Source organism: Tenacibaculum sp. Mcav3-52, from assembly GCF_022347665.1.
Classification (GTDB): Bacteria; Bacteroidota; Bacteroidia; order Flavobacteriales; family Flavobacteriaceae; genus Polaribacter; species Polaribacter mesophilus.
In genome coordinates this window covers 57,672-108,462 of sequence record NZ_JAKRGE010000008.1, presented here as the reverse complement: position 1 = coordinate 108,462, position 50,791 = coordinate 57,672, and the positions used below count along the sequence as shown (strand labels likewise).

54 protein-coding genes (1 of these 54 running past the window's edge) are annotated in these 50,791 nt (G+C 31.8%); 17 read left to right on the top strand and 37 right to left on the bottom strand.

Annotated elements, in window-relative coordinates:
• Positions 1-309: 309 nt before the first annotated feature.
• The 7 genes from MHM83_RS16080 to MHM83_RS16050 all read right to left on the bottom strand — a co-directional run bounded on the left by MHM83_RS16080 (position 310) and on the right by MHM83_RS16050 (position 7,877).
• Positions 310-1,035: a DUF4294 domain-containing protein gene (locus tag MHM83_RS16080; RefSeq protein ID WP_239180880.1), complete on the bottom strand. Its 726-nt coding sequence runs from the start codon at positions 1,033-1,035 to the stop codon at positions 310-312.
• 106 nt (positions 1,036-1,141) lie between these two features.
• Positions 1,142-2,395 (bottom strand): aminotransferase class I/II-fold pyridoxal phosphate-dependent enzyme, encoded by a 1,254-nt coding sequence (locus tag MHM83_RS16075; protein WP_159614866.1) that lies wholly within the window; start codon positions 2,393-2,395, stop codon positions 1,142-1,144.
• 128 nt (positions 2,396-2,523) lie between these two features.
• Positions 2,524-4,740, bottom strand: coding sequence for a xanthine dehydrogenase family protein molybdopterin-binding subunit (locus MHM83_RS16070; protein ID WP_239180878.1), 2,217 nt, complete (start codon positions 4,738-4,740; stop codon positions 2,524-2,526).
• Between the two features lie 12 nt (positions 4,741-4,752).
• Positions 4,753-5,214: a (2Fe-2S)-binding protein gene (locus tag MHM83_RS16065; protein ID WP_047790608.1), complete on the bottom strand. Its 462-nt coding sequence runs from the start codon at positions 5,212-5,214 to the stop codon at positions 4,753-4,755.
• 116 nt (positions 5,215-5,330) lie between these two features.
• Positions 5,331-6,281, bottom strand: coding sequence for a phosphoribosylaminoimidazolesuccinocarboxamide synthase (locus MHM83_RS16060; RefSeq protein ID WP_239180876.1), 951 nt, complete (start codon positions 6,279-6,281; stop codon positions 5,331-5,333).
• A 39-nt stretch (positions 6,282-6,320) separates the two neighbouring features.
• Positions 6,321-6,920 carry a hypothetical protein gene (locus tag MHM83_RS16055; protein ID WP_239180875.1) on the bottom strand — a complete coding sequence of 200 codons (600 nt, stop codon included), beginning with the start codon at positions 6,918-6,920 and terminating at the stop codon, positions 6,321-6,323.
• Positions 6,921-6,923: 3 nt separating this feature from the next.
• On the bottom strand, positions 6,924-7,877 hold the full coding sequence (locus tag MHM83_RS16050) for a PhoH family protein (RefSeq protein WP_159494859.1): 954 nt from the start codon (positions 7,875-7,877) through the stop codon (positions 6,924-6,926).
• Positions 7,878-7,996: 119 nt separating this feature from the next.
• Between MHM83_RS16050 and MHM83_RS16045 the strand changes: the two genes are divergently transcribed.
• Genes MHM83_RS16045 through gldG form a run of 4 tightly spaced genes read left to right on the top strand, consistent with a single transcriptional unit; the run spans position 7,997 to position 11,565 of the window.
• Positions 7,997-8,857 (top strand): SAM hydrolase/SAM-dependent halogenase family protein, encoded by an 861-nt coding sequence (locus MHM83_RS16045; RefSeq protein ID WP_125345545.1) that lies wholly within the window; start codon positions 7,997-7,999, stop codon positions 8,855-8,857.
• A gap of 4 nt (positions 8,858-8,861) precedes the next feature.
• A complete protein-coding gene (locus MHM83_RS16040) occupies positions 8,862-9,158 on the top strand; it encodes a putative quinol monooxygenase (protein ID WP_159494860.1) in 297 nt (98 codons plus the stop codon).
• Positions 9,159-9,212: 54 nt separating this feature from the next.
• Positions 9,213-9,932: a gliding motility-associated ABC transporter permease subunit GldF gene (gldF, locus tag MHM83_RS16035; RefSeq protein ID WP_073183487.1), complete on the top strand. Its 720-nt coding sequence runs from the start codon at positions 9,213-9,215 to the stop codon at positions 9,930-9,932.
• The gene (gldG, locus tag MHM83_RS16030) at positions 9,925-11,565 is read left to right on the top strand and encodes a gliding motility-associated ABC transporter substrate-binding protein GldG (protein ID WP_239180873.1); all 1,641 of its coding nucleotides are present in this window, start codon (positions 9,925-9,927) and stop codon (positions 11,563-11,565) included. The genes gldF and gldG overlap by 8 nt, the downstream gene beginning before the upstream one ends.
• A gap of 85 nt (positions 11,566-11,650) precedes the next feature.
• Here the strand turns inward: gldG and arsB are convergent, their stop codons facing one another.
• Complete coding sequence (gene arsB, locus MHM83_RS16025) at positions 11,651-12,691, bottom strand: ACR3 family arsenite efflux transporter (RefSeq protein WP_239180871.1); 1,041 nt, start codon at positions 12,689-12,691, stop codon at positions 11,651-11,653.
• 127 nt (positions 12,692-12,818) lie between these two features.
• Between arsB and MHM83_RS16020 the strand changes: the two genes are divergently transcribed.
• The 3 genes from MHM83_RS16020 to MHM83_RS16010 all read left to right on the top strand — a co-directional run bounded on the left by MHM83_RS16020 (position 12,819) and on the right by MHM83_RS16010 (position 15,225).
• Complete coding sequence (locus MHM83_RS16020) at positions 12,819-13,661, top strand: DUF2911 domain-containing protein (RefSeq protein WP_047790599.1); 843 nt, start codon at positions 12,819-12,821, stop codon at positions 13,659-13,661.
• 216 nt (positions 13,662-13,877) lie between these two features.
• On the top strand, positions 13,878-14,585 hold the full coding sequence (locus tag MHM83_RS16015; protein WP_239180869.1) for a M949_RS01915 family surface polysaccharide biosynthesis protein: 708 nt from the start codon (positions 13,878-13,880) through the stop codon (positions 14,583-14,585).
• Between the two features lie 34 nt (positions 14,586-14,619).
• The gene (locus tag MHM83_RS16010; RefSeq protein WP_239180867.1) at positions 14,620-15,225 is read left to right on the top strand and encodes an SMI1/KNR4 family protein; all 606 of its coding nucleotides are present in this window, start codon (positions 14,620-14,622) and stop codon (positions 15,223-15,225) included.
• 350 nt (positions 15,226-15,575) lie between these two features.
• Here the strand turns inward: MHM83_RS16010 and MHM83_RS16005 are convergent, their stop codons facing one another.
• The 8 genes from MHM83_RS16005 to MHM83_RS15970 all read right to left on the bottom strand — a co-directional run bounded on the left by MHM83_RS16005 (position 15,576) and on the right by MHM83_RS15970 (position 23,772).
• On the bottom strand, positions 15,576-16,358 hold the full coding sequence (locus MHM83_RS16005) for a LytR/AlgR family response regulator transcription factor (RefSeq protein ID WP_239180865.1): 783 nt from the start codon (positions 16,356-16,358) through the stop codon (positions 15,576-15,578).
• 2 nt (positions 16,359-16,360) lie between these two features.
• Positions 16,361-17,413, bottom strand: coding sequence for a sensor histidine kinase (locus tag MHM83_RS16000; RefSeq protein ID WP_239180863.1), 1,053 nt, complete (start codon positions 17,411-17,413; stop codon positions 16,361-16,363).
• A gap of 71 nt (positions 17,414-17,484) precedes the next feature.
• Positions 17,485-18,228, bottom strand: a complete 744-nt coding sequence (locus MHM83_RS15995; protein ID WP_239180861.1) for a hypothetical protein — start codon at positions 18,226-18,228, stop codon at positions 17,485-17,487.
• Positions 18,229-18,395: 167 nt separating this feature from the next.
• On the bottom strand, positions 18,396-19,268 hold the full coding sequence (locus MHM83_RS15990; RefSeq protein ID WP_239180859.1) for a M57 family metalloprotease: 873 nt from the start codon (positions 19,266-19,268) through the stop codon (positions 18,396-18,398).
• A gap of 238 nt (positions 19,269-19,506) precedes the next feature.
• Positions 19,507-20,622: a 3-isopropylmalate dehydrogenase gene (gene leuB / locus MHM83_RS15985; RefSeq protein ID WP_239180857.1), complete on the bottom strand. Its 1,116-nt coding sequence runs from the start codon at positions 20,620-20,622 to the stop codon at positions 19,507-19,509.
• An 11-nt stretch (positions 20,623-20,633) separates the two neighbouring features.
• The gene (gene leuD, locus MHM83_RS15980; RefSeq protein WP_239180855.1) at positions 20,634-21,215 is read right to left on the bottom strand and encodes a 3-isopropylmalate dehydratase small subunit; all 582 of its coding nucleotides are present in this window, start codon (positions 21,213-21,215) and stop codon (positions 20,634-20,636) included.
• Positions 21,215-22,597: a 3-isopropylmalate dehydratase large subunit gene (gene leuC, locus MHM83_RS15975; protein WP_239180853.1), complete on the bottom strand. Its 1,383-nt coding sequence runs from the start codon at positions 22,595-22,597 to the stop codon at positions 21,215-21,217. Before leuC ends, leuD begins: the two co-directional genes overlap by 1 nt.
• Positions 22,597-23,772: a 2-isopropylmalate synthase gene (locus tag MHM83_RS15970; RefSeq protein WP_239180851.1), complete on the bottom strand. Its 1,176-nt coding sequence runs from the start codon at positions 23,770-23,772 to the stop codon at positions 22,597-22,599. Before MHM83_RS15970 ends, leuC begins: the two co-directional genes overlap by 1 nt.
• Positions 23,773-23,904: 132 nt before the next feature.
• Between MHM83_RS15970 and MHM83_RS15965 the strand changes: the two genes are divergently transcribed.
• Complete coding sequence (locus tag MHM83_RS15965; protein ID WP_239180849.1) at positions 23,905-25,470, top strand: hypothetical protein; 1,566 nt, start codon at positions 23,905-23,907, stop codon at positions 25,468-25,470.
• A gap of 433 nt (positions 25,471-25,903) precedes the next feature.
• Here the strand turns inward: MHM83_RS15965 and MHM83_RS15960 are convergent, their stop codons facing one another.
• From MHM83_RS15960 to MHM83_RS15945, 4 genes are all read right to left on the bottom strand, one after another.
• A complete protein-coding gene (locus MHM83_RS15960; protein WP_239180847.1) occupies positions 25,904-26,842 on the bottom strand; it encodes an NAD(P)H-dependent flavin oxidoreductase in 939 nt (312 codons plus the stop codon).
• Between the two features lie 2 nt (positions 26,843-26,844).
• The gene (locus tag MHM83_RS15955) at positions 26,845-27,645 is read right to left on the bottom strand and encodes a toxin-antitoxin system YwqK family antitoxin (protein WP_047789080.1); all 801 of its coding nucleotides are present in this window, start codon (positions 27,643-27,645) and stop codon (positions 26,845-26,847) included.
• Between the two features lie 19 nt (positions 27,646-27,664).
• On the bottom strand, positions 27,665-28,852 hold the full coding sequence (mnmA, locus tag MHM83_RS15950; protein WP_159491452.1) for a tRNA 2-thiouridine(34) synthase MnmA: 1,188 nt from the start codon (positions 28,850-28,852) through the stop codon (positions 27,665-27,667).
• A 155-nt stretch (positions 28,853-29,007) separates the two neighbouring features.
• Entirely contained in the window at positions 29,008-29,715 is a 708-nt protein-coding gene (locus MHM83_RS15945) for a toxin-antitoxin system YwqK family antitoxin (protein WP_239180845.1), read from the bottom strand.
• Between the two features lie 45 nt (positions 29,716-29,760).
• On the opposite strand from MHM83_RS15945, the gene MHM83_RS15940 reads away from it, so the two are divergent.
• The gene (locus MHM83_RS15940) at positions 29,761-30,351 is read left to right on the top strand and encodes an adenylosuccinate lyase (RefSeq protein WP_239180843.1); all 591 of its coding nucleotides are present in this window, start codon (positions 29,761-29,763) and stop codon (positions 30,349-30,351) included.
• A 73-nt stretch (positions 30,352-30,424) separates the two neighbouring features.
• On the opposite strand, the gene MHM83_RS15935 is transcribed toward MHM83_RS15940, so the two are convergent.
• Both MHM83_RS15935 and MHM83_RS15930 read right to left on the bottom strand, forming a co-directional pair.
• Complete coding sequence (locus tag MHM83_RS15935; RefSeq protein WP_073183735.1) at positions 30,425-31,204, bottom strand: hypothetical protein; 780 nt, start codon at positions 31,202-31,204, stop codon at positions 30,425-30,427.
• Positions 31,205-31,260: 56 nt separating this feature from the next.
• The gene (locus tag MHM83_RS15930) at positions 31,261-31,596 is read right to left on the bottom strand and encodes a hypothetical protein (RefSeq protein WP_239180841.1); all 336 of its coding nucleotides are present in this window, start codon (positions 31,594-31,596) and stop codon (positions 31,261-31,263) included.
• Positions 31,597-31,858: 262 nt separating this feature from the next.
• On the opposite strand from MHM83_RS15930, the gene MHM83_RS15925 reads away from it, so the two are divergent.
• The 3 genes from MHM83_RS15925 to MHM83_RS15915 all read left to right on the top strand — a co-directional run bounded on the left by MHM83_RS15925 (position 31,859) and on the right by MHM83_RS15915 (position 32,769).
• Positions 31,859-32,113 (top strand): hypothetical protein, encoded by a 255-nt coding sequence (locus MHM83_RS15925; protein ID WP_239180839.1) that lies wholly within the window; start codon positions 31,859-31,861, stop codon positions 32,111-32,113.
• Between the two features lie 136 nt (positions 32,114-32,249).
• Positions 32,250-32,510 (top strand): hypothetical protein, encoded by a 261-nt coding sequence (locus tag MHM83_RS15920; protein ID WP_073183742.1) that lies wholly within the window; start codon positions 32,250-32,252, stop codon positions 32,508-32,510.
• Between the two features lie 34 nt (positions 32,511-32,544).
• A complete protein-coding gene (locus MHM83_RS15915; protein WP_073183744.1) occupies positions 32,545-32,769 on the top strand; it encodes a hypothetical protein in 225 nt (74 codons plus the stop codon).
• Positions 32,770-32,820: 51 nt separating this feature from the next.
• Here MHM83_RS15915 and MHM83_RS15910 read toward each other — a convergent pair whose 3' ends face one another.
• Together MHM83_RS15910 and MHM83_RS15905 are read right to left on the bottom strand one after the other, a co-directional pair.
• A complete protein-coding gene (locus MHM83_RS15910; protein WP_239180837.1) occupies positions 32,821-33,657 on the bottom strand; it encodes a sterol desaturase family protein in 837 nt (278 codons plus the stop codon).
• A 44-nt stretch (positions 33,658-33,701) separates the two neighbouring features.
• Positions 33,702-34,217: a YkgJ family cysteine cluster protein gene (locus tag MHM83_RS15905; protein WP_073183749.1), complete on the bottom strand. Its 516-nt coding sequence runs from the start codon at positions 34,215-34,217 to the stop codon at positions 33,702-33,704.
• Between the two features lie 121 nt (positions 34,218-34,338).
• Between MHM83_RS15905 and argS the strand changes: the two genes are divergently transcribed.
• The 3 genes from argS (at position 34,339) to MHM83_RS15890 (ending at position 38,050) form a co-directional block, all read left to right on the top strand.
• Positions 34,339-36,111 carry an arginine--tRNA ligase gene (gene argS, locus MHM83_RS15900; RefSeq protein WP_239180835.1) on the top strand — a complete coding sequence of 591 codons (1,773 nt, stop codon included), beginning with the start codon at positions 34,339-34,341 and terminating at the stop codon, positions 36,109-36,111.
• A gap of 34 nt (positions 36,112-36,145) precedes the next feature.
• Positions 36,146-37,534 carry a dihydrolipoyl dehydrogenase gene (gene lpdA, locus MHM83_RS15895; protein WP_239180833.1) on the top strand — a complete coding sequence of 463 codons (1,389 nt, stop codon included), beginning with the start codon at positions 36,146-36,148 and terminating at the stop codon, positions 37,532-37,534.
• A 63-nt stretch (positions 37,535-37,597) separates the two neighbouring features.
• Complete coding sequence (locus tag MHM83_RS15890) at positions 37,598-38,050, top strand: hypothetical protein (RefSeq protein WP_239180831.1); 453 nt, start codon at positions 37,598-37,600, stop codon at positions 38,048-38,050.
• A 244-nt stretch (positions 38,051-38,294) separates the two neighbouring features.
• Here MHM83_RS15890 and MHM83_RS15885 read toward each other — a convergent pair whose 3' ends face one another.
• The 12 genes from MHM83_RS15885 to MHM83_RS15830 form a co-directional block, all read right to left on the bottom strand.
• Positions 38,295-39,740 carry a hypothetical protein gene (locus MHM83_RS15885; protein ID WP_167713596.1) on the bottom strand — a complete coding sequence of 482 codons (1,446 nt, stop codon included), beginning with the start codon at positions 39,738-39,740 and terminating at the stop codon, positions 38,295-38,297.
• Between the two features lie 331 nt (positions 39,741-40,071).
• Positions 40,072-41,763, bottom strand: coding sequence for an energy-dependent translational throttle protein EttA (gene ettA, locus MHM83_RS15880; RefSeq protein WP_047789093.1), 1,692 nt, complete (start codon positions 41,761-41,763; stop codon positions 40,072-40,074).
• Between the two features lie 19 nt (positions 41,764-41,782).
• Positions 41,783-41,959, bottom strand: coding sequence for a CAL67264 family membrane protein (locus MHM83_RS15875; protein WP_239180883.1), 177 nt, complete (start codon positions 41,957-41,959; stop codon positions 41,783-41,785).
• Positions 41,960-42,095: 136 nt separating this feature from the next.
• Positions 42,096-44,120, bottom strand: coding sequence for an NADPH-dependent 2,4-dienoyl-CoA reductase (locus MHM83_RS15870; RefSeq protein WP_047789095.1), 2,025 nt, complete (start codon positions 44,118-44,120; stop codon positions 42,096-42,098).
• A gap of 126 nt (positions 44,121-44,246) precedes the next feature.
• Complete coding sequence (locus MHM83_RS15865) at positions 44,247-44,720, bottom strand: hypothetical protein (RefSeq protein WP_239180829.1); 474 nt, start codon at positions 44,718-44,720, stop codon at positions 44,247-44,249.
• A gap of 204 nt (positions 44,721-44,924) precedes the next feature.
• A complete protein-coding gene (locus tag MHM83_RS15860) occupies positions 44,925-45,365 on the bottom strand; it encodes a MarR family winged helix-turn-helix transcriptional regulator (protein ID WP_082118638.1) in 441 nt (146 codons plus the stop codon).
• A 49-nt stretch (positions 45,366-45,414) separates the two neighbouring features.
• Complete coding sequence (locus MHM83_RS15855; protein ID WP_047789098.1) at positions 45,415-45,663, bottom strand: glutaredoxin family protein; 249 nt, start codon at positions 45,661-45,663, stop codon at positions 45,415-45,417.
• A gap of 94 nt (positions 45,664-45,757) precedes the next feature.
• A complete protein-coding gene (locus tag MHM83_RS15850) occupies positions 45,758-46,039 on the bottom strand; it encodes a GNAT family N-acetyltransferase (RefSeq protein ID WP_159491473.1) in 282 nt (93 codons plus the stop codon).
• 2 nt (positions 46,040-46,041) lie between these two features.
• The gene (locus MHM83_RS15845) at positions 46,042-46,473 is read right to left on the bottom strand and encodes a (4Fe-4S)-binding protein (RefSeq protein ID WP_047789100.1); all 432 of its coding nucleotides are present in this window, start codon (positions 46,471-46,473) and stop codon (positions 46,042-46,044) included.
• A 17-nt stretch (positions 46,474-46,490) separates the two neighbouring features.
• Complete coding sequence (locus tag MHM83_RS15840) at positions 46,491-47,021, bottom strand: NADPH-dependent FMN reductase (RefSeq protein ID WP_239180827.1); 531 nt, start codon at positions 47,019-47,021, stop codon at positions 46,491-46,493.
• Complete coding sequence (locus MHM83_RS15835; protein WP_239180825.1) at positions 47,022-47,432, bottom strand: OsmC family protein; 411 nt, start codon at positions 47,430-47,432, stop codon at positions 47,022-47,024.
• On the bottom strand, positions 47,432-47,782 hold the full coding sequence (locus tag MHM83_RS15830) for a DoxX family protein (RefSeq protein WP_239180822.1): 351 nt from the start codon (positions 47,780-47,782) through the stop codon (positions 47,432-47,434). The genes MHM83_RS15835 and MHM83_RS15830 overlap by 1 nt, the downstream gene beginning before the upstream one ends.
• A 156-nt stretch (positions 47,783-47,938) precedes the next feature.
• Between MHM83_RS15830 and MHM83_RS16275 the strand changes: the two genes are divergently transcribed.
• Together MHM83_RS16275 and MHM83_RS15815 are read left to right on the top strand one after the other, a co-directional pair.
• Complete coding sequence (locus MHM83_RS16275; RefSeq protein WP_370642023.1) at positions 47,939-48,898, top strand: bifunctional helix-turn-helix transcriptional regulator/GNAT family N-acetyltransferase; 960 nt, start codon at positions 47,939-47,941, stop codon at positions 48,896-48,898.
• The gene (locus MHM83_RS15815; protein WP_239180821.1) at positions 48,895-49,287 is read left to right on the top strand and encodes a cupin domain-containing protein; all 393 of its coding nucleotides are present in this window, start codon (positions 48,895-48,897) and stop codon (positions 49,285-49,287) included. The genes MHM83_RS16275 and MHM83_RS15815 overlap by 4 nt, the downstream gene beginning before the upstream one ends.
• 192 nt (positions 49,288-49,479) lie before the next feature.
• Here the strand turns inward: MHM83_RS15815 and MHM83_RS15810 are convergent, their stop codons facing one another.
• Positions 49,480-50,791: the 3' portion of an isocitrate lyase gene (locus MHM83_RS15810; protein WP_239180819.1), read on the bottom strand. 320 nt of this gene lie beyond the right edge of the window; 1,312 of the gene's 1,632 nt are visible here — the last part of the coding sequence; its start codon lies off the right edge, out of view; it ends in the stop codon at positions 49,480-49,482.

Here is a 50,791-nt window from a genome sequence, read left to right as displayed (position 1 = left end):
TCTTTAAATATCTTACACCCCTATTTTAATGAACTTTTGCTAACTTTAAAACTTAGCGCTTCTCCGTTGGCGGGTGCAAATATAGATACCTTTTCCCACTTAACAAGCAATTTTTAAACCTTTTTTTTAAAATATTTTTTAATACGTTATTATATAATTAGTTACACCCGAAAGTTTTTTATCCTATACTTCTCTCCTACCTTTGTTTACTATATTTATTACTATCTTAATGCTTCTAACATGGAAGTACATATAACTATTACAGTACTTAATTATCAACTTTAGTAAGAATTTGAATTCTTTATTTTTTTACTTTTTCTTTCGTTTTCGCTTCTTTCGCATCTTCGAAAACATCTCTTTATACTCGGATACATCAATATATCCTCTACTTTTGGATACAATTACTAAATAATTCTTTCGTAATTTAGGCTCTTGATACTCCAACTTTTCTTCTATATATGCTCGCTGTATAATGTCCTCTACTAAATAATCTTCGTTTTCCGCTTCAGGTTTATACTCTGACTTTAATGATAGTTTAAATAAATTTGCTGTAGTATTGTACCAAAAGGCTTTCCAACCACTTCTTAACTCTTTTACATTAGCAAAGGCTGTTTTTCCCGTTTGACGATGAATTAGCTTTAACAAAATTCTTCCTTCTGTTCTTGTTAACTTTTTTAAGGGAGCTGTTAACTCTTCTTCTAAATACTTTTGAATTCTTTTTATATACTTTCTTTTTTTACTTTTTGATTTAATTCTAGCTAAACGTGAGTTTACACTATCTACTCTTTTTGCTGCTAAAATTGCATAAGGATATGCTTTGAATACTTTTTTTCGAAGCCAATAATAATAAAGAATATCTTTTTTTTCTTTAAACTTATGCTTTGGAAGTACCGTTACCTCGTTTAACTTTATCATTAAACTATCCCCTTCTCTTATCAATATATATTCATCATTAAAGTTTGGTAATGTATCCTTAATTTGCGCACTTAATGCTGCTGCGAATAATAGTAGGTATATGTATAGTAGTTTTTTCATTTGATTTTTAATAAGTAAAGGTACTTCAAATGTATCATTTCTCTTTTAAAACAAAAAAACTCATGAAGTATTTCATGAGCTTTTATTATTTTTTTTCAGTTTCTTATTATTCTGCCATAATTGTAGCTGCTACTTGTTTATAGGTTCCGTTTTCTAGTTTTTCACGGATTGCAGAAAAAGCTTCTATTGTTTCATTTACGTCTTCAATTGTATGACGTGCTGTTGGAATTAATCTTAATATTATTAATCCTTTCGGTATTACTGGATATACTACAATTGAACAGAATACTCCATGGTTTTCTCTTAAATCGTTCACCATTGCCATAGCTTCTGGAATTTCTCCTTTTAAGTATACTGGTGTAATACATGTTTGCGTTGTTCCTAAATCAAAACCTGCTTCACGTAAACCTGATTGTAACGCATTGGTTATTTTCCAAAGGTTTTCTTTTAGTTCAGGCATGGTACGAATCATATCTAAACGTTTTAATGCTCCTTTTACCATTGGCATTGGTAATGATTTAGCAAACATTTGTGATCTCATATTGTATTGTAGATATTGAACAACATCTTTGTCTCCTGCAAAGAATGCACCTATTCCTGCCATAGATTTTGCAAATGTTGCAAAATACACATCTATTCCGTCTTGTACTCCTTGTTCAAATCCTGTTCCTCTTCCTCCTTCTCCTAATGTTCCAAACCCGTGAGCATCATCAACCAATAAGCGGAAGTTGTATTTTTCTTTTAAGGCTACAATTTCTGCTAAACGCCCTTGTTCTCCTCGCATACCGAAAACACCTTCAGAAACTAACAAAATTCCACCTCCTGTTTTTTCTGCCATTTTGGTGGCACGCTTCAAATTTTTCTCACAGCTCTCTATATCGTTATGGCGATATACAAAACGTTTTCCTGCGTGTAAACGAACTCCATCAATAATACATGCATGTGTATCCATGTCATATACTATGATATCGTCTTTTCCTACTAAGGCATCAATTGCTGATACCATTCCTTGGTATCCGAAATTTACTAAATAAGCTGCTTCTTTACCAACAAATTCAGCACATTCTTGCTCTAATTGTTCATGGTATTTAGTGTGACCTGACATCATACGAGCTCCCATAGGGTAAGCCATACCATCTGTAGCAGCAGATTCTCCATCTACTTTTAACACTTCTGGATGATTTGCTAATCCTAAGTAGTCGTTAATACTCCAAGTTATTACTTTTTTTCCATTGAAAGACATGCGGTTAGAGATTGGTCCTTCTAATTTAGGAAACACATAATATCCTTCTGCTTTATCCGCCCATTTTCCTAAAGGTCCTTTATCTCCTTTAATTCTTTCAAATAAATCTTTAACCATTGTTATTTTTGATTTTTATAGGTTGCGAAAGTAGTGCTTTTTAACAGATTTTCAAAAATTACCGAGTGTTTCATTTTCAATAAATAACAAACATACTACTTTGGCATACCTATAAAGCTCTTTGATTTTTAAGATAAAATGTTCGATTTTAATTCCTCTACAAAAGGTTGTTTATATAGCCTTTTTCCTAAAGCTTTATGTATTGCATTCGCAACTGCTCCTCCTGCTGGTGGTAAGCCTGGTTCTCCTAAACCTGTAGGTGATAATTCATTTTGCACAAAATGAACTTCTACTTTAGGTGTTTCATTCATTCTTATAAGCTTATAGTTGTCAAAATTTCTACTTGAAGGTACTCCTTCTTTAAAAGTTAAGTTTCCATACATTGCGTGTCCAATACCATCAATAACTCCTCCTACTACTTGGTTTATAGCTCCTGTTGGATTAACAACTATACCACAATCAACCGCTGTAACTACTTTTGTTATAACTGGCACTCCATCTTTTAGCTCTACCTCTGCAACTTCAGCTACGTGGGTATTATGACTGTAATAAGCTGAAAAACCTTGATAAACTCCTTTTTTAGCTTTTCCCCAGCTCCCTTTTTCTGCTGCTAACTTTATAGTGTCTTGCATTCGTTTACCTGAGTACTCTATTCTTTTATCTTCTGTGGCTTTTACATTTTCTAACAATTCTAAACGTAACTGCACCGCATCTATCTCTAATTCTTCCGCTAATTCATCGAAAAAACTTTGTTCTGCATAGCCTAAAAAGTTAGTATATGGTGCTCTCCAAGCTCCTGTACTAATATTACTCTTGTAATTTCCAGTTGATACTTTATAGTTTGGAATACATCCTGCAGGAAAGAAATGTGGTATTAATCCGTACATATTATCATTTACGGCTGCTTCTTTCAAATGGTATCCTGTTATTTTTCTGTCTTTTATTGATGCTGCGATTCTATATTTAATTGCTGGCCTATATGTTCCACTAGTTACATCGTCTTCTCTCGTTGAAACCATTTTTACTGGTTTTTGTATTTTATCAGATATTTCCAACGCTTCATAAACAAAATCTCCATATAATCTTCTTCCGAAACCTCCTCCCATTCGGGTCATTTCTACATGAACTTCTTCCAAATTACGCCCTAACATTTCTGCTGCAACCATTGCTGCATATTCTGGTGTTTGTACAGAACCAACTAGGTGTACTTTTTCTGGTGTTACACTTGCGAAAAAGTTCATTGGTTCCATACAGTTATGTGGTAAGAAAGGTGAATGATAGGTACGTTCGATAACTTTATCTGCTTCTGCAAAAGCTTTTCTTACATTTCCGTCTTCTCTTCTTACATCTAAGTCACTCGCTTCTAATAATTTTGTTAGCTTTTCATTATGAAGTTTTGTATCTTCTAACTCAGAATTATCTTTCCATACAGTTTTAATTGCTTTTGCTCCTTTAATTGCCGCCCATGTATTTTCTGCTAGTACAACTACTTTATCCGTTTTCGTTAACTTAAACGTCCAATTAGCTTTTCCTGACTCAATAAAGTTTCTTGCTTTCTCTCCTATTGTTATAACATCTATTACTCCTGACACTTTCTTTGCTTCTGCTACATCGTAAGACTCTAACTCTTGTCCAAAAGAAGGAGGTCTTACTACAGATGCGAACAACATACCTTCTTCTTTATAGTCTAAACCGAATAAAGGTTTTCCTGTTACTATTTTTTCTATATCAACATTTATAGCATTTTTACCAATAATGGAGAACTCAGATGGCTTTTTTAAAGCGACGTTTTCTGGCACCTCTAAAGTAGCAGCTTCTTTTACTACTTCACCATATCCTAACGTTTCACCTTTTGCATTTGTAATAATTCCTTTTGAAGCTGAACAAGTAGTTGCATCTACTCCCCATTTTACTGCTGCCGCATTAATTAACATTTGTTTTGTAGTTGCTCCTGTTTCTCTAAGCGCTGTCCAGCCATGACGAATTGATTGACTACCTCCTGCTAACTGTCGTGTATAGTTTTTGGTATCTAAAGGAGCTTGTGCAACATGTACTTTATCCCATTCTACATCTAACTCTTCTGCAATAATCATAGGCATTGAAGTTTTTACCCCTTGACCTATCTCTGGATTTGGAGAGTAAATAGTTACATAGCCTTCATCAGATATTTTTATAAATGCGTTAAAATCGTTGAAATTTAAGTTTTCTACATCTACAGATGGTTTTACATTAGGTTTACAGGCAGTAAATAGATTAAATCCAATCATAATACCACCACTAGCTAATGCAGAAGTTCTTAAAAAATTTCTTCTGCTAAACGTAAAGTTTTTTTCTTGTGTACTCATGATTGAAAGTTTTTAAGACATTTTATCTGCAGCCAATGCAACTGCCTTTTCTATTCTATTGTATGCAGCGCAACGACAAATATTACCTTGCATTGCTTCTCTTATCTCTTCTTTAGAAGGTTTTGGATTTTCTTTTAAAAAGGAAGCTGCTGTCATAATTTGACCTGCTTGACAGTAACCACATTGTGGAACATCTACTTCTTTCCAAGCTTCTTGTAACGGATGATCTCCTTCAGTTGATAGCCCTTCAATGGTTGTTATTTCTTCACCGTCTAACATAGAAATTTGTAATTGACAACTTCTCATTGCTGTTCCGTCTACATGAACAGTACAGGCTCCGCATTGTGCTATTCCACAACCGAATTTAGTTCCAACCATATTGAGTTCATCTCGTAAAACCCACAACAATGGTGTATCAGCATCTGCCTCAAAGGATACCGACTTTCCGTTAATTTTTAATGTATAATTTGGCATTTTTGCTAATTTTTGTTTTTATCGTGTAAGTTACAAAAAATATAAATGCTTGTTTGTTAATGGGATTCTTTTAAGATAATTTTAAATAAAAAGAGAGGCAAAAGCCTCTCTTTTTATTATTTATTTTTTAAAAACGTAGTTACGTTTTTCTCTATTCTTTCGAGTACGCTTTCGGTGTTTGCTTTTACAAAGGTTTCTCCTGTGATTTGTTCGTATAACTCAATGTACCTATTTGAAATCTCTATAACTTTTTCATCAGACATTTCAGGAATTCCTTGTCCTTCTTTTCCTTGAAAACCGTTCTCAATTAACCACTGACGTACAAACTCTTTTGACAATTGTTTTTGCTTCTCTCCTTTTTCTTGACGCTCAGCATACCCATCAGCATAAAAATAACGAGAAGAATCTGGTGTATGGATTTCATCTATCAATACAATTTTACCATCTTTAGTTTTTCCAAACTCATATTTGGTATCTACTAAAATCAATCCTCTTTTAGCAGCTAATTCAGTCCCTCTTTGAAATAACTTTCTTGTGTAATCTTCTAATACTAAATAGTCTTCTTCTGAAACAATTCCTTTTGCTAAAATATCTTCACGAGAAATATCTTCATCGTGTTCTCCATTATCTGCCTTTGTTGATGGTGTAATAATTGGCTCTGGGAATTTATCATTTTCTTTCATTCCTTCAGGCATTGCTACTCCACAAAGCATTCTTTTTCCTACTGCATATTCACGAGCTGCATGACCAGATAAATATCCGCGGATTACCATTTCTACTTTAAAAGGTTCACATAAATGACCTACTGCTACATTTTCATCTGGATTCGCTAATAACCAATTTGGAACAATATCCGCAGTATCGTTCATCATTTTTGTAGCAATTTGATTTAGAATTTGTCCTTTAAAAGGAATTTGGCGTGGTAAGATTACATCGAAAGCGGAAAGACGATCAGAAGCTATCATTACCAATAAATCATCATTGATATTATATACTTCTCTTACTTTTCCTTTATAAACTTCTTTTTGCCCTTGAAACTGGAAATTTGTTTCGTTAATTGTATTCATTAGTATATTGTTGTGTTGTTGCCCGCAAATGTAAGTATTCTACTCTTCTTTTTGAATAGTTTTTATTTGTTTTATATTTTCTAAAATAGGTGTTACAGTTACGAATGTATTCCCTTCTTCTACATAAAAAATATAAGCACTATTTTGACCTATTTTTTTAGCTTTTAGTTGAGAATCATCTTTAAAAACTAATGTCATATTATTCTTAAGCCTACCTTCTGCTAAACGTTTTTTATAATTTATCCCCATTCCTAGCCTAAACCCTAACAATAAAGAAAACACCATAATAAAAACAGAAACTATAAAAGCTGACTTGTTGTCGTACTCTTTTCTTTTTGCTTTTTTATTTGCTTCAATTCTCTTTTTCAACCATTTTACTCTCTTTAGTATTTTTTCTATTTTAACTGAGTTTTTAATAAGGAAATACAAAGACATGGAAAATACTATAAGAATTACTGACAACGCCCAATTGTTAGCTAATAATGAAATAGGAGACAAAAGTGTATCTGTGATAGTTATGTATTGTAAATAATCTATATCTAGATAACGATAAAAAATGGTATCACTAACTAAGCCTAAAGCAATCAAAAATATATACCCTACCGATAAATATTCTTGAAATCCCAAGTTTTTTAACATACTCTATTCCGTTTCTATGCTTTTGTAAGCTGTAATAATCTTTTTAACTAATCGATGGCGGATTACATCTTTGTCATCTAAATACACCTGCGCAATTCCTTCAATATCTTTTAACGCTAATAACGATTCTTTCAATCCAGAAACTTGTCTTCTTGGTAAATCTATCTGACCTGGATCTCCGGTTATAATAAACTTTGCGTGCATTCCCATACGTGTTAAAAACATCTTCATCTGTGAATGCGTTGTGTTTTGTGCTTCATCTAAAATTACAAAAGCATTGTCAAGAGTTCTACCACGCATAAAAGCCAGAGGTGCTATTTGTATGACTCCTTTTTCTAGATGTGATTCAAGTTTTTCATGCGGAATCATGTCGCGTAAGGCATCATATAAAGGTTGCATGTATGGATCTAACTTCTCTTTTAAATCTCCAGGAAGAAATCCTAAGTTTTCACCTGACTCCACCGCAGGTCTTGTTAATATAATTCGTCTTACTTCTTTTTCTTTTAATGCTTTTACAGCCAAAGCAACTGCTGTGTATGTTTTACCAGTACCCGCAGGTCCTACAGCAAATAACATATCATTTTTTTGCATTAACTCAACCATTTTACGCTGATTAGCTGTTTGAGCTTTTATTAACTTTCCACTAACACCGTGTACTAGAACGTCTTTTGCATTTCCAGATTTTCGTATTTCTTCTTCCTTTCCTGTTGACGTTAAAATTCGCTCAATACTATTTTCATCTAGCTTGTTGTATCTATTAAAGTATTTGATAAGCATTTCTAATCGCTTTTCAAATTCATTTAATAATTCAGGTTCACCAAAAATTTTAAGTTTATTTCCTCTAGCAACTATTTTTATTTTAGGAAAGAAGCTTTTTAACTGAGTAATAGTGCTGTTTTGAGCTCCAAAAAAATCGTTTGGGTTGATTTCTGTTAATTCAATTACGCGTTCGTTCAAATGATAAAAGTTTTAATATTATTCACACTAAAAATAATGATTATTTTTCTTGAATTACGTAGTTTTGTTTAAAATTTCAGCATAATTTTTCACAAATTAATTAACAAACACCTAAATTAATGTCTCTTATTACATTAACTACTGATTTTGGAACGAAAGACCACTTTGTAGGGGCTGTAAAAGGAGCTATTTATTCTGAGTTACCTGATGCTAAGATTGTTGATATTACGCATGAAATCTCTCCTTTCAACATTACTGAAACTGCTTATATTTTAAAGAATGCTTATAAAAGCTTTCCTGATAAAACAATTCATGTTATTGGGGTAGATTCAGAATTAAGTGTGGACAATAAGCATATTGCCTTAGAATTGGATAATCATTATTTTATTTGTCCTGATAACGGACTAATTTCAATGATTGCTTCTGAAATTAAACCTACTAAAATTTTTGAAATTAATATTCACGATCGTATTGAGAGTAGTTTTCCTGTGCTAGACGTTTTTGTGCAAGTAGCTTCTCATATTGCTCGTGGTGGTAGTTTAAGCGTTATTGGTAGAGAGGTTGACACGTATAAAAAGATTGTTGAAATTAAGCCTAAAGTAAACGAGCAACAAACTATTATTGCAGGTGGTGTTATTTACATTGATAATTATGGAAATGTAATTACTAACATTAGTAAAAAACAATTTAATACTATTGGAAAAGGTCGTGATTATAAAGTTACGGCTAGACGTTATACTTTTTCTAAAATTTACAGCAGATATAACGAAATTGTTGATTTTACGGTAACTGATAAACGACAGTATGATGGTGAAAAGTTAGCTATTTTTAATTCTGCTGGCTTTTTGGAGATTGCTATTTACCGAAGTAATTTAGAAACGGTTGGTGGAGCTTCTACCCTACTTGGTTTAGAATATCGCGACACCATTACTGTTGAATTTGAAAATCCTATTAAACCAGAGTTTACCCCTATAAGTTAAATTTATGTTTGTACGAATTGTAAAAATGAGCTTTCAGCCAGAGAAAATTGAAGAATTTTTAAACACCTTTAACTCCAAAAAAGAATTTATACGAAATTCACCTGGTTGCCGTTTATTAGAGTTATACAGAGACAAAACAAATCCAAACATATTTTTCACTTATAGTTATTGGGATACTGAGCAGGACTTAGAAAACTACAGAAATTCTGATTTATTTAAAGGCGTTTGGGCACAAACCAAAGTGTTATTTAATGACAAACCCTTTGCTTGGAGTGTAGATAAAGTTGAATCGTTACCTTAGTCAATACCTATCTGAAAATAACTAAATATTATAAACAACTAAAATAGTTATACATTGTTACCACTACTAAAGAAAGAATTTAACTCATTTTTTGCCTCTCCCATTGCCTATTTGGTTATTGGGGTATTTTTACTTGTAAATGGCTTATTTTTATGGGTATTTAAAGACAATTTCAACATTTTAAATGCGGGGTTTGCCGATTTAAATAGCTTTTTTTATTTAGCTCCATGGTTGTTCTTATTCCTGATTCCTGCTATTACAATGAAAAGTTTTGCTGATGAATTTAATAGTGGAACTATTGAAATTCTAAAAACGAAACCGCTTACCGATTGGCAAATTGTACTGGGTAAGTTTTTCGCTTCTCTTTTGTTAGTTGTCATCGCCATATTACCAACATTAACCTATACATATACTGTATATCAATTAGGAAGTCCTGTTGGAAATTTAGATGTAGGTAGTACTATAGGTTCGTATTTAGGTTTATTATTTTTAGCAGCAACCTATACAGCTGTTGGATTATTTACTTCTACCCTATCAAAAAATCAAATTGTGGCATTTATTTTAAGTGTATTTATCACTTTTGCTTTATTCTATGGTTTTGATGCTGTAGGTTCTTCTTTAGGAAACTCAGGATACACCTTACAACAATTTGGTATTAACGAACACTTTAAAAGCATTAGTCGTGGTGTAATAGATACTCGTGATTTAATCTATTTTATCAGTGTTACATTCTTCTTTTTATTCATCACTAAACAACAGTTAAAAAATGAATAAGAAATTACAACATATTGCATTAGCCCTTATCGGACTGTTAATTGTTAATTACATCGCTAATTCAGTTTACAAACGTTTCGATTTAACACAGGACAAACGTTATACCTTATCTGAAGTAAGTGAAAATCTTATTGATAAAATTGATACCCCACTAACAATTCATGTATTCTTAGAAGGTGATTTTCCTGCGGAATTTAAACGTTTACAAATAGAAACACGCCAGTTTTTAGAAGAATTACAAGCTAAAAACGCCAATATTCGTTTCCGTTTTATCAACCCTGATAATATTCGTGAACGTTTGGTAAAAAGAGGAATGATGCCTAGCCAGTTAACTGTAGAAGAAGATGGAAAGTTATCTGAAGCTATTATTTTTCCTTGGGCAGAAATTACTTATGGTAAAAAAGTAGAGTTAATTTCTTTACTTCCTAACTCAATTGCCAAGACACAAGAAGCTCAGCTACAAAATGCTGTTGAAAAATTAGAGTATTCTTTTGCTAATGCATTACATAATGTTACTTTAAAAGAAAAACAAAAAATAGCGGTATTGGCTGGTAATGGTGAGTTGCAAGATATTTATCAATATAGTTTGTTAAGTGAAGTTGGTAAAAAATATCGTTTAGCTAAGTTTACATTAGATAGTGTTGCTAATAATCCGCAAAAAACCATAAAAGATTTAAGAGCATACGATTTAGCTATTATAGCTAAACCTACTGAGCGTTTTACAGAAGAGGAAAAGCTTACCGTTGATCAATTTATTGCCAATGGTGGTAAAAGTTTATGGATGTTAGATAATAATTATGCGGATACTGATAGTTTATACAATGAAGGAAAAATGTTAGCTTTTCCTCGTGATTTGAATTTAACGGACTTATTGTTTGGGTATCAAGTTCGTGTAAACAATAAACTAATTCAAGATTTATACTCGGCTAAAATTCCGTTAGCCACAGGAAATGTAGGAAATCAAACACAGTTTCAACACTTAAATTGGTTTTATCATCCACTAGTTAGTGGCAATCCGAACCACCCGATTACTAAAAATGTTGCACCTGTTCGTTTTCGTTTTGCTACTCAAATAGATACTTTGAAAGGAAACTTAAAAAAGACTCCGTTATTAGTAACTTCTGTACTTACCAAACAAACAGGAACTCCCAACTTTATTGAGTTACAAAGTATCGCCAAAGAACCAAAAGAAAATGAATTTGCTTCAGGCCCACAATTATTAGCTGTTCTTATAGAAGGTAACATTCCTTCTGCTTATAAAAACAGAATGAAACCTTTTGACGCTCCTGATTTTAAAGCTGAGAGTACAAACAATAAAATGATTGTAATTGCTGACGGTGATGTAGGTAGAAATCAGATTTTAAAAGGAAAACCTCACGATTTGTCCTTAGATAAATGGACAGGAGAACAGTTTGGTAATAAAGAGTTTTTAATCAATGCTATTGATTATTTATTAGACGATTCTGGATTGATCCAATTACGCAATAAAACCATTCAAATTAACTTATTGGATAAACAACGTGCTTTTACTGAAAAACGTTTTTGGCAATTTATGAATATTGGTATTCCCTTAGTTTTATTAGCTCTGTTTGGCTTTGGGTTTAATTACTGGAGGAAGAAGAAATACTCTTAATTGTATTATAGTTCTTAAATAAAAAAATCAATACTTAGAAGTATTGATTTTTTTATTTAAGGGTGTAAGATATTTTAATTTCTATTTAATTTTTACTAAAATATTTCTTCTTCAGCCAAAAAGATACTTTTACTAGTAAAATTAATGCTGGAACCTCTACTAAAGGCCCTATTACTCCTGTAAAAGCTTCTCCTGAGTTTAATCCAAATACAGCAATTGCTACAGCAATTGCTAACTCAAAATTGTTACCTGCCGCAGTAAAAGCTACAGCTGTTGTTTTGTCGTAAGTAGCTCCTGTAGCTTTGGTTATAAAAAAGCCGATAATAAACATAAGAGTAAAATACAGTAATAAAGGAACTGCTATTAATAAAATATCTAAAGGTATTTTAACTATTAACTCTCCTTTTAAGGAAAACATTATTATTATAGTAAATAATAAAGCTATTAAAGTTAATGGAGATATAGATGGTATGAATTTGGTATTATACCATTCTTCACCTTTTAACTTCACTAAAATATATCTACTTAAAATTCCCATAATAAATGGTATACCTAAATAAATAGCTACACTTTCTGCAATTGTTAAAATAGATATGTCTACTACGGCACCTTCAAAGCCAAAATAAGGGGGCAAAATAGTAATAAACATCCACGCATAAAAACTATAAGCAAATACTTGAAATATACTATTTAAAGCTACCAAACCTGCTCCATACTCACTACTTCCTTCAGCTAAATCATTCCAAACCAAAACCATAGCTATACACCGAGCTAAACCTATTAAAATTAACCCAGTCATATACTCTGGATAATCATGTAAAAAAAGTAACGCTAAAAAGAACATTAAAACAGGGCCAATTACCCAATTAAGTAAAAGTGAAGTTAGTAGTATTTTTTTATTTGTAAACACTTTTGGTAATAACGCATAATTCACTTTTGCTAAAGGAGGGTACATCATTAAAATTAACCCAATTGCAATGGGTATATTAGTTGAGTTAGTACTTAATGCATTTATTTTACCGGATATTTCAGGGTATATATATCCTATACTAACTCCTAACATCATAGCTACAAAAATCCATAACGTTAAATTTTTATCTAAAAAGCTTAATTTTTTTGTTAACATTTTTATCGTTTTATTATAATATTGCAATATTACGATTAAACATGTTTATAAACAACAAATTTAAGTTTTTGTTAACATTTTACCATAATATAAGATGGTAATTTTATACTCTAAATAAACCTTTATCATGAAAAAAATACTTTTAAGTTTATTTGTTGTTGCAATTTCAACAAGTATTAATGCGCAATTAAAAACCCCAGCACCTAGTCCTTCTGCTAAATTAGAGCAAAATGTTGGTTTAACAGGTGTAACAGTTGAGTACTCTAGACCTAGTATGAAAGGAAGAACTATTTTTGGAGATTTGGTTCCTTATGGAAAAGTTTGGAGAACAGGAGCTAATCAAAATACTAAAGTTAGTTTTAGCGATGATGTTACTATTGACGGTAAAATATTAAAAAAAGGCACATATGCTTTGTATACAAAACCAGGAAAAGATTCTTGGGAAGTAATTTTTTATTCTGATACTAATAACTGGGGAACTCCAAAAAAGTGGGATGACTCTAAAGTAGCTGTATCTACGACTGCAAAAGTTGAAGCTATGCCTATGAAAATTGAAACGTTTACAATGAGTATTGATGATTTAACAAACGATTCTGCTGTGTTAGGAATTTTATGGGAAAATGCTTACGTTGGTGTAAAATTCAATACTCCTACTGATAAAGCGGTAGAAAAAAGCATTGCTCAAGTAATGGGAGGTCCTTCTGCTAACGATTATTTTTCTTCTGCTGTTTACTATTTACAAGAAGGAAAAGACATTAACAAAGCTAAAAATTGGATTAACAAAGCGGTTGACATGACTAAAGACCAACCTCGCTTTTGGTACTTACGTCAACAATCTTTAATCTTAGCTAAAGCTGGTGATAAAAAAGGAGCTCTTAAAGCTGCTAAAGCTTCATTAGCAGGTGCTGAAAAAGCTGGAAATGCTGATTATGTGAAAATGAACAAAGAGTTTATTGCTGAAATGAAGTAATTTTTCTGCTAAACTTTTTTAAAAACATCAAGCTCGCCAATTGGCGAGTTTTTTTGTAATTAATTAATGTGTTTTAGGCTTTAAAATTACAACTTATAAAGCTATAAAACTTATCTGCATTATATTTCTTTAGACTTCCTAGAAAGACAATGTATTGTTGAGAATTACTCATAATAATTTATTCAAAAAATATCAACTATTATTATAAAGAAAAAAATGAAATCTATTTTATCTCTAATTTTCGTACTTTACCTATCAAGCATAGGCTTTAGTCAAAGTTTAATTACTTCAAGTAAATTATTAACCAAGAAAGAAGTCCACTCAATTTTTACCAATAGTGTAAAAACGAAACTAGAAATTGAGAATACTATTTATAAGACTTACGAGTATAATGACAGAGAAGGAAAACACTTTATAGTTATGATAGAAAACAACCTTAACTGTAAAGGAAGTAAAAAATGTTCCGATGCTATAAAGGCATATTGCTTTTCCTATAAAAACGGTCTGTTTAGTACAAAATGGAAATTAAATGATTTTATACTTCCAAAAGATAACGAAGTACCTAAAGAGCACGCCATTTATTTTTGGACTAAATATCTAAAACTAAAAGATTTTGACAATGACGGACTTATTGAGCCCGTAATAGTATACGGAACACTTGGAATGAATGGAAAAGGTGATGGCCGAATAAAAATTTTAATATATCACCACGGCAAAAAAAGAGCTATTAGACATCAAAATGGTACTCTTGATTATGAAAGAAATACTCAAGTTGATAAATTATTCTATAAATTACCTAAAGAAATACAAAATAGCGTAACAGACATTATCCATAGTATAAATGAAAATAGTCATGGAATTTTTCCGCATGGTTGGCAAGATGCTATGAAGAATAAAAAACTAAAATTTGATGAAACGTTATAACAACTATCAAAACAAAAAACTCTAAAAAAAATCTATGAGCAGAACATTAGAAGAGTACTTAGAAGGACTTAAAAATGCTTATTTAAAGCACAATGGAAAAGAAAGCTGGGGATATTTTGAAAAAAATATACAAGGAGCTAAAAAAAATCATATTGATGAATTAACGCAAATTTTTCCAGACACACCAAAAACATTAATAGACTTTCTGAAATATGTAGATGGAACCTATTGGAGAAAATATGCTGATGAAACAATTTCATTTTTTGTTTTAGGTTCTGATGTTTCCGAATACCCTTATTACCTATTATCCTCTGAAGAAATAATACAAAACAAAAATGTAGTCCGCCACTACTCTGAGTATATTGAAAGAGCATACGAAGGTGTTGAAATTGATGATAAAATCATAAATAAAGCTGATTCCAATACTAGATGGCTTCATTTTTCAGACTGTATGAATAATGGTGGAACCTCTCAGTTGTTTATAGATTTTAGTCCTTCGTCAACAGGAAAAAAAGGGCAAATAATACGGTTTTTACACGATCCTGACGAATTAAAAGTAATTGCTGATAGTTTCGACGATTTCTTAAAAAAGTTAATGGATGATGGTTATAGTTTTATAAACGAAAACACTATAGAGTAATAAACCAACTTCCTTTTCAATAACATAAATTTTGAGCGTACTTATTCTTCAACTCTTATAAAGTTTACTCTCCTTATACATTTTACTAACTAAAATTAGGGACTAAATCACTCTGTACTGAAAGTACAGAGGTTTCTTTACACTGGGGACTGAAATTCCCCTTGTTTATTCTAATATAAAATTAGAATTACTTGAATTCATTTCTCTTTTAAGAAAACCCTCCCTCTCCTATAAGTTTTTCAATACACAAAAGAACTTGATTTTTTTTATTACTGAAAGTGCTGCAATCAAATTGCAGGGTTTTGAACACTAAATTGTGACCAATAAACACCTCTTAAATCTTCTAGCTTTTATAATCCTAACCACTTCGTAAACTCTGCTGTTTTATTTTGACTGGTTTTTAAAACTGTTTGGCTGTTTTTTAGATTGATGGCTACTACATTTTTATTATACCTACTTATCTTTTCTATATAGTTTCTATTGAGTAATTCGCCTCTATTAATTTTAAAAAACACATTAGGATTTATTATTTCTTCTAATGCTTTTAAAGAAGATTGATTTAATACATGCTTTTTATTACTTATATCGTATGCAGTTACAATTCCATAATCTGCTTGAAAATACACTATCTCATCCACCTTTAAAAAATAGGTATATTGAGAGGATTTAACAGCAATAAAATCTTGATAGCTTTTAGGAGCTTGAGCTGTTTGATTTGCTAAGTAAGCATCTAATTTTTGTAAAACATTATGGTCATTTTCAACCTTCATTGAGTTTTTTAAGCTTGAGTACTTATCTACCGCTTTTTCAAACCGTTCAAACGAATACGGTTTTAATAAATACTCTATTCCGCTGGTTTCAAAAGCATGCATCCAAAACTGGTTGTAAGCTGTAATAAAAATAATTGGTGTTTGAATTGCTAGCTTTTTATAGGCTTCAAAAACATTACCGTCTCGTAGCTCTATATCAGAAAAAATCAAATCAATATCAGAAGTTGATTCAAAAAACTGAAGCACTTCTTCTACCGTTTCAAACTCTTCTACCACAGTAATAGATTCATGATAACTTTCTATATACTTTTTTAGCTTTTTTCTAGCAGGTAACTCATCTTCAACTATAAGTGCTTTTATCATTTCTAAACAGGTTTATGAGGTAGTGTTAATGGTAAAACAACTTCAAACTCTTTTTCAGTTTCGCGTATCTTAATAGTATTTTCAGCAAGCAGTTCAAATTGTTTTGATAGGTTAGCCAATGCCACTCCATTACTTTTTCTTTTTTTAGAATACAACGCTTTGTTATTCGTTACTTTAATTCCTTTATCTTCTGTAATGGTAATTTGTACAGGAGATTCAAAGGTTCCTTTATTATGAGTAATGGCATTTTCTATAAGAACTTGTAAACAAAATGGTGGTACTACACTATTTTTTGTATACAATGCTGGTGCTATGTGTAGTTGATAATACCCCTGATATTTTTCTTCCATTAGCTTAAAATATCCTTCAGCAAAAAACAACTCTTCTTTTAATGAAACTAATTGCTTATCTGCACTATGTAAACTATACCTATACAACTCTGAAAATCGATTTAAAAACAAAGAAGCTCTTTCCGTGTCTTCATCAATAAGCTGATCTAAAACATTTAAATTATTGAATAGAAAGTGAGGGTTTAATTGGTTTTTTAATTGTGTAATCTCGTTTTTAGCTTTACTTATTTCATAGGCAGCTACCTGTTTTTGATACGCTACATTTTCTTTGTAATACAAGTAGGCTAATGAAAATCCACCAAAAATAATAAAGTCAATTACAGAGTTTATATTGACGTATATTATATGATAAACAGAACCAAAGTTTCTGGAATAAGTATCAAAAATGAACGCGACAATTAATCCAAAACTATTTCCTATCACTAAATATGTTAACAAGCCTATTCCAAAAAAACGCACATATCTCCTACTTAATGAAGTCTGCTTTTTTGAGTTTTTATTAATACTCTTTTTGATAAAACTAACCCACCAAAAAATAAAAACTGCTTTAAAAAAATACCAAAAAGGAGCATCAGGGTAAAAGATAAAATCTTTCCAAGAATCTGAATTCCCAAATTGATTTTTTAAAATAAATATTAAGCAAAAGGTAAAGAGAAAGATTAAAAATGTAGCATTTTCTCTAAAAAAGGATGTGTTTGTTTTCATATCAGTACTCACAAATATATCAAATTTGCGATGAAATCTTTGAAAGAATCTCACCGCAAACTCTAGCATTCCTATTTATCTTCTGGCCAAGTACTTACTGTATTTCCTTTCTCATCATAGGCTTCTAATTTTATTTTATTATCCTCGTCTATAATAAACTTAGCTCTTGTTTTTCCATTAGTGTCATATAAAAACAATCCATTTTGTTTTCCTTGTGTTTGTCCTAAAGCTACTCTAGGTACTCCTCCTATCATTCCTTTTTGTTGATATTCTTTAAACTTAGCTCTTCTCTCTTCCAAATCATTAATTGCTTTTAGTTCCTCTCCTATTTTTAGGGACATTTCTTGGGTTTCGTTGTCTCCTCGATCATTAAACACTAACCTACCTGCTTTGTACCTTTTCCCATTTTTCTTAGCATCGGTAGTTATGAGTTGCATTACTTGGTCTCCATCGTATTGATCAAACGTTAACGATAACCCTGAACTATGTCCTTTTTCAGTTTTTTTACCATCATAAATAAACCCGCCACACTCTATACCTTCTTCATTATAAAAAAGCATTCCTGCTCTCTTTTTTCTTTCGTGATATACTCTTCCATTAATCTTATCGCCTTTGCCAGGAAAGTTTGCTGCGTTAGTAATAAGCATTTTTACCGTTCCGTCATTTTCAATAATATTAATTCTTTTTACGTCAATGGTATCAAATTGTGTATTTCCTTTATTTTTAAAGGCTACAGTAGTTAAAACTCCTATTAGTGCTGTTATACTTACTGCAAATGTTCTTAAAAAAATAAGTTCTCTTTTTGGGTTCATCATGGTATGTTTTATAATTAGATACCTCAAAAGTATTTAAGACTTACATTCTTTAAAACGTCTTTTTTATAAACTCAGGAAAATAAATGATAAACTAAGGAATATAAACAATAAAGAACCACCGACTTTAATTCGGTGGTTTAAAAATATGTATTAAGGTTAGTTATTTCTTAGTACATGTTTTGTAGTGCTGTAATGTCGTTACCATTAAACTCTCCGTCTTCGTTAGAGCTAAAGCAAGCTAACATAACTGAAGTTGAATCGTATCCTGTTGGTGTACCAGACACATGGTTAGCTCCAACACCAGCAGTACCTTCGTTAGTGTTTTGTCCACAACTTTGACGGCTAAACCAATCAGTATGTCTAAACCCTACTGAATGTCCTATTTCATGTGTTATTACATGCTCGTTTACATTTGTTGTGTATCCTGACAATCCGTAAATTTGTACCCACTTATAAGGTAATCCTCCACTTGGAAAACCTGCACTACCTCCTGATCCTGATGAATTTGGATTACGATATACTACCATATCTTTATTGGAATAATCAGTTCCAAAACTTAAAGTAAAGCTAATAGATACTCCGCTTAAATTATTGTAATTATCTACCGCCCATTGTAGTGCTGTTTGCTCTTTACTAGAAAGACCATATCCACCACCACCTGTATATCCGATAATAGAGATATTTCTACCTTGAGATACTAAGTTATTGGTTGAGTATTGACGTCCAGATTGATTATCATCCTTAGCCTTTGCTAAAGTGAACAACTCTTGTTCTGTCATTACTACATCTTCTTCTAAAAATAAGCGCACTTCTGATGTTCCGTCAGGAAAGTAAAAATTATCATAACGAATATGATCTACATTTAACTCTAATTTAGCTGCAGCATCAACAACCTCTTGAGGTACAGGTTTGAGCCCTGGGTTATCGCTATATTGCTCTATAACATCCGACTCTTTAACTTGTTCGTTTTCACTTGAACATGAGGTGAAGAACACACCTACAGACAAGCCCATAATTAGGGCTAACTTTGTTTTTTTCATGATATGAAGGGTTTTATAATTCACTGTAAATCTACACTTTAGATTCATACATTTAAAATAAAATCAAAAAAAACGTTAAAAAAAAGAATATTTAAACAGAAAAATCATAAAATATTAAATATCAAACAATGAGGTGAGTTTTTAAACAATTAACCAACACACTACCAAATACTTACAAACAAAACTTCCTTTAACTACGGTAGTTAAAGGAAGTTTATAGTTAATGTACGGTGTTAACTTATATAATAGTGCTTTGTCCCATGTGTATGTTTTGGAAATTCATATCGCTATCTTCTTGATTATAGATATAGTCTGCAATAAAATCTCCTACCTTACTAGTCGAAAATGGGTTTTCTGAATTGATGTCTTCTGTAGTAATTCCTAATTCCAATGATTTTTGAACGGCTACTTCTACTACTTTCGCTTCTTGCATCAAACCTAAATGCTCTAATAACATTGCTGTAGATAAAATAGACGCCAACGGATTGGCAATATCTTTTCCTTTAGCCTGAGGAAAAGATCCATGAATAGGCTCAAATAATGCATTTTCTTTTCCTACTGAAGCGGAAGCTAACAAACCTATAGAACCTCCTATAACACTTGCTTCGTCAGAAAGAATGTCTCCAAAAAGGTTTTCGGTTAAAATAACATCAAAATCTTTTGGGTTTAAAATTAACTTCATCGCTGCATTATCAACAAATAAATAGTCTACTTCAACGTCAGGATATTGAGTTGCTAAATCTCCAACAGTTTTACGCCACAGCCTTGACGTTTCTAATACGTTGGCTTTATCTACCAATGTTAATTTTTTACGTCTTTTTTGAGCTGCCTGAAAAGCTAAATGCGCCATTCTTTCAATTTCTTCTACAGTGTATGAACAACCATCAAAAGCATGCTGTCCGTCATCACTTAATTCTTTAATTCCAAAATAGATTCCTCCAGTCAGTTCTCTATAAATAGTAATATCGGTTCCTTCGATTCTATCTTTCTTTAACGGTGAATTTTGAAGTAACGTATCATATGCTTTTACTGGACGTACATTACAAAACAACTCCAGCTCTTTTCGTAAACGTAACAATCCTTGTTCTGGACGTACTTTTGCTGTAGGGTCATTATCGTATTTTGGATCTCCAATAGCACCAAATAAAATAGCATCACTCTTTTTACACAGCTCAATGGTTTCATCTGGCAACGGGTTTCCTGTTTTATCAATAGCACAGGCTCCCATTAATGTTTCTTTAAATAAGAATGTGTGATCAAACACATTACCAACAGCTCTAAGCACTTTTTTTGCTTGCTCTGTTACTTCTGGTCCTATTCCATCTCCTGGTATTACCGCTATATTGTACTTCATCTTTTTACTTTTTATATCATTGTTGCTTCAAAAGCCGTTATTGTATCTTTTTTACTGATTAAAAAATCTATATCGTCATAACCATTTATCATACATAGTTTTTTGTACGGGTTTATTTCAAAATCTACATTACCTATAGGGGTTTTTAGTTTTTGATTTTCTAAATCAACTATAATAGTTGTGTCTGGTAATTCCGTTACTTTTTTTAACAGTTTTGCTAAATATTCTTTGGGTACTTGTACTGGTAATATTCCGTTATTAAGTGCATTTCCTTTAAATATATCCGCAAAAAAACTACTAATTACTACTTTAAATCCGTAACCCGCTAATGCCCATGCAGCATGTTCTCTACTTGAACCACAACCAAAATTATCTCCTGCTATTAAGATACTTCCTGCATAATTTGGGTTATTTAGGACAAAGTCTTCATTTATACTTCCGTTCTTTTTGTAACGCCAATCTCTAAATACATTATCTCCGAATCCTTCTTTATTGGTTGATTTTAAAAATCGTGCGGGTATAATTTGATCGGTATCTATATTCTCGGTTGATAGTGGTACAGCGGTATCTATTAGTTTAACAAATTTCTCCATTAGTTTAATTGTTTTGTAAAGTCAGTAATTTTTCCTTCTACTGCTGTTGCTGCAGCCATTAACGGACTTGCTAAAATGGTTCTTGCTCCTTGTCCCTGACGTCCTTCAAAGTTTCTGTTTGAAGTTGATACACAGTATTCTCCTTCTGGTATTTTATCGTCATTCATAGCTAAACACGCTGAACATCCAGGTTGTCGTAATTGAAATCCTGCTGCTTCAAAAACTTCTTGCAAACCTTCTCGCTTTATTTGTTTTGCCACTTGTTGTGAACCTGGTACTAACCACGCATTTACATTCGCTGCTTTTTGCTTTCCTTTTATATAGTCTGCTGCAACTCTAAAATCTTCTATTCTTGAATTTGTGCAACTTCCTATAAATACATAGTTAACGGGCGTATTTATTAATGATGTTCCTTTTTTAAAGTTCATATACTGTAATGACTTTTCAAAGGAAGCATCATCAAATTGGGGAATGTTCTCTGAAATTTTTATACCCATTCCAGGGTTAGTTCCGTAAGTGAGCATTGGTTCTATGTCTTCCGCATTAAACGAATACTCTTTATCAAATACTGCGTTTGTATCTGTTTTTAATGTTTTCCAATAGGCTACTTTTTTATCAAACTCTTCTCCTTTTGGTGCAAACTCACGTCCTTTTACATACTCAAAAGTAGTTTCATCTGGAGCAATCATACCACCTCTTGCTCCCATTTCAATACTCATATTACACACAGTCATACGTCCTTCCATAGACATTTCTTCAAACACATTTCCTCCATATTCGCAGAAGTATCCTGTACCTGAATTTGTTCCTAATTGTGCTATGATATACAAGATTACATCTTTAGGCAACACTCCTTTTTTCAACTTACCGTTTACATTTACACGTAAACTTTTAGGTTTTTCTAACAACAAACATTGGCTTGCAAATACTTGGGCTACTTGGCTTGTTCCAATACCAAAGGCAATAGTACCAAAAGCACCATGTGTTGATGTATGGCTATCTCCACAAACCATGGTCATTCCTGGTTGCGTAATTCCTAACTCGGGAGCCATTACATGCACAATTCCGTTGTATCTATGTCCTAAACCATATAAAGTAATGTCATTTTCTTTACAGTTTTGTGTTAACTGCTCTAGTTGATTCCTTGACAGTTCATCTTTGATTGGTAAATGTTGATTTACGGTTGGCGTATTATGATCGGCTGTTGCTACTGTTTTGTCTGGTCGTGCAATTGGAATCTTACGCTCTTTTAACTCATTAAATGCTTGCGGGCTGGTTACTTCGTGAATTAAGTGTTTGTCTATATATAAAATCTGTGGTCCGTCTTTAACAGTGTCTACCACATGCGCATCCCATACTTTATCAAATAATGTCTTTCCCATTAAGCTATGGCTATTTTTGAAATTTTATTTACTTGTTTCATAATCTGATGAATGTCTTCATCTATTACTTCTTTTTGTCTGTCAGCAAACTGTAAGAATGTTTTATAAGCTGTATCTAACTGAATTTTAGTTAGCTCATATCCTATTTTTTTTGCGCGATATGCTAAGGCTGCTCTTCCGCTTCTTGCGGTTAATACAATAGCACTTTCTGTAACTCCTACATCTGCTGGATTGATAATTTCATAGGTTTCACGATTCTTGATAACTCCATCTTGATGAATTCCTGAGCTATGTGCAAAAGCATTTGCTCCTACAATGGCTTTGTTAGGTTGTACAGGCATTCCCATGCGTTCACGAACCATCATACTTGTATCGTACAGTAATTTGGTATTGATATCTGTTTGAAGGTTTAAGTATGGATGCTGCTTTAAAATCATCACCACCTCTTCTAGTGCTGTATTTCCTGCTCGCTCTCCTATTCCGTTAACCGTACATTCTATTTGACGTGCTCCATTGATAGCTCCTGCAATAGAATTTGCTGTAGCCAATCCTAAATCGTTATGACAATGGCATGAAATAATTACATTTTCAATACCTTTTACATTCTCTTTTAAATACTTGATTTTCGCTCCATATTCTTCAGGTAAACAATATCCTGTAGTATCAGGAATATTCAATACTGTTGCTCCTGATTTTATAACTTCTTCACAAACTTTGGCTAAAAAAGCATTATCGGTTCTACCTGCATCTTCTGCATAAAACTCTACATCGTCTACAAAGTTTTTAGCATACGAAACAGCTTCTTTTGCTCGTCTAATTACTTCTTCTTTCGATGCATTGAATTTATACTGAATATGTGAATCACTGGTACCAATCCCCGTATGAATCCTAGGCTTGCTAGCTAACCTTAAAGCATCTGCTGCTACTTCAATATCTTTTTTAACGGCTCTTGTTAATCCGCAAACAGTAGCATTTTTAACTAATTTAGCTATTTCTTGTACTGATGTAAAATCTCCTGGGCTTGATACAGGGAAACCCGCTTCTATTACATCAACTCCTAAAAAATCGAGTCTTTCAGCAATAATTAGTTTTTGTTGGGTATCTAATTTACATCCTGGGACTTGCTCTCCGTCTCGTAATGTGGTATCGAAAATTTGAATTTTATCGCTTTGCATAAATCTAACTATGATTATCAAAATAAAAACCAAATGTATATATTGGCTTTTCTAGCAAGCTCTTTTTTAATGGGTTAGTTACGATATCAAAACAACAAAAAACAAAAACAAAATACTGAAAAACAAAAAGTTATGCGCAAAAAAATTACATTCTCCAATCAACAAAATGACGCTTTGTTTGTTTTGATAAAGTCTTTATCAAAGTCAGAAAAACGTCAGTTTAATTTATATGTTGGTCGTTTAGGAGGTAATGTAGATGCTAAATTTTTTGCGCTTTTTAAATTGCTTGAAAAACAAAAGAGTTATAACGAAAAGACCATTATAGATAGCGGTGTGGTTAGTAAACAGCAATTATCTAACTTAAAAGCGCATTTATACAAGCAAATACTTACTAGTCTCCGTATGAATCCTGCTCATAAAAACATTCGAATTCAAATACGTGAACAATTAGATTTTGCTACTGTTTTATATCAAAAAGGGTTGTACAAGCAAAGTTTAAAGTTGCTTGACAAAGCAAAGAATATGGCGGTTGAAAATGAAGAAAAGAATGTTGCCTATGAAATTGTTGAGCTTGAAAAGGTTATTGAAAGTCAGTATATAACCCGAAGTATTGATACACGTTCTGACGAATTAACTATTCAAGCAAAAGAGCTTAGTATGCAAAATGTTACCGCCAGTAAATTGTCAAACTTGTCGCTACAACTCTATGGAACGTTGCTGAAAAATGGCTACGTAAAAAATGACGAGGAGCTACAACGAGTAAATACTTATTTTTACTCTAAGCTTCCTGAATATACGTATGAAGAATTGGGTTTTAGAGAAAAGTTATGGTTATACAAAGCACATTTGTGGCATAGCTTTTTAACTCAAGATTTTTTACAGAGTTATAAGTATGCTAATAAATGGGTAGATTTATTTAAGCATGATACTAAGAATATTTCTTTGCATCCTGTTTTTTATTTAAAAGGAAAAAACTACTTATTAGAAAGCTTATTTTTTATAAAACATTATGATAAGTTTAAAGAAGAGCTTTCTGTTTTTGAAAAGGAAATTAAAGAAAAAAGTATTCCGCAAAATAGCAATACTGAAATCTTAACTTTTCTATATTATTATGCTAACAAATTGCACTTACACTTCTTAGAGGGTAGTTTTTCTGAGGGTGAATATTTAGTGACTATTATTAATGATAAGATTAATAGTTATAAGAGTCGTCTTGATAATCATCATATCGTGGTATTTTACTATAAAATTGCTTGTTTGTACTTTGGAATGGGAAAAAACAAAGAGTGTATTTTATATTTAAATAAGATCATTAAACCTAAAAATATTCAGGTAGCTAACGACTTACAGTGTTTTGCTAGAGTACTCTCTTTAATTGCTCATTACGAATGTGGCTTGGATTATGATTTGGAGCGACAGTTTAAAGATACCTATCGTTTTTTACTAAAAATGGAAAATTTACAAGAGGTTCAAAAAGAGTTTATTTCTTCTATAAAAGCATTGGGAGATGTATATCCGCACCAAATAAAAAAGGAGTTAAAAAAAGTACATAGTCGCCTTAAGGTTTATGAGAATCATCCTTATGAAAAAAGAGCTTTTTTATATTTAGACATCCTTTCTTGGCTTGAAAGTAAGATTGAAAATAAACCTGTGGCACAAATTATTAAAGAGAAATTTGTTAGTTCTCAAAAGTGTTGAAAATAGTATTAGATTTATTCTTGTAAAGTACTGATTAAAAAAATCTAATTACTAATTCTCGTCTCCTTTAGGAAAAGCTAAACAAGTTGACCAAATATAAACATGCTAATTAAAAAAAGTAGAAAGTATCTAAAAAATAACTTGAAGAACATCTCTGAACCTTTTGGTTAGGATAACTTATTTTTACTATAACCTATAAATATCTTAAAAGACTCCTTATTGCTTTCAATTAAATTAACTAACTTAAATAGCTGGTAAATGCCTATAATTAAAAACAGAATACTGATTAATTGTTTAAGCATTATTATTTTGTTTTACCTTAATTTTCATTCGTTAGTACGAGAAGAGCATGTTTATAACTCATCTTTATAAGATTCCTACTCCTACCTCGTCGGAATGACGTTTCTATTTTTTTTTGGCAATCGCTCTGCGATTAAAACAACTGTTCTTTTTTCACTTGCTGATATTCTTCTACAATTGCTTCTAACACTTCTTTTGCTGGTTTAATTTCATGGATAAGCCCTGCTACTTGACCTATTTCTAGTTCTCCATCGTCCAAGTTTCCTTCAAACATACCTCTTTTGGCTCTCGCACGCCCTAACAATTCTTTTAATTGTTCTACTGATGGTCCTTGCTGATATAACTCTTGTATTTCTTGATAAAACTTGTTTTTTACCAAACGTACAGGAGCTAATTCCTTTAACGTTAGTTGTGTGCCACCGTCTTTTACATCTACAATAGTTTTCTTGAAGTTGTCATGTGCTGAAGATTCTACCGTAGCTGCAAAACGACTTCCTATTTGCACTCCGTCTGCTCCCAACACCATTGCTGCTAACATTCCTCTACCTGAACCTATTCCTCCTGCTGCAATTACAGCAATCTTCACTTGTTCTTTAACCATAGGAATTAACGTAAACGTAGTAGTTTCTTCTCGTCCGTTATGACCTCCTGCTTCAAATCCTTCACATACCACAGCATCTACTCCAGCTGCTTCCGCTTTTAAAGCAAATTTTACTGAACTTACCACATGAGCTACAGTAATTCCTTTTTCCTTTAAAAAAGAGGTCCATGTTTTTGGATTCCCTGCGGAAGTAAACACAATTTTCACCCCTTCCTCAACAATAATATCCATGATTTTCTCTATATCAGGATATAACATTGGCACATTTACACCAAAAGGTTTATCTGTTGCTTTTTTACATTTTTGAATGTGTTCACGAAGTACTTCTGGATACATAGATCCTGCTCCAATTAATCCTAATCCACCTGCATTTGACACTGCAGAAGCTAGCTTCCATCCTGAAACCCAAATCATTCCACCTTGAACAATTGGATACTGTATATTAAATAGTTTGGTAATTCTGTTTTGCATTTTTATCCTCTGAAGTTTAATGGTTGAGAAAAGTTGAAAGGAATCTTTCTATTCATATGTATCGCTGGCTCCCACCCTTTTAAGTTTTCAAAAAAACGAACAATTTCATTTTCTAACTTTTTAGGAACCTTTTCATTGATGGTAACATCTCTTACTGCTCCTTTTATATCAATTACATATTCAACTATAATCTGACCTTTAACTTTGTAACTTATCTTACTTGTTAACTTTTTAAGTTGCTTGTAATATTTATCCTTACCCCCTTTAAAAGTTGGTCTCTTTTCTTTTATAATGTTTTTTAAATCATCAATCTTTTCTCCCTTGTCATTATAATAAGTTGTTTTAATTATCGAATCGCTTTTGGCGATTCCTCTACCTGCCAATTTACCATTATAATGGTAAATTTTCCATACTCCTTCTCTCTTACCATCTATATAAACTCCTTCAATATCCTTATTCCCATTATCGAACCATGTTTGTATTCTCCCATTTCTTTTACCTTTTTTATTGTAGAAAGTTAATGCTGATATTTTTCCATTTTTATTGAACGAAACTGACTCTCCTATTTTAATCTTTTTCTCCTTTGTTAGATAATGTGTATAATTATATAGTTTTCCGCTACGTTTATACTTCCTTACCAACCATAATGAATCTGCACTCTTAGTAATAATTTCAAAAGACATTGCTTTCTCCTTATTGTTGATTATATTACCTTTCTTGTCTAAATAGTTTATAATAGAGTCTTTCTGTGAATATCCATTAATATTTATGAACACCAACAATAATAAGAATATCTTTTTCATAGTTTTATTTTTTCCCTTTTTAAGAAATCACACCAGAACCTAATAGCTCTTCATTTTTATACCAAGCAACAAACTGCCCTTCTTGAATAGCTGACTGTGGATTTTCAAACTCTACATAAATTCCGTTATCAACTTTATATAAAGTAGCTTTTTCTAATGGTTGTCGGTAACGAATACGCGCCTCTACTTCCATAGATTCACCAGTTTGTAAAGCTAAATCTTCACGTACCCAGTGCAATTCTTCATTTGATACAAATAATACACTTCTATACAATCCTTGGTGATTTTTTCCTTCTCCTGTATAAATAATGTTGGTATCTACATCGGTTTCAATCACAAACAATGGTTCTTTGGTACCTCCAACTGCTAACCCTTTACGTTGTCCTTTGGTGAAATAATGTGCGCCTTGATGTTTACCTACTACTTTTCCATCTTCTTTATTATAAGAGAACTTCGTTGAAAAATATGCTAACTCCGCTTCTTTATTCTCAAATTCTGGAACTAAACGATTGTACTGCTCAAATTCATCTGGAATTCGGACAATATCTCCTTCTTTCGGTTGTAGTTTTTGTTGTAAAAAATCTGGAAGTCTTACTTTTCCTATAAAACACAAGCCTTGACTGTCTTTTTTATCAGCTGTAATTAAATCTGCTTCTTTGGCTATTTCACGAACTTCTGGTTTTGTCAATTCTCCAATTGGGAACAATGCCTTTGACAGTTGTTCTTGTGATAATTGACATAAAAAGTATGATTGATCTTTATTCGTATCTTTTCCTGCTAATAACTTGTATACAGGCTTTCCATCAATTATTTCTTCTGTTTTTCTACAGTAATGCCCTGTTGCTACATAATCAGCTCCTAAACTTAACGCGATATCCATAAACACATCAAACTTAATTTCTCGATTACATAATACATCAGGATTAGGTGTACGTCCTTTTTCATATTCATTAAACATATAATCAACAATACGCTCTTTGTATTGTTCGCTTAAATCAACTGTTTGAAATGGAATTCCTAATTTTTCTGCAACAATCATGGCGTCGTTACTATCTTCTAACCATGGACATTCATTAGAAATGGTTACTGAATCATCATGCCAGTTCTTCATGAACAATCCAATAACTTCGTATCCCTGTTCTTTTAGTAAATACGCTGTTACACTACTATCTACGCCTCCTGAAAGTCCTACTACTACTCTTTTCATCTTATACTTTTGAAGCTACAAATTTACGAAATAATAAATGTTTATATTATGGAAATAATTGATGGCTTCATTACTAAAATTGATGAATTCTAATCTCTGATAAGGCTCAGTTTATTTTCTTTTCTAATGTTATTTAAATTATTAATATTTATAATTTAATTTTTAGGAATTGAAAACGCTTTTTTCTTTCTCTTGTCGGTAACTACTTCTCCATCCATGTAAAATTGCCATTTACCATCTCTCTTACCATTTTTATACATCCCTTTTTCTTTTAAATCTCCTTTTAAATCGTAGTATTTCCCTTCTCCTTCTAATTTACCATTTACATAATACACTTCTTCAATCATCACTCCTTCTTCAGTAAAAATCTTAGAAAGTCCATTTTTCTTACCATCTTTATAAATACTTTCTTCAGTTAATTTACCATTTCTATAGTAGTTTTTTAAAACTCCATCTAATTTACCATCAGCATATTCTTCTTCTGAAAAAAGTTTTCCGTCTGAAAAATAATACGTCCATTTTCCTACTCGTTTTTTTCCTATCATCCATCCTTTTGTTTTTACTTTTCCATTTGGTGTAAAAAATTGTACAAAAGCACTATCTGTTTTTGCAGAAAATTCTTTAGTCATAGAAGGAATTCCATAAGAGTTAGGTTCATAAAAATTAAATGTACCTATCTCTTTTCCATTTTTAAACTCTCCTGAATATCTTATTTTGTTTTTATTATCATCATAATATTTTTTCCAAACTCCATGCCTCTTTCCATTAGTATCAAATTTATTTATTTTTTGTGCTTGAGTAGCTGTTATAAAAAATACCGATAACAAAAGTGTTGTTGAAAATATCCTTTTTATATTTATCATGCTATAATTTCTTTTACAATTCAAATTTACATAAACCATACCAATATGAGTCTTGATTTTTTAATTTCTGTGCTAGAAAATGTTGATAATCCTGCTAGAGTAAACAGAAATAATGCTGCAAATATTGTATTAAAGCAACCTGAATTAGTAAAGTTTTTAGTTGATGTTACTTTCGATGTTGATAATAAACTATCTATTAAAGCTGCTTGGGTACTGGAATGGATTTGTACACATAATGGAATTGAATATATTATTCCTTATCTCCCTATTTTTACAAAAAATATATATAGAGTACACTTTGATAGCGCTATAAGACCTTGTGCTAAAATTTGTGAACATTTAGCAACTGCTTTTTCCTCAAAAACAACCAATGGTATAAAAGAACAGTTAACAGAAACTGATATCGATTTAATTATAGAAACTGGATTCGATTGGTTGATTACCGATCAAAAAATAGCAGTTAAAGCCTACACCATGAATACTTTATATTTACTTGGTTTACAAAAAGATTGGGTACATCCTGAGTTAGAACACCTAATTCGCACTAAAGTGATTCATGAAAGTAAAGGTTGTAAAGCCAGAGGAAAGAAAGTATTGGAGTTGATTGAGAAACATAAAGACCAAAAGCAATTATAAAACCTCAGAAGAAAAATCTTCTGAGGTTCTTTTATTATTTTACAAGCAACTAAATACGATATCGTTTATTTTATTACCAAGCCCAGCCTGATGTAGAAGAAACCTGGTCGTTCCAAGACTTCTTCCACCACCACCAACCAGACATGGTGTACCATTTAAGATTCCCTACGTTTAACCCTAAATAACCTGTTGGTGAATAAAAGCCTATAACTTTTCCTCCATAACAAGAGTGTTGGTATAAATATACTACTTGTCGTCTATAAGTTGGTTTTCTAATTTTTAAAGAAGATAATTGGTCGTTATTTCCTGACCCAACCCAATGGTCTCTGTAATAATAGCGTTTTTGCCTTCTCATGCCTGTCATTTCTGTGTTATAGTAGGCATGTTTATAGAAATAAAAGTTACCCGAGCCATACACATCATAGCTATTACATTTTGATGACTTCCCTTCTGTTGAAACTTGATCTCCTGGGAAACCTTCTGCTACTTTTGAGGTGTATTTTTTTAAGTCTTCTGTATTATCGAAAACTTTTACTTCAATATCAGTGCTTCCTTCTTCTGGATTATTAAAAAACAATGATTTTGGAGCTTTCTCTTCGTTACCAAAAATTTCTTGAGCAAAATCTACATCTCCATCTGCCTTCAATACTTCTCCACTTTCTTCATTATATACATAAGATATTTTAAATTGTTTTCCATAATAATCGTACGTATGATTAATAGTTACTGTACTTCCTTTTGCTAATTGTAATTCTTCTTTTTTTGATTCATTTTCAATTATTTCTTCACTTTGACAGCTAAAAAGTAATGTAAAACACATTACTGCCATCCATAAAAAATTTTGTTTTTTCATTTTTTCTTATTTTTTAAAATCCTTAGCATCTACTAAGAATTTATTCGTTTGATTAGTTAGTTTTTTAATTTTTTTAGAGGTATTAAAACCTCTCCGTTTTTAAAACGAGAATAATCTACAACGTATTTATTTGCTTGTAAAGTAATATTAGTTTTACCTAATTCCTTTGCAATATAGTCTCTTAGAGATATATCTTCTGAGATAATGAAATCTTCTTCTAAACTTCTAAAAAATACCAATCGTAATGACTCGCCTTCATTTCTGAATGCTATCATACCATTATCTTCATCGTTATTCCCTTCCCTAAGTTTCGAGAAAATCTCTTTTACCTCTAAGTTTTTGTTGTTTAACAGTTCGTTTGCAGTGTCTTCTTTTTGCCATGCTTGTAGCATCAGAGGCGACGCTTACTAATACAAAGTTTTGTAGTTGTTTCATAAAATAATAGTTTTCGGGGTTAATTATGAAATCAAATTTACATGAACTAAAAAACACAAACACCAGTTAAACAGCTATTTAAAACACAGGCAAAACCCTTTTTTAACCTAAAAAATACCTCTTTATAAATTAATTCCTATCCTTTACAAAGTTAATTCGTAACCTTTTTTAAAAACTTTTTAGGTTTAAGTCATTATTAACAATCAAATTTATATTATTATGAAAAAAAGCATTTTAAACTTAAAAAGTTTTCAATTATTATCTGAAAAAAATCAAAAAAACATATATGGAGGAGCTAAAATTCCTCTAAATGGAGGAATGGCAAATACAACTCCTCTTACTCCTCTTAAAACTGTAGTGTCATGGAGATGTTGGAACAGAATTACTTCTCAATATGATATTATTTATAACGTTGGAAATCCTGGTGTTGAAGACTTTCAAGGGTATGAATATTGTCAACCTGTAATTCAATAAGGTAGATAACCTTCTTTTATTTTCAATATAAAATGAGAACGTTAAGTATTGTGAGATTACTAGAAGTATTCTAATTTTTTATAAAAACTGTTATTCTTTAACTTTTAATATTATTAACAATCAAATTTATATTATTATGAAAAAAAGCATTTTAAAGTTAAACGGTGTTCAAAAATTAAACACAGTTGAACAAAAGGAACTAGTAGGTGGTCATATAGTTAACATTGACAAAGCTAGATCACACATTACATGGAAGTGTTTTCGAAACAACTCAGGTAGTACATTTTTTTTATCTCCTGTAGACCTTTCATCTCCAACTACTTCTTGTTATGCGTACGATAACACTTATAAAGCTCCAACAAATGGTACTAATTATGGCATGGGTACCCCCATATAAACTGAAAAATTATTAACCAAATAAATTTTAAATTATGTTAAAAAATATTTTACTACAAAAAGGTGTTAATGAGTTAAATAACACTCAATTAAAAGAAACTCAAGGAGGTCATTATACTGGAAATCTTCAATATACATGTTGGGATAAAACAGGTGCACTTTATGATTCTACAATAGATGCTTCTTATCCAGACGCTGGTATTCATTGTACACCTAACGCAGAAGTTACTGCCTCAGCAATAACAAAGTTCACTGCATAATTATCTCAAAAAGGAGCTGTAAAATTTTTAAAATTACAGTTCCTTTTCTTCTTATAACTCCTTTAAATTCGTAGGTTTTCGATAGCCTTGAAACGGCTGTTTTAACAACTCTTTTAAACTAGAGTTTTTTTCTTCATCTGGAAATGTATCTACTCCATACACTATTTTTTCTCTATCTAACTCCATATACGTTCCTAATAAACGGTCCCAAATAGAAAAGATATTTCCGTAGTTAGAATCTGTATAAGGTAATAAATTATGATGATGTACTTTGTGCATATCGGGTGATACAATCACATAACTCAATACCTTATCTAACTTTTTAGGCATTTTTATATTAGCATGTGTTAACTGCGTAAACACTAACGATATTGATTGGTACAACATTATTGTAGCTATTGGAGTCCCGACTAAAAAAACACCTACTAAAGTAAATGTAAAACGAATTACACTTTCTATCGGGTGATGTCTGTTTGCTGTTGTGGTATCCACTTTATGATCAGAATGGTGAACTAAATGTACCATCCACAAAGGTTTTACTTTATGTTCAACTAAATGTGCTAAATAAGCTCCGAAGAAGTCTAAAAATAATACACCTAACAATACGTACAACCACAATGGCATTTCGGGTAGCCAGTTGATTAATCCAAAGTCATTTGCTTGCACCCAATCGGCAGTCTTTAATAATAAGAATGCTAATACAAAATTGATAATTACCGTAGTTGCAGTAAAAAATAAATTAGGCCATGCGTGTTTCCATTTATTGTATTTAAAACTAAATAATGGTACAGCGCCTTCCAATAACCAAAAGAAAGTAATTCCGCCAACTAAAATAATACTTCTATGACTAGAAGGAATCGTTTCAAAATAATGTATAAGAGTTTCCACTATGATATATTTTTCCTAAAAATAGAAAAAATATCTATAAAAACTTATTTCTTAGAACTTCCCGATTGTGGTAATCTCTTTTTCAACTCCTCTACTATTCGGTAAGTTGCAGGACAAACCTCCGTATTTTTAATAGTTAAATCTGCTAATTGGATAAACTTTTTACGATTGGTATGTGGATATTCTGAGCAAGCTTTTGGACGCACATCATAAATAAAACACGTATTATCTGATTCATCTAAAAAAGTACACGGAGCAGATTGTAAGACCATGAAATTATCTTCATCTCGCTGTAAATATTGATTAGTAAAATCAATCACCCTCATTTTTAAGTGTTTTGCAATGCGCTCTATATCTTTTTCAGTAAAAATTGGTGAAGTCGTTTTACAACAATTAGCACATTCTAAACAGTCGGTACGCTCAAATTCTTCCTCATGCAATTCTTGCATTAATAAATCTAAGCGTTTAGGGGTACGCTTTTTTAATCGTTGAAAATACTTCTTATTTTCTTGTAAAGCGTCTTTGGCTAATTTTGGTAAGTTTTCAAGGTCTTTATCCATGGTGCAAAGGTACGAAAGCACCTTTGAAGTCATACATTATTCTGTCTTAAAAAATCATAAGGCAAATCGTGGGAAGAAAAAATTAAAAACACTAATTTTGTGCGACAATTAAAAAGAACCAATGAATATTCAATCGTTAATAGAAACGAAAGTAAAAGAAGGATTTTTAGCCTTGTATGATGTAGAAATTCCTAGTGTAGAATTTCAAGCAACCCGTAAAGATTTTGAAGGTGACATTACAGTAGTTGTCTTCCCATTACTACGGTACAAAAAAGGAAATCCTGTTCAAATTGGTGAAGATTTAGGAAAATATTTAGTCGAGAACATCAACGAAATTACTAGCTACAATGTCGTAAAAGGTTTTTTAAACTTAGTGGTTGATGATTCTTTCTATGTAAACTTTTTTAATCAAATAGCTACTGATGCAACTTATGGCTTTGTAAAAGAAGACAAAACAGATGCACGTATGGTGGAATATTCTTCTCCTAACACTAACAAACCTTTACACTTAGGACATGTTCGTAATGTATTGTTAGGATATTCTGTTGCAGAAATTTTAAAAGCTGCGGGACATAAGGTTTACAAAACACAAATTATCAACGATCGTGGTATCCATATTTGTAAGTCCATGTTGGCTTGGAAAAAATTTGGAGAAGGAGAAACTCCTGAATCTACTGGATTAAAAGGCGATAAACTGGTTGGAAATTACTATGTAAAATTCGATCAAGAATATAAAAAAGAAATTAGCAACCTAGTCGCTTCTGGTGTTTCTGAAGACGATGCTAAAAAGCAAGCTCCTTTATTTGTTGAAGCACAAGAAATGTTACGTAAGTGGGAAGCTGGTGATAAGGAAGTTGTTGCTCTTTGGGAAATGATGAACGGATGGGTATACAAAGGTTTCGACGTTACTTATGAAAACATCGGAGTTAACTTTGATAAATTATACTATGAAAGTAACACCTATTTATTAGGAAAAGATATTATTGAGGAAGGTTTACAAAACGGAGTTTTCTACAAAAAAGAAGACGGTTCTGTTTGGTGTGATTTAACTGACGAAGGACTAGATGAAAAATTAGTGTTACGTTCAGACGGAACTGCAGTATATATGACACAAGATATTGGAACTGCTATTCAACGTTCTAAAGATTTTCCTGATGTAAACGGAATGGTATATACCGTAGGTAACGAACAAGATTATCACTTTAAAGTGTTGTTCTTAATCTTACAAAAGCTAGGATACTCTTGGGCTAAACAATTATTCCACTTAAGTTATGGAATGGTTGATTTACCTTCAGGAAAAATGAAATCTCGTGAGGGTACTGTAGTTGATGCCGATGATTTAATGAATGAAATGACGAACACTGCTCGTGAAATTTCACAAGAGTTAGGTAAGTTAGAAGGGTATTCTACTGAGGAAAAAGAGGAATTATATAAAATTATCGGATTAGGAGCTTTAAAATACTTCATTTTAAAGGTAGATCCTAAAAAGAGAATTTTGTTTGACCCACAAGCATCGGTAGATTTCCAAGGAAATACAGGTCCGTTTGTACAATATACGTATGCAAGAATTCAGTCTATCTTGCGTAAAGCCGACTTTGATTATTCAGCTAAAGTATCGGTAGAATTACACGAGAAAGAAAAAGAATTAATTAAGCAATTAGAATTGTACCCTGAAGTAATTCAGCAAGCAGCGAGTAACTATTCTCCTGCTGTGATTGCCAATTACACCTACGATTTGGTAAAAGAATTTAACTCATTCTACCAAAACGTATCCATTTTAGGAGAAGAAAATCAAGATAAAAAAATATTTAGAGTTCAGTTATCTAAAAAAGTAGCTGACACTATAAAATCTGCATTCAAATTATTAGGGATTCAAGTTCCTGAAAGAATGTAATAAATTAACAAACAACAAGTAAAAAGTAAACAACATGAAATACGACGTACTAATAATTGGAAGTGGTCCTGGAGGTTATGTAACTGCAATTAGAGCATCTCAATTAGGATTTAAAACCGCTGTAGTAGAGAAAGAAAACTTAGGTGGAATTTGCTTAAACTGGGGATGTATTCCTACCAAAGCATTATTAAAATCTGCTCAAGTATATGATTATTTAAAACATGTTGATGAGTATGGTTTAAAAGCAGAAGCTATCGATAAAGATTTCGAAGCTGTTATTAAACGTAGTCGTGGTGTTGCTGAAGGAATGAGCAAAGGTGTTCAGTTCTTAATGAAGAAAAACAAAATTGATATCATCGACGGTTTTGGTAAAGTGAAAGCTGGAAAAAAAGTAGATGTTACCGATAAAGATGGTAAAGTAACTGAATATTCAGCTGACCATATTATTATTGCTACTGGTGCTCGTTCTCGTGAGTTACCAAGTTTACCTCAAGATGGTAAAAAAGTAATCGGTTACCGTGAAGCTATGAGCTTACCAACACAACCTAAATCGATGATCGTTGTAGGTTCAGGTGCTATTGGAGTTGAATTTGCTCATTTCTATAACTCAATGGGAACTGATGTAACTGTTGTTGAATTTATGCCAACAATTGTTCCTGTTGAAGATAAAGATGTTTCTAAACAAATGGAGCGTTCTTTCAAAAAAGCGGGAATTAAAGTAATGACAAGTTCTTCTGTAGAGTCTGTTGATACTTCTGGTGACGGAGTAAAAGCAACTGTAAAAACTAAAAAAGGAGAAGAAGTTTTAGAAGCTGATATCGTTTTATCTGCTGTTGGAATTAAAACAAATATTGAAAATATCGGTTTAGAAGATGTTGGAATTATTACTGATAGAGATAAAATCTTAGTAAACGACTGGTACCAAACGAACATTCCAGGATACTATGCGATTGGAGATGTAACTCCTGGTCCGGCATTAGCACACGTTGCTTCAGCAGAAGGAATTACTTGTGTTGAAAAAATAGCTGGCTTACATACTGAAGCTATTGACTATGGAAACATTCCTGGTTGTACCTATGCTACTCCTGAGATTGCTTCTGTTGGTTTAACTGAAGAGCAAGCAAAGGAAAAAGGTTACGAATTAAAGATTGGTAAATTCCCTTTCTCTGCATCTGGTAAGGCTAAAGCTGCTGGAACTCCTGACGGATTTGTAAAAGTTATTTTTGATGCTAAGTACGGTGAATGGTTAGGATGCCATATGATTGGTGCTGGTGTTACCGATATGATTGCTGAAGCTGTTTTAGGCCGTAAATTAGAAACTACTGGTCATGAAGTATTAAAAGCAATTCATCCACACCCAACTATGAGTGAAGCTGTTATGGAAGCTGTTGCTGACGCTTATGATGAAGTAATCCACTTATAAAATTCTCAAACTTTATATAACTATAACCTCGTCATTTTTGGCGAGGTTTTTTTATATTTGAATATGAAAAAAATACTCCCAATATTCGTTTTATTATGCTGTTTTTATTCTTGTAAAACAGAAGAAAAAAAAACTCCTTTAAACCCATTAACGGTTCCCTTAAACGAACGTCCTATACCAAAACTTCCAAATACTAGAAATATTTCTACTAATGTTATTGGAGGTGCACATTATATATGCCCTAACAAATGTAAAGGAGGAACTTCAAGTGTTCAAGGCACCTCTTGCCCTGTTTGTAAAACTCCTCTTGCTCATAACCAAGGCTTTCATAATACCCAAAACAAAACTTCGAACTCACCAATATCAACACCTGTAACGCCCCCCACTTCTGGTCCAAATGCAGCAGGACAATATCATTATACTTGTTCTAACGGTTGTACTATTGGTTCAGATAATTCAGGGCAATGTAAAAATTGTGGTGGAAAGCTAGTTCATAACGCTGCTTTTCATAGTTAAAAAATAATATTTTAAACCTCATATAATAATGAGGTTTTGTTTTTTATATGTCTTATCTTTTGTTCTCTATAATTACTTTTTTGTTATTGATTTTTATGAAGTGTACCTATAGCTATTGTTCATATACAAGTATTATCCATAATAAAATACTGTTAATAGTGAAGTATTTATAATTCCATTATAATAAATGAAACTCTCTTCCTTTGAATTCTAGTTACTTTTTAATACGAGCCCTATTTTCTAGCTAAATAAGTGATTTTCTTAACCCCTCTTCTACATTCTTCCACAAAAAATTCCAAAAAGAACGAGTTTGATCTCTTTCAAAGTTTTTTATTTCTACCTTTTCTAATTTATTTTTTGAAGAATTTTTTACAAATAAATTAGCTAACCAAGAAACTACTTTTTTTACTCCTTTTTGCTTATTGAGCATTTTCAACTCAAGGTTTTTAAATGCTATAGCAAAATCTCCATTAGAAAAATTATCATTACCATAAAAATTAAAAAACAGCTTATCTATTTTACCTTCGCACTTTATATTTAGTGCAGGCTCTATAAATGAGTTTATATTTTTTGAACTTACTTCATAAAGTTTTCCTTTAATTGTAAAAGCATCATTAACATCTGCTATATTGAATCTCCAATCAATTGATAAAGGAGATGTTCCCATAAAGTCACTTTTAATCTTAACAATTGTAGTTGGAATGCTATCTTTTATTTTAACATTTGTCAAGTTAGTTACAATTGCATCTATGTTTTCAAAACTTACCAATCCTGCTTTTCTTTCCTTATTAGTTAGCTCTTCATAAGTAATTTTAGTATCCTTTATTTTAATACTATCAATTACAAAATTAATTGGTAGTTCTCTTAGACTCTTACTATATAAGTCTTTTCTTTTGTTTCTATGATTAAGAACTGTTGCATCTAAGTACACACCAAAGTCTCCATCACTTATTAATATTTTGTCAATAGTAAAAAGTAACTTTTTTTTATTTGTTAATTTTATTTTAGGTACTTCTATTTTTTTAATAAATAAATCTAATATATCCTTTTCATAAGGAACATGATATATGTAGTTCTTTCTAGGTTTAAGAGGAGTAATTTTCACACTATCAAGTTTAAGAAAATTATCCTCCAATTTAAGATTAGCTATGCTATAAGATTGAATTTCTGAACCCTGTGCATCAAAAGCATTAAGCTTCAATGAAATTTTTTCATATAGAAAAGGAATTGTCGTTTTTAAATCTTTTGAGTATTCTAATTTTGTAAGTTTTAACCTATAGTTATCTATAGTAATAGGGTAATTTTTATCATTTATAATAGCTAAAGCTGAATTTTTAATTTCTAACTCATCAATAGTTATTGGCATTCTCTTTTTTTTATGTATGGTATCTTTTTCCTTAGCATTAAATATATCTTTAGGTATTTTTCCTTTTATAATAGAACTATTTAAGACTATTTTATCGATTGATAGTTTATCTTTAATAAAGTAAGCATAATAAGAAACTCCTTTTACACTTAAGTTATTTATTTTAAGATGTATACTATCTTTTTCTAAAAAAAAATCATCAATACTAATATTACCTAATAATACATTAGCTTTTACTTTTCCTGTATAATTAATATGTTTTTTAACTAAGGTTTCTGTCAGTTTTTTTTCAATTTTACCTGCTGCTATATAGTTCAGACTCAAAATTAAGACCGAAAATAGGACTACTATTATTACAATTATTTTTATTGTTTTTTTTATCACAGCAAATTTTAAATTTTGTTAAACTTAGTTAATTATTTATTTTTTTTACATTTAAAACCCTCTGAAACATTTAAAAAAAATATTTAATTCTATTTTTATTGAATATTTTTCATTTCGGCATAATAGTTGTTGCTAACAAAACATTAACATAATAACTACTACTATGGAAAACTATCTACTAAAACAGTTTTGCAATTTGAGGGGATGATTGTTATTGAAAAAGAAAAACTCGAAGTTAATAGCTTCGAGTTTTATTTTATAAATGTTTTATTTACCTGATTAACTTCTTATATTTAATTCGCTTAGGCATTAAATCTCCTCCTAAACGCTTCTTCTTGTTCTCTTCATAATCAGAGAAAGAACCTTCAAAGAAATACACTTGACTATCTCCTTCGAAAGCTAAGATATGTGTACAAATACGATCTAAAAACCATCTATCGTGCGAAATTACCACAGCACATCCTGCAAAATTTTCTAAACCTTCTTCTAAAGCTCGTAAAGTATTTACATCTAAATCATTTGTTGGCTCATCTAATAACAATACGTTACCTTCTTCCTTTAACGTCATTGCTAAATGCAAACGGTTACGCTCTCCTCCTGATAAGGTTGCTACCTTTTTATTTTGCTCACTTCCCGAGAAGTTAAAACGACTTAAATAAGCTCTTGAATTTACTTGTTTACCTCCCATCATCACTAAATCTTGACCTTCAGAGAAGTTCTCCCAAATAGATTTTTCTGGATCAATATTAGAATGTGACTGATCTACATAAGCTATTTTAGCTGTCTCCCCTACTTTAAAGCTTCCCGCATCAGGAGTTTCTTCTCCCATGATCATTCTAAAAATAGTGGTTTTACCAGCTCCGTTCGGACCAATAATTCCTACAATTCCGGCTTGTGGTAGGTTGAACTCTAAATTTTCGTATAATAATTTGTCTCCATAAGCTTTAGAAACACCTGTAGCTTCTATTACGTTCGTTCCTAAACGAGGACCATTAGGAATGTATATTTCTAATTTTTCTTCCGTCTGCTTCTGATCTTGACTCATTAACTTTTCGTAGTTCTTCAAACGTGCTTTTTGCTTTGTTTGACGACCTTTTGCTCCTTGACGTACCCATTCTAACTCTCGTTCTAAAGTTTTTTGACGCTTAGAAGCTGTTTTACTTTCTTGAGCTAAACGTTTAGATTTTTGGTCTAACCAAGATGAATAGTTTCCTTTCCATGGAATACCTTCACCTCTATCCAATTCTAAAATCCAACCTGCAACGTTATCTAAGAAATAACGGTCGTGTGTTACTGCAATTACCGTTCCTTTATATTGTGCTAAATGATGCTCTAACCAATGTACAGATTCTGCATCTAAGTGGTTGGTAGGCTCATCTAGTAATAAAATTTCTGGTTCTTGTAATAATAAACGACATAAAGCAACACGACGACGCTCTCCTCCAGATAATACTCCGATCTTCTTATCTCCTTCTGGGGTACGCAAAGCATCCATCGCTATTTCTAACTTGGTATCTAATTCCCATGCATTAGAAGCATCAATCTTATCTTGTAGTTCAGCTTGACGATCCATTAACTTTTGCATCTTATCTGCATCAGAATATACTTCTTCTAAGCCAAACATATCGTTTATTTTGTTGTATTCATCTAAAATAGCAACTGTTTCTGCTACTCCTTCTTTAACAACTTCTAAAACGGTTTTATCTTCGTCTAACTGAGGTTCTTGTTCTAAATATCCTACTTTATAACCTGGAGAGAACGTAACATCTCCTTGGTAGTTTTTTTCTACTCCTGCTATAATTTTTAACAAAGTAGACTTACCTGAACCGTTTAAACCTAAAATACCAATTTTAGCTCCATAAAAGAAACTTAAATAGATATCTTTAAGAACCTGTTTTCCTGTACTTTGGTAGGTCTTAGAGACCTTATTCATTGAAAAAATGACTTTTTTATCGTCGCTCATTTCTCTATATTTTCTTTAATTAAACTCTTCCTTTTAGGGCATTAAACACCCATGCATTTGCAAAAAAACCTAAACCAACAGCTCCAAATCCATACCCTGCTATTTCATCATATTTAAATACTGCTAATCCAATAAGTAAAACCCCCATTAATACCATTATAAGCGTTGCCCAACCTAGGACAGTGTTTTTGTTCATTGCCATAATTTACTTTTTTCAATAAAATGTGAGCTACAAATATCGGTAATTATTTAGACTTATTCACTGTAGTTTTACGCATAAAAAAAGTCTTGCATTGGCAAGACTTTTTTAGTGATTTTAAATTTATATACTACTAGAGTTCAGCAGCTAATCTACTTCCTTGGTTTATGGCTCTCTTTGCATCTAATTCTGCCGCAACATCAGCTCCTCCAATTACATGTACTTTCATTCCTTTGGCTTCTAATGGCTCTAACAATTCTTTAAATGGAACTTGACCTGCACAAATAATTACATTATCAACTGGTAATACTTTTTGTTCTTCATTTTGAACATAGTGTAAACCTTCATCATCTATTTTTGTATACTGTACTTCATTTATAAATTGTACTTTTTTTCTTTTTAATACTGAACGATGAATCCATCCTGTAGTTTTTCCTAAATTTCCTCCAAACTTTCCTGAACTACGTTTAAACATATATATTTCTCTTGGTGAAGGATGAACTTCAGGAGTAACACCTTCTATTCCTGCACGTGATTTTAATGTTTTATCAATACCCCATTCCTTTAACCAAGCATCTATATTTTGAGAAGTACTCTCTCCTTCATGAGCTAAATATTCTGAAACGTCAAAACCAATTCCTCCCGCTCCAATAACCGCAACACGTTTACCTACAGGTTTCTTTAATTTCACAACATCAATATAACTCAATACTTTTTCATGATCAACCCCTTCTATTCTTGGGGTTCTCGGTGTAATTCCAGTTGCTAAAACAACCTCATCAAAATTACCATTGTATAAATCTTCAGCAGTAACCCTTGTGTTTAACTTTACATTTACCTTATGCAATTCTAATTGCTTATTAAAGTAACGAATGGTTTCATAAAACTCTTCTTTTCCTGGAATTTGTTTTGCTATATTAAACTGACCTCCTGTTTCTTTATCGGCATCAAATAAGGTTACATCGTGCCCTCTTTGAGCTGCTACTGTTGAAGCTGCTAAACCAGCTGGTCCTGCTCCTACAATTGCTATTTTTTTCTTTTTTGAAGTTAGATTGTAGTTAAGTTCTGTTTCGTGACATGCTCTTGGGTTTACCAAGCAACTTGCTACTTTCTTTTGAAATGCATGGTCTAAACAAGCTTGATTACAAGCTATACAAGTATTTATTTCATCTATTCTTTCTTCTTTAGCTTTGTTTACCCATTCTGGATCTGCTAAAAATGGGCGTGCCATTGAAATCATATCTGCATGTCCTTCTGCCAAAACTTTTTCAGCAGTATCTGGCATATTTATTCGGTTAGAAGTAACTAATGGAATAGATAGTTCTTCTTTCATTTTTTTGGTTACCCAAGTAAACGCAGCTCTAGGTACTGAGGTTGCAATAGTAGGAATTCGTGCTTCATGCCATCCAATACCTGTATTGATAATAGTAGCCCCAGCTTTTTCTATTTCTTTTCCTAACTGTACTACTTCTTCCCAAGAACTTCCTTGTTCTACCAAATCTAGCATCGATAAACGATAGATAATGATAAAGTTCTCTCCAACAGCTTCTCTAATTTTTCGAACCAATTCTACTGCTAAACGAATTCTATTTTCATACTTACCTCCATAATCGTCGGTTCTTTTATTAGTTCTCGTTACTATAAACTGATTAATTAAATATCCTTCAGACCCCATGATTTCTACACCATCATATCCTGCTTCTTGTGATAATTTAGCACAGTTTACAAAGTCTTTTACTGTTCTTCGTATTCCCGATTGCTTTAATGCAAATGGTTTGAAAGGCGTTATTGGTGATTTGATTTTTGAAGGTGCCACATTAAATGGGTGGTATCCATAACGTCCTGAGTGTAAAATTTGCATACATATTTTACCGCCCTCTTTATGAACTGCTTCTGTAATTACTTTGTGTTCACGGGCATGCTTTTTTGTACTCATACGGGCAGAAAAAGGTGCTGTCCATCCTTGAATATTCGGTGCAATTCCTCCTGTAACAATCAAACCTACCCCACCACGTGCACGCTCTGCATAGTAAGAAGCAATGCGTTTAATTCCATTTTTTTCTTCTTCTAAACCAGTATGCATAGATCCCATTAACACTCGATTTTTTAAAGTAGTGAAACCTAAATCTAACGGCTCAAAAATATGTTTGTATTTCATTGTTGAATTTTTATAAAATATTATGCATGCATAACAAATTGCAAGATACATATTTTTTATTATATTTTTTTTATACAAAAAGACCCTATACAATGTATAGGGTCTTTTTATGCTTTTAGGGTATTTTTACCACCAAAATATTATGATTAAACCATTTGAACATATAATGATTATAATAATCCTAACTTTGGTTCCATCGTTTAATTCGGCTTCAAACCTGTAAACTGGTTGTCTTTGATACTCATGAGGTACTTGTATCACATTACCATCTTTCATTCTGTGCTCTGCCAAACCAACACCTGAAAATTCATCTTTTACGATACGGTAACTTTTTAAATCTTCTTTTTTAAGGTTTCCTCTTTCTAAAAATAAATCTAAAGTAGGTTTTTCTAGCCCATTTGGATTCATTGGGTATTCATCTGCTCTAACTACTCCGTAATCTTCATGATAATCTAGCTTTAAGTCTTCTGCTGATTTTGCTGCTTTAGTATCTAAAGTTTCTGTTTGAGTTTCGTCTAATAATACAGTTTCTTCATTTTGACATGATGTAAATACCATAAAAAAGGTACTTACAAACATTAGGGTTTTTAAAGTCTTCATAAAATTGAGTTTGGGTTAATTAATCAACTCAAATATATCTAAGCATTATTTAGGAATACCTAGGTAAAAGACTACTTATAACACAAGATAAACCTCTTATTTTTAAAAGGATAATAACTTTTTTATACACTCATGTAATTTCTATTTCTTAAAAGGCGTATTTTTTAATCTATATTTCCCTTTTATTAACTATAAACACAAAATCTATTGTCTAATTTTATCTAGTAAACCACTAAGTTGTGTAGCTTCTTCTTCCGTTAAATTTTCAATAAAATCTAAATGTAACTTATCATCTATTGCTTTTAATAACTTTTTTCCTTGTTGCGTAATACTTATATAAACTACTCTTCTATCATGCTTACATCTTTCACGATCTATTAAATTCTTCTCGTATAATTTATCCATTAATCTCGTAGCATTTGGAGCTCGTTCAATCATTCTATCTTTTATTGTTTGAACTTTTATCGCTTCTTTTGCTCCTCTTAAAATACGAAGAATATTAAATTGTTGAGATGAAATACTGTACTGCTTAAAAAACTCATTTTCTTGACTGTTTATCCAGTTAGCAGTGTATTTAATATTTATAAACGCTTTAATTTTATTATTTGGAAACTTTGAATTAATATCTTTTGAAATATCTCCCATTGCTTTGGTAATTAGCTGTTAGCTATTAGCCTTTTTTATTAAAATAAGATTATCCTTTTAACTTTAAGTCTTGCATTAATTTGTTGAAAGTATCTGATGATGGTGTTAGATACACTTCATCATCAACAAATAGCGTTGGATATTTAACTTGACCTTCATATAATTCTTTCGTGTGTTCTTTTGCTTCATCATCAACAGAAACATCTTTATATTCAAATGGTACTTCTGCAGATTTTAAAAAGTTTTTATATGCAACTGTATGTGCATGTCCTTTTCTACCATATAAAACTATCTTCATTTTTAACCTCCTTATTTTGAGTACAAAAATACAAAACACACATTTATATACCAAGGAATATAAATTCTTTACAAATATTGAAAAGGAATTTTATTTAAGCTAAAACGTCTGAGTATTCAGGCTTTTTATCAAAAACTGATTTAGCAAATGGGCATAATGGAAGTATTTTGATATTTTTACTTCTAGCAAACTCTACTGAGGCTGCTACTAACTTATATCCTGCTCCTTTTCCTCTTAAATCATCACCAACTTCAGTATGATCTATAATTAATTTATCCTTACCTGCCCAAGTATACGTCATTAAAGCAGCTCTATTCCCTTCAACTTCAATATAGAACTCTCCTTTTTTATCATTGTCTTCTTGCTGTACTTTCATAATTACCCTTTAAACTCAACTTTTACATGTGTACCATCACAATATGGTTTGTTATGAGAAGCCCCACATCTGCAAAAAGCAGTTGTTTTATTTTTCTTTTCTGTTGTACCGTCCGGATTAGTTACATGCAGAGTTCCGTAAATTAATAAAGGACCATCTTCTAATGCTTCTACCTTAGTTTCTGTATGAGCTGCTGCTTGACTCCCTTCTCTTTTTGAAATGTATGATAAAGCTCCTGATGGGCATTCCTCTACTTGCTTTTTAATTCTTTCTGTAGTAGCTCCATCCATCTTAATCCAAGGTCTATTTTGTGGATTAAAAACCTGTATCAAGCCTTTCCAACATTTTTTTGAATGGATACATTTGTTTGGCCTCCAAACTACAGTAATATCATTATTACTATAGTTCTTTACAATTTCCTTTGCTTCTGACATAACTTAAAATTTTATGTTTATACTGCTTTTTGGAAAGTTGTAACTGCTTCTTTTATTTTTTCATTAAACTCCTCATTTACAATACTTCCGTCATTAAAGTTATCATAAAATTTCGGTAAAGAAAAATTTGCTATAACATTTGCTCCCATGTGAGGAAATCCATTTTTAGCTATTGCCATTGACGACGCCCCTCCTCTACCTCCAGGAGAAGTTGATAATAATAGCATTGGTTTATTATGCCATATTTTTTGTTCTATACGCGACATCCAGTCTATAATATTCTTAAAAGCCACCGTAAAATTACCATTATGTTCTGCTAACGATACAGCTATTCCATCTGCTTCTTTAATTTTTTCTAGAAATATTGCGGCATTTTCTGGTACACCTTCTTCTATTTCTTTATCAATTCCATAAATAGGTAATGGATAATCGTTTAAATCTAATACTGAAACTTCAATTCCACCTAATAAGCTAGAAGCATATGTTACTAATTGTTTGTTTATTGATTTTTTGCTGTTACTACCTGCGAAAGCGATTATTTTTTTCATCTATGTTGTTATTTTTGACTCAATTTCTGTTTCACCTTTCACCATTTTAACTACTGGGCATTTACCTGCTATTTCTAATAGTTTAGTATGCTGCTCTTCTGTAACTTCTTTTTCGAATGAAATTTCTTCTACTAATGATTTTTTAATTCCTTCTGGAGTTAATTGTTCTTTTTGGCTAACATTTACTGTAACTTTTCCTAAGTCCCATCCTTTCCTCTCTGCATACATTCTCAAAGTAATAGACACACATCCACCAATTGCAGTTAGTAAATATTCTACTGGAGTTGGTCCGTTATCGTCTCCTCCTTTGTCTAAAGGCTCATCAATAACAGCAAAATGATTTCTCATTTTTGCTTCTGCTAAGTAATTTCGGTCAGTTAAAGTAACTGTTGCTGTTGGATTGTTGCTCATTATATTTTTTTACTATAAATATACGAAACTATTAATAGTACGATTGCTATTACAGCTCCTGTTTGTTCTCCATCACCAATCATAAAATGAGCAAAAAAAGCTAGAATAAATGCAAAGAAAAAACCTGCATACGCCCATTCATTTAAAAACTTTCCTCTAAAAAACCATAAAGCTATTAAACCTAACAGCTTAGCTACTGCATATGGGTAAATAATGTATGTTGGGTACCCAAATGCTGTAAACATTTTAGCTACTTCTGCATGATTAAAAAAATACATTCCAACTGAAAAAAACATTAATAATGTTAATAACCCTGTAGCTACATAAAAAATAATTTTATCTCTTTTCATTTGTTTGTTGTTAAAATTTATTTACAAATATATAAAAATATTTTATTATTTTCCATGGCAAATATCACCTAGACACTTATCAACAATAATACACAAGGATTATAAATCAAAAAAAACATATATTTGTATTTATATAAGTACTTATATTTATTAAAAATGGACGCACTTAAAGGATTAGGAGAAATTGGATTAGGTTCTAGATTAAAAAGGACTAGCGAATACATGATGCGCGAAACACAATTGGTGTACGATGAGTTTAATATTGATTTTGACCCTTACCTATTTCCTACTTTTAAAATTATAAAAAACAAAGATGGTGTTACTAATACTGAGATTACCAACAGTTTAAAAACATCGCAGCCTGCTACTACTCAAGCTATTAATAAGCTTCATAAAAAAGGACTTATCTCCCTTAAAGAAGACAAATTGGATAAGCGAAAAAAAGTTGTTTTTGTTTCTAACAAAGGAAAGCAACTCATAGAAAATGTAACTCCTATATGGAACAGCATTGAACACACTATTAAAGAGTACACTAATATAAAGTCTGAATCACTAACTGAACTTATAAATGAATTAGAGGCTAAGTTTAATGAAAAGTCTTTCAGCAAAGCTATTATAGAACACATAAAAATGAATACAACACAAAATACTATAGCAATTACCACGTTTAAGGAAGAATACAGCTCATCTTTTTATAACCTGAATATTGAATGGTTACAAACATTTTTCTACGTAGAACCTTATGATGAGGAAGTTTTAAGCAATCCTCACAAATATATTATTGACAAAGGAGGACATATTTTCTTTGCTAAATTAAATAATGAAGTTGTAGGTACTGTTGCTTTAATGCCTATGAGTGAATCTAATGTTTATGAATTAACAAAAATGGCTGTTTCACCAAAACACAGGGGTTACAAAATAGGACAACAACTCATGCAACATTGTATTGATTTTGCAAAAGACAAACAGTTTGATAAATTGGTTTTATACTCAAACACGAAACTTGAAAACGCTATTTACATTTATAGAAAATTCGGCTTTTTAGAAATTCCTGTGGAAGAAGACTGCCCATACGAACGTTGTAATATTAAAATGGAATTAAAAACAAAGTCTTGATAAGTTACGATATGGATACTACTCAAACAATTAACATCCTACAGGAAGCTGAAAAATTGAAAAATTACTTTTCTCCTAAAATAATTTCTGAAGTTAACAATGAATATGTTAAACTCGCCAAAATTAAAGGGGAAGATATTCCGTGGCATAATCATGAAAACGAAGATGAGCTTTTTTATATTATCGATGGAAGTCTTTTAATGGAAATAGAAAATCAACCTAGTTTTACGATGAAAAAAGGTGATTTATTTGTAGTTCCTAAAGGTGTAAATCACAGAGTTAGTTCTTCGGAAGATTGTTTAATTATGCTTATCGAAACAAAATCTACCAAACACACTGGTGATGTAATAACTCCTATCACTAAATCTATTGATAATCAAAAATATTAAAGCCCTTATAAAGGCTTTTTCATTAAAGTAAAAAGCTCTCTTTTAAAAAGAGAGCTAACTACATCAAAATAAAATTTACAACTGCTAATTATAAACTCATACTATCAAATTAGTAAGTAAAATTCCTGCTATGCAAACAAACAATTGAAACAAACCAAACATAACAGGAAGTTTACAAACAACTAAGATTTTTTATACTGCTACGGCACTTTCTTCTTCTATCCCTTTATCTTTTGCCCCTACTTCAAATTGATTAGATGTATTCTTTTCTCCACTAGCTTTTAACGCTTTATCTCCTGCAAAAAATGTTTTATGATCATCTCCTAAATCAGAACCAGCCATTCGTTGATGTTTTACACACGAAACTCCTTTTCTAATTTCTTGTCGTTGTACTCCTCTTACATACGCTAACATTCCATCTTCTCCAAAATAACCTTCTGTTAAATCATTCATATGTAACGCAGTTGTATGGTAGGTTGGTAAGGTAATTAAATGATGGAAAATACCTGCTTCTCTTGCCCCATCTATTTGGAAAGTACGGATTTTCTCATCCGCTCTATGACACAATTCTGTACCATCATAAGCCGCATTCATTAAATTATTTCTGTCGTACCCTGTCATGTTTTCTCCTTCTGCAACCATTTCATCATACACTTGATTACGGAAGTTTAACGTCCAATTGAACGATGGTGAATTGTTGTATACCAATTTCGCATTTGGTATTACTGCTCTCACTCTATTTACCATATTGGCTATTTGACCAACGTGTGGTGTAGGCGTTTCAATCCATAACAAATCGGCTCCGTTTTGTAAGCTTGTAATACAATCTAGCACTACCCTATCAATATTCGTTCCTTCTCTAAACTTATACAAACCATTAGCCAAACGTACAGGACGCACTAGCTTTCCATCACGTTTTAGTAATACATCGTCTTCTTTTGCTTCATCAATTGTAATTTCTTCAGCTTCTACAAATGCTAAATATTGAGAAGCTAAATCTCCTGGCTCTTGACTTACGGGTAATTTTTGAGTTAATCCTGCTCCTTCCGAATCGGTTCTTGCTACAATAACTCCATCTTCTACGCCTAACTCTAAAAAGGCATATCGAATTGCATTTAATTTTGCTATAAAGTCTTCGTGTGGCACGGTTACTTTTCCATCTTGATGCCCACATTGTTTAGCATCTGAAACTTGATTTTCTATCTGAATAGCACAAGCACCAGCCTGAATCATTTTTTTAGCTAACAAATACGTAGCTTCTTCATTTCCAAAACCAGCATCAATATCAGCAATAATTGGAACTATATGTGTTTCAAAATTATCAATTTCACTCTGTACATCTTCTCCGTTTTCTAATCTTCTAAATAAATCGTTTAATTCAATAGTATCTGCTTGACGTAGAAAATCATAAATCTCCTCAATTAACGCAGGAACTGCTGTTTTTTCATGCATCGATTGATCTGGTAATGGACCAAACTCTGAGCGCAATGCAGCTACCATCCAT

What these genes read in the sequence shown, in the direction of transcription:
- MHM83_RS16010 (WP_239180867.1), top strand. Translation starts at nt 14,620, where the DNA reads ATGAGCAGAACATTAGAAGAGTACTTAGAAGGACTTAAAAATGCTTAT.
- MHM83_RS16075 (WP_159614866.1), bottom strand. Translation starts at nt 2,395, where the DNA reads ATGGTTAAAGATTTATTTGAAAGAATTAAAGGAGATAAAGGACCTTTA.
- MHM83_RS15870 (WP_047789095.1), bottom strand. Translation starts at nt 44,120, where the DNA reads ATGAAATACAAACATATTTTTGAGCCGTTAGATTTAGGTTTCACTACT.
- MHM83_RS15945 (WP_239180845.1), bottom strand. Translation starts at nt 29,715, where the DNA reads ATGATAAATATAAAAAGGATATTTTCAACAACACTTTTGTTATCGGTA.
- MHM83_RS15855 (WP_047789098.1), bottom strand. Translation starts at nt 45,663, where the DNA reads ATGAAGATAGTTTTATATGGTAGAAAAGGACATGCACATACAGTTGCA.
- MHM83_RS16060 (WP_239180876.1), bottom strand. Translation starts at nt 6,281, where the DNA reads ATGAATACAATTAACGAAACAAATTTCCAGTTTCAAGGGCAAAAAGAA.
- MHM83_RS15860 (WP_082118638.1), bottom strand. Translation starts at nt 45,365, where the DNA reads ATGGGAGATATTTCAAAAGATATTAATTCAAAGTTTCCAAATAATAAA.
- MHM83_RS15940 (WP_239180843.1), top strand. Translation starts at nt 29,761, where the DNA reads ATGAGTCTTGATTTTTTAATTTCTGTGCTAGAAAATGTTGATAATCCT.
- MHM83_RS16000 (WP_239180863.1), bottom strand. Translation starts at nt 17,413, where the DNA reads ATGAAAACAAACACATCCTTTTTTAGAGAAAATGCTACATTTTTAATC.
- MHM83_RS16275 (WP_370642023.1), top strand. Translation starts at nt 47,939, where the DNA reads ATGGACGCACTTAAAGGATTAGGAGAAATTGGATTAGGTTCTAGATTA.
- MHM83_RS15845 (WP_047789100.1), bottom strand. Translation starts at nt 46,473, where the DNA reads ATGTCAGAAGCAAAGGAAATTGTAAAGAACTATAGTAATAATGATATT.
- MHM83_RS15955 (WP_047789080.1), bottom strand. Translation starts at nt 27,645, where the DNA reads ATGAAAAAGATATTCTTATTATTGTTGGTGTTCATAAATATTAATGGA.
- gldG (WP_239180873.1), top strand. Translation starts at nt 9,925, where the DNA reads ATGAATAAGAAATTACAACATATTGCATTAGCCCTTATCGGACTGTTA.
- MHM83_RS16015 (WP_239180869.1), top strand. Translation starts at nt 13,878, where the DNA reads ATGAAATCTATTTTATCTCTAATTTTCGTACTTTACCTATCAAGCATA.
- MHM83_RS16040 (WP_159494860.1), top strand. Translation starts at nt 8,862, where the DNA reads ATGTTTGTACGAATTGTAAAAATGAGCTTTCAGCCAGAGAAAATTGAA.
- MHM83_RS15915 (WP_073183744.1), top strand. Translation starts at nt 32,545, where the DNA reads ATGTTAAAAAATATTTTACTACAAAAAGGTGTTAATGAGTTAAATAAC.
- MHM83_RS16055 (WP_239180875.1), bottom strand. Translation starts at nt 6,920, where the DNA reads ATGTTAAAAAACTTGGGATTTCAAGAATATTTATCGGTAGGGTATATA.
- MHM83_RS16065 (WP_047790608.1), bottom strand. Translation starts at nt 5,214, where the DNA reads ATGCCAAATTATACATTAAAAATTAACGGAAAGTCGGTATCCTTTGAG.
- MHM83_RS15995 (WP_239180861.1), bottom strand. Translation starts at nt 18,228, where the DNA reads ATGATGAACCCAAAAAGAGAACTTATTTTTTTAAGAACATTTGCAGTA.
- MHM83_RS16020 (WP_047790599.1), top strand. Translation starts at nt 12,819, where the DNA reads ATGAAAAAAATACTTTTAAGTTTATTTGTTGTTGCAATTTCAACAAGT.
- MHM83_RS15850 (WP_159491473.1), bottom strand. Translation starts at nt 46,039, where the DNA reads ATGAAAGTACAGCAAGAAGACAATGATAAAAAAGGAGAGTTCTATATT.
- MHM83_RS15960 (WP_239180847.1), bottom strand. Translation starts at nt 26,842, where the DNA reads ATGCAAAACAGAATTACCAAACTATTTAATATACAGTATCCAATTGTT.
- MHM83_RS16045 (WP_125345545.1), top strand. Translation starts at nt 7,997, where the DNA reads ATGTCTCTTATTACATTAACTACTGATTTTGGAACGAAAGACCACTTT.
- MHM83_RS15930 (WP_239180841.1), bottom strand. Translation starts at nt 31,596, where the DNA reads ATGCTACAAGCATGGCAAAAAGAAGACACTGCAAACGAACTGTTAAAC.
- MHM83_RS15865 (WP_239180829.1), bottom strand. Translation starts at nt 44,720, where the DNA reads ATGAAGACTTTAAAAACCCTAATGTTTGTAAGTACCTTTTTTATGGTA.
- MHM83_RS15920 (WP_073183742.1), top strand. Translation starts at nt 32,250, where the DNA reads ATGAAAAAAAGCATTTTAAAGTTAAACGGTGTTCAAAAATTAAACACA.
- MHM83_RS15905 (WP_073183749.1), bottom strand. Translation starts at nt 34,217, where the DNA reads ATGGATAAAGACCTTGAAAACTTACCAAAATTAGCCAAAGACGCTTTA.
- argS (WP_239180835.1), top strand. Translation starts at nt 34,339, where the DNA reads ATGAATATTCAATCGTTAATAGAAACGAAAGTAAAAGAAGGATTTTTA.
- MHM83_RS15840 (WP_239180827.1), bottom strand. Translation starts at nt 47,021, where the DNA reads ATGAAAAAAATAATCGCTTTCGCAGGTAGTAACAGCAAAAAATCAATA.
- leuD (WP_239180855.1), bottom strand. Translation starts at nt 21,215, where the DNA reads ATGGAGAAATTTGTTAAACTAATAGATACCGCTGTACCACTATCAACC.
- leuB (WP_239180857.1), bottom strand. Translation starts at nt 20,622, where the DNA reads ATGAAGTACAATATAGCGGTAATACCAGGAGATGGAATAGGACCAGAA.
- MHM83_RS15935 (WP_073183735.1), bottom strand. Translation starts at nt 31,204, where the DNA reads ATGAAAAAACAAAATTTTTTATGGATGGCAGTAATGTGTTTTACATTA.
- MHM83_RS15875 (WP_239180883.1), bottom strand. Translation starts at nt 41,959, where the DNA reads ATGAACAAAAACACTGTCCTAGGTTGGGCAACGCTTATAATGGTATTA.
- MHM83_RS16005 (WP_239180865.1), bottom strand. Translation starts at nt 16,358, where the DNA reads ATGATAAAAGCACTTATAGTTGAAGATGAGTTACCTGCTAGAAAAAAG.
- MHM83_RS15965 (WP_239180849.1), top strand. Translation starts at nt 23,905, where the DNA reads ATGCGCAAAAAAATTACATTCTCCAATCAACAAAATGACGCTTTGTTT.
- MHM83_RS15830 (WP_239180822.1), bottom strand. Translation starts at nt 47,782, where the DNA reads ATGAAAAGAGATAAAATTATTTTTTATGTAGCTACAGGGTTATTAACA.
- MHM83_RS16070 (WP_239180878.1), bottom strand. Translation starts at nt 4,740, where the DNA reads ATGAGTACACAAGAAAAAAACTTTACGTTTAGCAGAAGAAATTTTTTA.
- arsB (WP_239180871.1), bottom strand. Translation starts at nt 12,691, where the DNA reads ATGTTAACAAAAAAATTAAGCTTTTTAGATAAAAATTTAACGTTATGG.
- MHM83_RS15835 (WP_239180825.1), bottom strand. Translation starts at nt 47,432, where the DNA reads ATGAGCAACAATCCAACAGCAACAGTTACTTTAACTGACCGAAATTAC.
- leuC (WP_239180853.1), bottom strand. Translation starts at nt 22,597, where the DNA reads ATGGGAAAGACATTATTTGATAAAGTATGGGATGCGCATGTGGTAGAC.
- lpdA (WP_239180833.1), top strand. Translation starts at nt 36,146, where the DNA reads ATGAAATACGACGTACTAATAATTGGAAGTGGTCCTGGAGGTTATGTA.
- ettA (WP_047789093.1), bottom strand. Translation starts at nt 41,763, where the DNA reads ATGAGCGACGATAAAAAAGTCATTTTTTCAATGAATAAGGTCTCTAAG.
- mnmA (WP_159491452.1), bottom strand. Translation starts at nt 28,852, where the DNA reads ATGAAAAGAGTAGTAGTAGGACTTTCAGGAGGCGTAGATAGTAGTGTA.
- MHM83_RS15990 (WP_239180859.1), bottom strand. Translation starts at nt 19,268, where the DNA reads ATGAAAAAAACAAAGTTAGCCCTAATTATGGGCTTGTCTGTAGGTGTG.
- MHM83_RS16080 (WP_239180880.1), bottom strand. Translation starts at nt 1,035, where the DNA reads ATGAAAAAACTACTATACATATACCTACTATTATTCGCAGCAGCATTA.
- MHM83_RS15925 (WP_239180839.1), top strand. Translation starts at nt 31,859, where the DNA reads ATGAAAAAAAGCATTTTAAACTTAAAAAGTTTTCAATTATTATCTGAA.
- MHM83_RS15970 (WP_239180851.1), bottom strand. Translation starts at nt 23,772, where the DNA reads ATGCAAAGCGATAAAATTCAAATTTTCGATACCACATTACGAGACGGA.
- MHM83_RS15890 (WP_239180831.1), top strand. Translation starts at nt 37,598, where the DNA reads ATGAAAAAAATACTCCCAATATTCGTTTTATTATGCTGTTTTTATTCT.